The organism is Salinicoccus halitifaciens, from assembly GCF_021026095.1.
Taxonomy (GTDB): Bacteria; Bacillota; Bacilli; order Staphylococcales; family Salinicoccaceae; genus Lacicoccus; species Lacicoccus halitifaciens.
This window is the reverse complement of record NZ_JAJNCU010000001.1, coordinates 57,672-115,342: the sequence shown is the minus strand read 5'-3', so window position 1 is coordinate 115,342 and position 57,671 is coordinate 57,672. Positions and strand designations below refer to the sequence as shown.

Genomic DNA, 57,671 nt, shown 5'->3' with positions numbered 1-57,671 from the left:
GACTTTCTTTATTCTTTTCTTACGTCCTTCAAGGCTCTCTTCCCCGCCGCCCCGTTCACGCCTGAGGAGGTGTGCGAGCACCTCGGAATCCGATGTCGTCTGGAAGATCGCGCCCTCGTCTTCGAGTGCACGCCTCAGGTTCAGCGCATTCACGAGATTCCCGTTATGTGCAAGCGCGAGGTCGCCCTTATGGCTTTTGAACAGGAACGGCTGCACATTGGACAGCTCGCTGCCGCCGCTCGATGCGTATCTCGTATGCCCGATCGCATGCGGGAAAGGCTTCAGTGAATCAAGCTGTTCCTTCGAGAGTGCCTCCGTCAGCAGGCCCATGCCGCGGGCGCCGAAGAGGTAGTCCCCGCTCGAGGAGACGATCCCGGCACCCTGCTGGCCCCTGTGCTGCAGGCTGTGCATCGCAATATACGTCAGTTCGCTCGCTTCCGGGTGGCCCCAGATGCCGAACAGGCCGCATTCTTCTTTTAGTCCGTCGAATTCATCCATTCCGGTATTGCCCCTTTCAAAGTCGCATTGATTTCTTCAATATCATAATCTGCATTAAAGTTCTGTGCCTGCACTTTGAATGATTGGCCCGTAAGCTTCCCGATTTCGACCGCACCGTCGATGTCCATGCCTGAAGGTGCTGCAACGAGGTAGTTCGATGCACTTTCTGAGAATAAAAGATCTCCGCGCACGTCGATGTCGACTTCAACGCCTGTGTTGTAGTAGCCTGCGAGCTGTGCGAGTTTAGCAATCAGGCCGCCGCGTCCGAGCGGTGCGATCCTGTGGATGTCTCCATCAACATACAGTTTACGGAGCATTTCGCCGCGCTCTGCTTCAAGGCCGAGGTCGATGTCACGGCTGACCTGTCTGATGCCGCCGTCGATCAGCTTCTCAAGCTGCGACCCCTGGAACTGCGGCTTCAATTCACCCACAAGATACAGTGCGTCGCCTTCCTTGACTTTGTCTTCTTTCAGGAACCCGATGTCCTCGATCAGTCCGACCATGCCGATGACCGGCGTCGGCAGGATGCTTGCTTCCTTCGTCTCATTGTAGAGGCTCACGTTGCCCGATACGACCGGTGTGCCGAGTGCTTCGCAGGCTTCTGACATGCCTTTCGTCGACTCGCCGAGCTGGTTGTAGATCAACGGCTTCTCAGGTGAGCCGTAGTTCAGGCAGTTCGTCATCGCAAGCGGCTCGGCACCTGTTGCGATGATGTCGCGGTATGCCTGTGCGACGACTTCCTTGCCGCCGTTGTAAGGGTCTGCATAGACGTAGCGGCTCTTGCCGTCGAGTGTCATGGAGACCGCCTTGTCCGTCCCTTCGATCTTCACGATGCCTGCGCCGAATCCGGATTTCTGGAGCGTCGTCTCCGCATCACCCGAGTCGAATGCATCGTATATAAGGGCTTTATTTGCAATGGTCGGATGGCTGATCAATGATTTGAATGCCGCATCCAGATCTTCATCGGAGTAATCTTCGCGCGGCGTGTCTTCTTCCGGCTTTTCGCCTTCCAGCACATAGACCGGTGCTTCTTCCGACAGCGGCTGAACCGGGATGTCGGCGTACAGTTCATCTTCAAAATAGAGAAGGAGCCTGTCGTTGTCCGTCACTTCACCGATGACCGCGGTCGCGAGATTCATCTCTTTGAACAGCTCGAGGAATTTATCCTCTGAACCGTTCTCCACGACGAGCAGCATACGTTCCTGCGTTTCCGAAAGCATCATCTCATAAGGGCTGATGCCGTCTTCCGATACGGGCACTTGATCCAAGTGCAGCGTGATGCCGTGGTTGCCTTTTGCCGCCATTTCGGAGCTTGAGGAAGTGAGGCCTGCAGCACCCATATCCTGTATGCCGACGAGCTCAGGGAATTCGATTGCCTGAAGTGTCGCCTCCATTAAGTTTTTGCCGACTTCCGGGTGGCCGACCTGTGCGGTCGGCGGTGCGACATCCGCATCCTCCGACAGTTCCTCTGAAGCGAATGACGCGCCGAGTATGCCGTCGCGGCCGGTTTCGAGCCCTGCGTAGATCACTTTATTGCCGACGCCTTTGGCCGTGCCCTTCTGGATCTTGTCATGGTCGATCAGACCCGTGACCATCGCATTAACAAGCGGGTTGCCGTCATAATGGCCGTCGAATTCGACTTCCCCGCCGACTGCAGGGATGCCGATCGTGTTGGCGTAATCGCTCATGCCGCCCTTCACGCCTTCGAGAAGCCTGCGGTTGTTTGCATTCGTCAGCTCGCCGAAGCGGAGGGAGTTGAGCAGCCCGATCGGCCTTGCGCCGATGGAGACGATGTCCCTGACGATCCCGCCGACACCCGTCGCTGCACCGTGGTACGGCTCGACTGCGGACGGGTGGTTGTGGGATTCGACTTTGAAGACGACCGCCTGGTTATCGCCGATATCGACGACGCCGGCACCTTCGCCGGGTCCCATCAGCACCTTCTCGCCTTCAGTCGGGAACTGCTTCAGGAATGGTTTTGAATGTTTATATGAACAGTGTTCGCTCCACATTGCAGCGAAAATGCCGGTTTCCGTATAGTTCGGCGCCCTGCCGAGGATGCCGTTCACTTTCTCGTATTCAGAATCTGTCAGTCCCATACTGGAATAAAGTTTTTCGTCCCTGATGTCTTGTGCGGTCGGTTCGGTGAATTTGGCCATTATTTGATTTCCTCCATTTTTTCATAAAATTTCTGATAGGCATCCACGATGGAGCCGGTACTTTCACGGTAAACGTCCTTATCAAAATTCTCGCCCGTCGCGGCATCCCATATACGGCATGTGTCCGGGGAGATTTCATCGGCAAGCAGTATATTGCCCTTCCTGTCACGGCCGAATTCGATCTTGAAGTCGGCGAGCTTAAGCCCCATCGGCTCCATGATGTCGAGCAGTGCGACATTGATCTGGTTCGCGCGTTTTTTCAGTTCATCGATTTCATCGTGCGTCGCAAGCTTCATATGGATCGCATGCGCCCGGTTGATCAGCGGATCGTGCAGCGCATCATCTTTTAGGAAAAATTCGATCAGGGGCGGTGCAAACTCCTCGCCCTTTTTGAATCCGAGCCTTTTCGTGATGTCGCCCGCCGCAAGGTTCCTCACGACGATTTCCATCGGTATCATGTCGACGCGGCGGACGAGCTGTGTCGTCTCGCTGGTTGTCTCGATGAAGTGCGACGGGATGCCCGCCGCCTCAAGCCGCTCGAAGATGTTTGATGTGATGAGGTTGTTCAGGCGCCCCTTGCCGGGTGCAAAATCATGCCTCGAGCCGTTCTTTGCGGTCACTTCGTCTTTGTATTCGACTTTCAGGACGAAAGGGTCGCCGGTTTCATACATGCGCTTCGACTTTCCTTCATATAAGAGTGTGGTCATGCCTGCCCCTCCTTTTCAAAATCCGTCTTGAGTTTTTCCAGGGTGTCTTCCACATCATCAGTGAGTATCGTCATATGCCCCATCTTCCGTTCAGGTTTCCGTGCGGACTTGCCGTACAGATGGACATGCCATTCCGGATGGTCGTAAAGTGCATCCCCGAGCCTGTCCAGATCCTGGCCGAGCAGGTTCATCATGACTGCCCGCTTATGCTGGCGGATTTCAGGCATCGGCTGGTTGGTGAGCGCAAGTATATGCGCATCAAACTGCGATATGTTGCATGACTCGATCGTATGGTGCGCCGAGTTGTGCGGGCGCGGCGCAATCTCGTTCACGTACAGTTCGCCTGACTTGTCTATGAAGAATTCGACCGTGAACACGCCGGCGAAATGAAGTTTATTCATGATCTTTTCGACTTCCGCTTCGGCGTCCTTCTGGCGGTCGATCCTTGATGGCGCGATCGTGCGGTAGAGGATCTGGTTCCTGTGCAGGTTCTCCTGCAGCGGGAAGACGATCGTCTTTCCGTCCGCGCTCCTTGCGACGGTGAGGGAGACTTCGCGCTCGAGGTCGAGATATTTCTCCGCGATGAACTGCGTGTCTCCGTAGGGGATCGGCTCTTTTTCGAGGTCGTCTTCGGATTCGACGAGGTACTGCCCCTTCCCGTCATAGCCGCCCGTCGCCGTCTTCACGATGACCGGCCAGCCTTCCTGCTCCGCGAATGCCTTCACGTCTCCGTCGCCTGACACTTTTTCAAACGGTACGACTTTCGCACCGGAATTTCTGACCGCATCCTTTTCGGTCTCGCGGTTCTGCAGTGTGAGCAGCGTCTCCGCACCCTGCGGCACGTAGTATTCGTCCACCATGCGCTTGAGCAGCGGGCCGTCGATGTTTTCAAATTCGTAAGTGATGATGTCTGAGGCGTCGCCGAGTTGTTTTAACGCTGCTTCATCATCGAACGCCGCATTGATGAATAAATCACTCGTCGCCTTTGCCGGCGCATCTTCAGACGGATCGAGCACCGCCACTTTGTAGCCCATCCTGAGCGCACTCTGCGCGAGCATCTTACCCAATTGTCCGCCGCCGATGATGCCGATTACTGCTCCCGGATAAATCCTTCTACTTAAGGTCATTCTGCATAGCCTCCACTTTGTCTTCCAATGATTTCGTATATTCCGATAATTTTGAACTGAGATCTCCATCTGAAATCGCAAGCATCCTGGCTGCGAGTATACCGGCATTCTTCGCTCCGGCCTCACCGATCGCCGTCGTCGCCACCGGTATGCCGCCCGGCATCTGGACGATCGAGAGCAGTGAATCCAGCCCCTTCAGCGATTTCGATTCGATCGGCACGCCGATCACCGGCAGGTTGGTGAGACTCGCCACCATACCCGGCAGGTGTGCAGCCCCCCCGGCGCCTGCGATGATCACTTTCAGGCCCCGCTCCTGTGCATTTTCCGCATACGCCACCATATCTTTCGGCGTGCGGTGGGCGCTGACCACTTTCGCTTCATATTCTATGCCGAATTCATCAAGCATCTCTGCTGCAAGTTTCATCGTGGGCCAGTCCGAAGAGCTGCCCATAATAATGCCTACGCTCATTGTTTCATCCTCCTGATTGTCCTAAAGTCGAATGTTCAACTTCATTCTATCAAGTAAGATGCTTTGATTCAACTTATTTACGAACATTATTTTATTTTAAAGTTTCATCGTTTGTATATACGAACAATGAGTAGTTTTCTTGCCCCCTATCGTTCGTGAAATTTCTTTCATTGAAATTTTCTGCACATTCGTACATAATGTAAATGGATATACAGATAATATTAGGAGGAAATTTTTATGACTGCTGAAGTTTTAAACGGCCGCGAAATCGCAAAAGATTACCGCGCAGGCCTTGCAGAAGAAGTTGAAAAATTAAAATCACAGGGCATCACGCCGAACCTGACTGTTGTGATCGCAGGTAACGATGGTGCGTCACTGAGCTATGTCAGATCCAAAAACAAAGCTGCCGAAAAAGTCGGCATGACTTCTGATATCGTCCATCTCCCTGAGGAAGCTTCCGAGGAAGATGTACTGAACGAAGTGAAACGCCTGAACAATGATGATTCAGTGCATGGCATTTTGGTGCAGGTTCCACTTCCGGATCAGGTCGATGAGAACAAAGTCCTCGAGGCAATCTCACCTGAGAAAGACGTCGACGGCTTCAGCCCGATCAACATCGGCCGCCTGTACACCGGCCAGCGCACATTCGTGCCATGTACGCCGCTCGGCATCATGGAGCTGCTTAAGCACACAGGTCCTTTGGAAGGCAAAGACGTTGCAGTCATCGGACGTTCACACATCGTCGGCCAGCCGGTTGCGAAACTGCTCACTAACGAGAACGCAACAGTGACGCTGATGCACTCACGCACTAAAAACATGGTCGAGAAGCTGAAAGACTTCGACGTTGTCGTTTCAGCCGTCGGCAAACCTGGCCTTGTCAAAGGCGAGCACCTTAAAGAAGGCGCAATCGTCATCGACGTGGGTAACACAATGGTCGACGACAAACTCGTCGGCGACGTCGAATACGACTCCGCTGCCGAAGTTGCAAGCTACATCACACCTGTACCAGGCGGTGTCGGCCCACTCACCATCACAATGGTGCTGAACAACACACTGCTTGCTGCAAAATGGAATAAAGGCATCGAATAATTTTAGAATTGGAAACCCCCGGTCAGGCGACCGGGGGTTTTGTCTGGTTGGGGGAGGATTTTGGTTCCTGCAGGAACTCGTACCCGTGACGACTACCTGTTAAACTTTTCGTAGGAACTCGCGGCTGTCACGACTACCTATTAATCTTCTCGTAGGAACTCGTGACCTTGACGAATACCTGTTAAACTTCTCGTAGGAACTCGTGACCTTGACGAATACCTATTAGCTCCCTTTAATCATATCTGAATCTTTTATTTTTAAATGTATATTGATATTCTGCACATGGATTTTCATGTTTCGCATACTTACCGCCAACCAACAACTTAAAATTTTTCCTTAATATTTCAGTCAGCCTTCTTCTGCTCACGATTCCTCCTAAAAATCTTTCAACTTCATTAATTTTCAAATCCCGTTCATGACGCAGCACCCCGTACTCGCAGATCGTCCGCAGCACAGCTTTCTCCTTCGGTTCGACATGGCCGCAGCCGCATTCGATATGATACCGCTTCGCCAGAACGCCGAATCCGCCGCACGCACAGCACCTTACACCCCACCGCAGCCGGCCGAATTCCACATCATCGAGCTCCCGCGGCTTATACGGACATTCGATCATAAAATCCTCCACCAACCGCGCGGTCTCACCGATATCCAAAACATCATTCCACTGCTCATCATCGATAAGCTTATGTATCATCCGGCGGATGTCATGCCGCATGACGACCTCCACATCGACTGCATCCTTCACATGCACCCGGCCATGCTCGCCAACGAACACGATGCGCCCGGTGAGCCGGCCGCGCCCGCCGAGCCGGTGGTGCATCACACCCATCTTCTCCATCGACCGCTTCAGCTGGATGAAAATATCCTTGTTCAGCCGCCTGCCGCCGCTCCACCATTTCCCGTCCACATATTCAAGCTCACCCGAATAATTCTTCACATCAAACACATGGATCCCCTCCCCCGTCACAATCAGGGTATCGATCTGCGTGGTGCCGCCCGCGTCGATCCAGATGTCCTTGAAAATTTTCCAGTGCGGGCGGCCGAACTCCCCAAGCCAGCGGTCGAGTTCGCACTCCCCCTCAAAACCTGCGGCGAGCCGCTTTAAATCCTGCACATCCTTCCCGCCACCGCCGCCCCGTCCGCACAACATCTCCAGCCACTGATGCTCGAGCGTCTTCATCCTCATAATAAAAAACCTCCCGTCTTCCGGCATAATGCGAGCGGCGAAAAACACCCCTCATCTATATATGCCGAAAAACAGGAGATTTGATTTTTATTGAATGCAAGTAAATTAATTATTTCAAGAAAATAAAACCATCAGCCTCTCATGATGATATATACGAGATACACGATATATATCGCAACAAGCATACCGCCCTCCACCCGGTTCAGGTGGTAGCTCGACTTCGACATCACGAACACGAGGATCGTCACCGCAATCATGACGAAGATGTCGATGATGATCACGCTGCTGACCGCAAGCGGCGCAACAACCGCCGAAACCCCGAGCACGAGCAGGATGTTGAAGATCCCGCTGCCGACGAGGTTGCCCATCGCCATATCCGTCTCGCCCTTCACGGCAGCCATGATGGACGTCACCATCTCAGGCAGCGACGTACCGATCGCAACGATCGTGAGACCAACCAGCGCCTGTGACATACCGAGCGCAATCGCAATTTCTGTGGCGCTCGAAACCACAAGCTCACCGCCGAGGATGATGCCGGCAAGCCCCACAATCAGGACGATAATGAGGGATGCCCAGCCGCGCGAGGCCGTCCCCGGCTCCGCCGCCTCCGTGAGGCGCAGCTCTTCATCGAGCGTCGCAACACGCGTGCGCTTCGCTTTCATAAATACATAAAACATATAAAACGCCATGCCCGCCAGGAAGATGAGACCGTCCAGGCGCGAAAGCATACTCTCACCGGAGCCGCCGAACCACCGTTCACTCACCAGCAGCAACAGCAAAAAGACCGAACCGATCGCAAAAATCATATCCCGGTTCGCGATGCTCCGTTCCACCACGATCGGCGAGACGAGCGCGGTGAGTCCGAGTATGAGCGTGATGTTTGCGATATTGCTCCCGACGACGTTACCGACGACCATATCGCCGTTGCCTTCGAGTGCCGCGATGATGTTGACCACCACTTCAGGCGCGCTCGTCCCGAAAGCGACGATCGTGAGCCCGATGATGATCGGCGAGATGCTGAGCTTCTTCGCGATCGTCGACGCACTGTCCACAAACCAGTCCGCCCCCTTGATCAGCAGCGCAAATCCCACCACAAGCCATATGTATGTCATAGATGCCCCTCCTAATAAGTATAGACTTCATATACCCAATATTTTAACAAATAAAAGACCCCGGGCAGATTATTTTCCGCCCGGGGCGCAAGCTCAGTCCATGGAGCCTGTTAAACCGTCTCGCCGACGAGGCTCATCTTCGGACCGAACGGTTCGAAGTGGATGTTGTCTTCGCTGAAGCCGACTTCATGCAGCACTTTGATCATCGCATTCATGAAGTGCATGGAACCGCAGATGTAGACGCTGCGATCCTGAAGACCTTCGAAGTCTTCGTGGTTTAAGAAACCTTCATCATCGCTGTATTTCACTTTCACATCGATTCTTTCACCAAATTCCTGCATCTCATCCTTGAACGGGTGCATCCCTTTATTCTGCACGCTGTAGATGAACTTCGGATCCTTGCCCGCTTCAATCGCCTCTTCGATCATCGCCATGACCGGTGTCGCACCGACGCCGCCTGCGATGAAGAGGAGTTTTTCATCTGCAGGATCGAGGAGGAAGTCACCTGCAGGTGCGCTCAGTTCGAGCGTGTCTCCGACCTGGACGTCGTCGTGCATATGGTGGGAGACGACGCCTGCCGTGTCATCCGTCCCTTCCTTCTTCACAGCAAACTGGAGCCCTTCCTCTGTATGGATCGAACAGATGGAGTAATGGCGCAGCGCCTCGTACGGGTAATCCGACGGATCCACTTTGACCGTGATGTACTGGCCGGCGCGGACATCGAAGTCCACTTCGTCGCTCTTCACCGTATAGCGGACGATGTCATCAGACAGCTGGTCCTTCCCGGTCACCTTGAACGGTACGAAGCCGTCCCATTCCGCTTCCTTATACATGCCAGCTTCCACATCGATGAAGATCTGGGCGATCTCGCCGTAGTACTCTTCCCATGCATCCATGATTTCAGGTGTCGCTGCATCACCCAGCACTTCCTTGATGCCTTCGAGCAGGTTTTCGCCCACGATTGGATAATGTTCCGGTTTGACGTTGAGCGCGCGGTGCTTATGGGCGATGCCGATGACCGCAGGTACGATCGCCTCCAGGTCATCGATGTGCCTTGCCGCCTGGAGCACTGTGAATGCGAGGGCCTTCGGCTGGTCGCCGACCTTCTGGTTTGTCTGGTTGAACATGTTCAACAGGTCCGGATGCTTTTTGAACATGTTCTGGTAAAACACTGTAGTGATGGTCGTGCCGTGTTCTTCCAATGCAGGTACAGTTGCCTTGATGATTTCTTTTTTATGAAGTTCCATGAAAACGCTCCCTTTTAAAAGATATATATTTTATACACCTTTAATGTTATACCCCGGGAGGCAGATTTACAACCCTTTGTTAATATATTCACAAATTTGTCAATGTTAAATTTAAGGATTAATTGAGGCTTTTGATGTAAAGTATAGTCAAGAGGTGAGAAATATGAAACTGACTTTATATACGGACTATTCCCTCAGAGTGCTGATGTACCTCGGTACGCGGCAGACGGATGAAAAAGTGCAGATCGATGAAATATCGGACTACTACAACATCTCGAAAAATCATCTGACGAAGGTCGTCCATAATCTCGCGAAGCTCGGCTATATACACACTGTGCGTGGCCGCGGCGGCGGTATTATGCTAAAATATAAACCGGAAGATATGAAGATAGGCGACGTCGTGAGGAACACGGAAGATAATTTCCATATGGCGGAATGCTTCAGACATGACAACGAATGCGTCCTCACCCCCGTATGCGGCCTGAAGTTCGTGCTTAACGACGCGCTGGAGAATTACCTTAAAACCCTGGATGAGTATACACTTCAGGATATACTACCGAAAGCAATGATGAGGTGAGCAGATAAATGAATATCAATACTATGGTGAAAGTGATGGCGGGCCTCCTGCCGGTTGCGCCGATCACGGCAGAAATGGTGGAAGATGCAGGGGGCGCGGAAGCGAATCCGGTCTATGAAGACTACAGCGGACCGACGATGGAGGAAGAGATTGCGGCCTATAACAATCCTGCACCGACGATCAGAAACCTGGATACCGTCAATGTACAGGTCGGGGATGATTTCGATCCGATGGCGGGCGTCTATGCGCTCGACAACCAGGACGGGAACATCACGGACAACATCCAGATCACAAACGACAACGTGGACACATCCACGCCGGGGACATACACGGTCTCATACCGGGTCGAGAACAGCAGGAACGGCTGGTTCGAATACACCCGCTCCATCACCGTAAGCGACGCCCCGACCGACCCGGTCCCGCTCGTTCCGCCGACCGAGGCAGAGCTTCAAGGGACATCCGAAAGCACATCATCAACTGTGCTCTTCAATAATATGGAAGATGTCACGATCAGCGTCGGCGAGGACTTCAACCCACGTGAAGGCATCGAAATCATCGATACGGACGGGCGTGATATCGCGCATACCGCATACATTTCAGGCGAAGTCGACACTGATACGCCGGGCGAGTACACGATCGCCTACGCGGTCTTCGACCAGTTTGAAAATCCTCATGCATATGCAAGGACCATCACAGTGGTGGAATAAACTCCGGGGCATCCGGGGTTTTTTTGTGCATAAAAAAACCCGCTCACATTGAGCGGGGTTCACTTATTATTCATTCAGCGCTTCCTGGATGGCTTTGTTGAAATCGTCAAGGTCATCCGGTGTGCGGCTCGTGATCAGATTGTCTGACACGACCACCGATTCATCATGATAGATGGCACCGGCATTTTCAAGGTCCTTCTTCACGTTCGCAACGCTCGTCAGGTCATAGCCGCGCAGCTTATCCGTGTCGACCAGGAACTGCGGGCCGTGGCAGATCGAGAACGTCGGTTTTTTATTTTCAAGGAAATGTCCGGCGAATTTGGCGTTATCCGGATTGCCGCGCAATACGTCCGGTGAAAAACCGCCCGGCACGAGGATTGCTGCATAATCTTCCGGATTGGCGTCCGAGACGCTCTTATCCGCCTGGAAAGTGTCGCCGTTCTTGCCGTTCACTTCTTTTCCGTCTGGTGAAATGACTTCCACTTCATAGCCTTTTGCTTCTATCGCTTCTTTAGGACTTGTATATTCGATTTCTTCAACATAATCCGCCATCAGTACTGCGACTTTCTTGCTCACAAGACATCTCTCCTTATTATATGATTCATAAAACTGTATACCCCGAGTATTTCCACAGTAAACATAGGGCTTTCAGCGGCCCCCAAAAATTAATTAACGCGTTACATGTTTAAAGGGATTACAGGCGGGTAGAGTATGACTGTACAAGAAATACAGATCAAAAAGGAGAGATTTTAACTATGGCTGACAAAAACTTCATGGACAAAGCGAAAGACACTGCTTCAAATGCGAACGAGAAGTGGGACAGCGCCAAGAAGAAAGGCGACAGCGTCATGGATAAAGTCAATCAGGGCGGCAAAGACGATAAAGACAACAAAGAGCAGGATAAAAAATAGTATTCCACCCACTGCAGCCGGGAAAACCCTTCTGCAGTACCCTTAAATAAAAGGCACCGGGACATTCGTCCCGGTGCCTATTTGTCTTCGACCGCACTTTTAAGGTCTTCTATCGTGCCGTCCGCCTGGTTCAGGTATTTATCGCTGTTCTCCACATGGATGGCAAGCAGCTCGTCATGCAGATCATAATCCGTTCCCTCGTAGATCGACTTGAATTCGATCAGTGCGAGTGTGCGGTTTTCGATCGCCATGGACAATTCCTCGATCGCCGACTCGACGTTCTCCATATCGGCATCGGCGACCACCTTCGGCACTTCCAGGTTATTCAGATCCTGCTCCAAGTCGGAATACTGTGAGTGGATCAATTCAATCTGGCGTGCGACCTCTTCAAGCTGTTTTGCAGTCAATTGCTTTTCTTCATCCTTGATGATGTCCGCCTGCGTGTTCACGAGTGTCCGGTACAGATGACTGAAACTGTCCTCCCAGATCATGCCGACACTGTACTGTACGCCTGAAAGCTCCCTGATGAAGCGCTCCTGGCCGCTGATGTCCGGTTTCTCATCGCCGGCATACACCGCCTGATCGAGTCCGACCGCCGGCGCTGCTTTATTATCGTTGATTTTCGGGCCGGAACCATTCTCCAGGACGAAATCGGTGATTTTATGTACTTCGTGGGTGTGGACTGCGTTCATCTCGTTCCCGGTGATCGCCGCCTCTTCCCCTTCCCGGCCGCATCCCGCAAGACCCAGACAGGCCAGCAGTGATAAACATATTATCTTCCGGTCATTCATTATGATAGCTCCCTCATGATCAGAGTTCGTGCATATGTTTTCAGAACGTAATCATTGTAACACACCTGTAATATAAATAAAACACTTTTATTGTAAGCGTTTACATAAGTATTGTCAATAGAAATAATGATGCCGCACCTCCTGCGCATGCTCGCGGCCCGCGCGAACATGTGATGGAAGCTTTAATAGGTACTCGTCACGTCCACGAGTTCCTGCAGAAATCCCATTAGGTATTCGTCACGCCCACGAGTGCCTGTTAACCACTCTCTCCCCTAAATTTTCCAACAAAAAGAGCGCCCGCAGGCGCTCAATTCATCAACCTATTCTTTTTTACCGTTATCCTGCTTCAATATCTGGAAGTCCAGCTCTTCCTTGGTCATCGCATTAATCTTCTTAAACTGTGTCATGAAGAATATTGCGCCGAGCAATATCCATGCACCGAGTGCGATGTAGGACGGCACGGACAGTGATGCCGGCGATCCCGGATAGAGCAGCAGCACAAGGAACACGACTGAAATAATCGCACCGAGCACGCCGAAGACCGTATAGACCATGTTCTTCTCCGCACCGTTCCTGAAGAATTTCACCGCCACCAGGCTGGTCGCAAGGAATGCGATCGATACGCCGACCGAGGACATGTCCACAATCCAGCTCAGCGCCGTACGCCCGAGCCAAGGGGCCGCAAGCGTCACAATCAGGACGAACCATACCGCAATATACGGGGTTTTATTCTTCGGGTGGATCTTCGCAAAGATTTCAGGTACGAAATTTGCACGTCCGAGGGCGAAAATCAGGCGCGATGAGGATAAATAAAACCCGTTCAGCCCCGTGAACACCCCGAATGAAATTGCGAACGCAAGCAGCGTCATGCCGATGCCGCCCATCGATGAATTGATGACGGAACCGGTCACCCACATCGCGCCGTCGATTGCGTTCTGATCCGCATAAATCCATGAAGTGATCAGGATCATCGCCACATATGTCAGGATTGATGCGATGATGCCGAAAACGATCAGTTTGAACGTCTTCTCGGCCGGGAACTTGAATTCCTCCGCCGCCTGCGGGATGTTGTCGAAGCCGACGTACATCCACGGGGCGATTGCGACGATCAGGATGATTGATGTCCAAACGCCGTTTTCGGCGTTGAACAACGGCTGTGCATTATCAAACGAAAAGTCCCCTGCAAAGAATGATGCCGCAAACAATCCTGCAACGACGAGCCCCATGAACAGGCAGAAGATGAACTGCAGATTACCGGATAATCCCGACCCTTTCGATGAAATGTAGGCGAACACCACAAGTATCAATGTCGATAGGATCACTTCCATAATGTAGACATCCCAGCCGGCGATCGTATACAGATAGCCGACTTCGAGGACATCCGGCAGTACGAATTTGAATAAAAGACTGAATGCACTCGCGTTCAGGGCGACGATACATATGTAACCGAGTACGAGAAACCATGAAGCGATGAAACTGAAATATTTTCCAAAACCTGCGTAGGTGAAGGCGAACTCCCCGCCCGACACCGGGAATTTTGCGGTCAGTGCACCGTACGCCACGGCGATGATCAGCATCAGGAGTCCCCCGATGGTGATTCCGAGCGTTGCACCGAGTGTGCCCGATGAATTCAGCCAGTCGCCCGGCAGTATGAAGGCACCCCAGCCGATGGACGAGCCGTAGGCCACAGCCCATATGAAGCGCTTCGACATCGTGTTGTCAAGCTCCTGCCTCTCTATTCCACTTATACTTTTCTGCATGATTCCAACTCCCAATAAATTTGATTAACATCTTATACCCCGTTTACATCATACTATAACCGGAGACATGAAAAAACAGCGGGAAAGTTTATACTTTCCGCGCCGTCATAAGGAGATATATGAAGTACGGTCCGCCGATCAGTGCGACGACAATCCCCGCCGGAATGATCAATGGTGCAAGCAGTAGCTTGCCGATCAGGTCGGAGACGCTGAGCAGCAGCGCCCCGATGCCGAGTGTGCCGATGAAGACGAACTTCATTTCCACTTTGAATAAAAGTCTTGCGATATGCGGCGCGATCAGGCCGATGAAGCTGATGGCACCGGCGACACTGACCGCGACACTCGAGAGCATCGCCGCACAGATAATCAGGAGCACCTTTTCGACGTTCACGTTCATGCCGAGCCCGCGGAGCGTATCATCCTCCAGGTTCAGCATGGCCATTTCATTGATTTTCATCCAGGCGAAGACGGAAACCACTAAGATGTACGGGAGTATGACCACGACGAATGCCCATGTGTCCCCCCAGATGTTCCCGGCGAGATACTGGTTCAGCATCGTCATCTGTCTGTCATCGAACGTTGAGGTGAAGACGTACAAAAAGCCCGTCACCCCCATCGCAACCGCAATCCCGATCAGTATGAACATGTTGCTGTTGAAGCTGCCGCGCACGAATGACAATACGAACACCAAAAGTACCGTGATGAGCCCCGCGATGAAGCTCATCACCGGCAGTGCATACAGGTTGTTGCTGCCCCCGCCGCTCACGAACATGAGGAACAGCACAACCCCGAACCCGCTTCCCGCATTGACCCCGATGATGCCGGGGTCGGCGAGCGGATTCCTTGAGATCACCTGAAGAATCAATCCGCTTAAGGCGAGCGCCGCGCCGCACAGAATGGTGATAATGACGCGGGGCATGCGGAACTCGTAGAATACGAGATTCACATCCGCCCCGGCCCGGCCCATAATTAAATCCAAAAGATCGCCGGGGCTCAAGCTGAACGTGCCGGTGACGAGGGTCAAAACGACGGTCACCAGGAGCAGTGCGGCAATGATGACCAATTTCAAAGGATTACGCATATTTCCGCCCCCGCGTCCTGATGATGTAGATGAAGAACGGCAGCCCGATCATCGCGATGATGGCGTTGACCGGTGTCTCGTTCAGCATCCGCGCCGCCATATCCGACAGCATGAACAGCGCCCCGCCGAAAAGCCCCGTATAAAGAATCGTCCAGCGGTGCATGTACCCTGCAATCATCTTCACGATATGCGGGACGAGCAGGCCGAGGAACACGACGTTCCCGACGATCGCGACACTCATCGATGCAAGCAGCACGGCACATACAAGCGTAATCACCTGATACATACGCTGGTTCTGCCCGAGCGAGGCCAACATCTCCTCGCCGAATAAAAACACATCGAGCTCTTTTGACAGTACATATAATATCACGATCACCACGGCGGCAACCGGGGCGATCACCCCAAGCTGTCCAAGTGATACCCCGGCCGCACCGCCGCTCGTGAAGAACGCAAGGTACTGGCCGAGGTTGTTCGTGATCACGAGGAAATCCGTCACGGCATATAAAAACAGTGAAATCCCCGCACCCGCAAGTATAAGGTGGATCGGGGACCTGAATCGCGTCACGAATAAAATGATCACGCCGACCACGAGCCCGCCGAGAAACCCCGCTGTAAGCATCGCCGCAAAAGACAATACCGGGAGCACGAGCGTCGCTGCGACAATCGCGAAATTCGCACCCGCGTTCACGCCGAGTATGCTCGGCTCGCTCAGATTATTATGCGTGACCGTCTGCATGATGAGGCCTGAAATGCTGATCATCAGCCCCGCCAGAAAGGCGGCAACGACCCTCGGCAGGCGGATCTCATAAAGGATGCCGCCGGCCCGATCAAGCTCACCGCCCCAGAACAGAGTGTCCACCACTTTACCTACCGAGTAATTCTCGACCCCGAACATCATGGCGGCAAAGAAGGATACGCCTGCAAAAATGCATAGAAGGAGAACCAGCCAGCCATCTTTCATTTAAAGTGCCCGCCCGTTCACCGTCCGGCAGAACAGCTCATAGTCCGAGAGCACCGGTTTCCCTGTGACCGGGTCCGTTGTGATCCTGCCGTTGATGTTGAAGACTTCATTCAGTATGTCATTCGTCAGGACATCCGCCGGTGTTCCGCATCTCACGATCTCGCCGCGGTTCATCACGACGATTTCATCCGAATACTTCAGTGCCTGGTTGATGTCATGCAGCACCATCACAACCGTCTGACGGGTCTTTTTATTCAAATCCCGGATGATGTTCAATGTCTCCAGCTGATGGTGGATATCGAGGTAGGTCGTCGGTTCGTCGAGCAGGAGCACGTCCGACCCCTGCGCAAGCAGCAGGCTGATCCATACACGCTGCGCCTGGCCGCCGGACAGCTCGCTCATCATCCGGCCGCTGAATTCATCTGCGCCCGTCTCGGAGAGCGCCCAGTCGATGATTTTGTGATCGTCAGCAGTGAGCCCCTGGAACCTGCGCAGGTACGGATATCTGCTGAAGCTCACCAGGTCGCGCACCTTCAAGTCATACTGCAGCCTGTTCTTCTGCGAAAGTATGGCCACCTTCTTCGCAAGTGCCTTCGATTTCATGCGGCGGATGTCGAGGTCATTGATGTAGACCGACCCCTCACCCGCCTGGATGATGTTCGACACCGTCTTCAAAAGCGTCGATTTGCCGCAGCCGTTCGGTCCGATGATCGTCGTGATCTTACCGCTCATGAGCTCCAGGTTGATGTTCTTCAATATATCCTTCTTATCGATCGTCAAATCCATATTTTCAATCGTCACACTGGTCATACAACCACCTGCCTGTATTTATTCGGTCAGCGCATCCACGATGAATTCCCGCTGATGCTCAAGTGAATACGGATCATTATAGTAGAAAGTCGGTGAATCAAACTCGATCACGCGGTTATTCTGCACCGCATCGAGCTCTTTCCATACATTGGTGTCGCGGTATGCATTGTCCGCCCCGGAATCCCCCGTGCCGACGAACATGAAGTCACCCGCATACTTGTCGATTTCTTCAGCCGAGATGTTCTTCCAGCCCGTCTCGACAACATCCGCTTCGACCGCTTCCGGCACATCCAGGCCGAGTTCCTGATAGATAATTTCCGTGCCGCGGCCCCAGTTCGTGCCGTAAACGTAGATGTCCTTCGCATACTGCTCGATCACGCTCGCACTGACATCGGTGCCGACCGCATCTTCAACGGCTTCCCTGTCTTCAGCAAGCTTGCTTTCCCATTCAGCCACCCACTCAGAAGCCGCCTCTTCGTTGCCTGTGATGCTGCCGAACTCCTCATGGATGTCCAGGTAATTCCATTTTTCATACTGCACCGGAATCGTCGGTGCCACCGTTTCATACTTCTCAAGATTCTCATCCGTTTCAAAAGCGATGATCAGGTCCGGATCGAGGTTCATAATCTGTTCGATGTTCCCCTCCTCGATCATCTCAACATCTTCGGTCATCGGCTCAAGCACTTCACTCTGCGTGACGACCGTATGCGCCCCGACCATGTTCGCATCAAGATGCTTGAAATTGCCGAAGTAGCTTGATGCCATGACGACGATGCGCTCCGGCTCTGCAGGGATTTCAATCGTCTCCCCGGCATCCGTCGTATACTCCCGCATTTCGGCAGTGCCGCCGTCATCGTCACCCGTCGCTTCCCCGCCGCATGCCGCGAGCAGCGAGGCAAAAATGATACTTGCAAATAAAAGACCAAATCTATTCATATGTACACACTTCCCTGATTTTTTATTTAAGCACTGATTATCAATTGATAATCATTCTCAATGTAGTTATAATAAAACATATTAAGCGAAAATACAATCCAAAAGGGGAAATATAAATGAAAGTTTATGACACGCTGATCGTCGGCGGCGGTCCGGCCGGCCTTTACGCTGCATTTTACGCAGGCCTCCGCGGCATGTCGGTGAAACTGATTGAGCATCACGCGGAACTCGGCGGCAAGCTCAACATATACAGGGAGAAGTTTATATGGGATATCGGCGGCATGCCGGCGAATACGGGGGACGCAATCGTCCGCCAGCTGATCGAACAGGCGTATACTTTCGGCCCCGACGTCTCCACAAGCACGACGTGCCACGATATTACAAAGGAAGGGGATATCTTCAAGACCGAGACTTCAATCGGCGGTTTCACATCAAAATCCGTCATCATCGCAACCGGCCTCGGCATCTACTCACCCGTGAAACTCGATATCGACGGTGCCGAGAAGTTTGAAATGTCGAACCTGTATTATACGGTGAAGGATTTGAAGTCTTTTAAGAATAAAGAAATTCTCATCTCCGGCGGTGGCAACACCGCAGTCGACTGGGCGCATGACTTGAGCGGCATCGCAGGCTCCGTCACGCTCGTCTGCCGGAAAAGTGAATTGAAGGGACATGAGGCGATGGTCGGAAAGCTCGATGAGAAAGGCGTCCGTGTGGTCAAGGGTGCTGCGATCGATAAGCTCACGCCGAACAGCAGCCAGGATGAAATTCAAAGTGTGAGACTCTCCGACGGCACTGAAATCAAAACCGATGCCGTCGTCATCAATCACGGTTTCGATGCCGACTGTGAATTCGTCAAAAGGCTTGGGCAAAATCTTCCTATGAACGAACATCAGATGATCGAGACCGAGGACACCGTCGGCACCGGCATCCCGGGCCTTTATGCTTGCGGCGACCAGATCACCTACGACAACCGGGTGCACCTGATTGCGAGCTGCTTCCCGGAAGCGGCGATGGCCGCGAATTTTGCCAAACAATATATCAGCGGCGGCGAAGCGGCGGATGAAGCCATCGTCTCCAGCCATAACGAGAAATTCTCAGAGCTGAATGAACAGATGATCAGCCGGATATAAAATGAAAAGGGGCTGGCACTTAAGTCCTTAAAAAATTATAAATTGAATGAAGGAGACGAAAAATCCGTACGTTTGACTCCCGGGGGAACAGCATCTGCGCAAGACTACAGGCTTGCGCGATGCCTCAGGAAAGCAAACGTACGGATTCATTTTTTCATATAAAGTTATGCCTCAGCTCCACCTTATTCAGCGCTGTGCTTCACCACGGTCGGGCTCTGTTCGTCCAACTTCAGATCTTCGGCCGCAACACCGGTGCGCTTCACATTGTTGATGATGAAGCCGCTTTTCGGGAAGGCCGGGATCTTCGTCATATCGTATTCCAAATCCTGTTCCGGCACGTCGTAAGTCATTGACTTGGTGATGTATTCAAATGTCGAGCGCATGACCATGACCGTGAGCCATTCACCTGCACAGCGGTGGCCGGCATAGAAGTCGCCGCCGCCCTGCGGCACGAATGAGAACGGGCTCTCGTCCCAGTCCCTGAACCGTTCCGGCTTGAATTCATCAGGGTCCTCCCATGCATCAGGATGCCGGTTCGTGCCGAACAGGTCGAGTATGACCATGCGGTTCTTCTTGAATTTATGACCCTTCCATTCGAATTTGCGTTTCACTTTTGCAACCATCGCAGGAGCAAACGGATAATAGCGGCGCACTTCCTGTGTGAACATCTTGCTGTAGGATTTGTCCGTCTTCAACTTCTCCCCGACGCCCGGATGCTCATGGATCGCGAGCAGGCCGAACGCGACAAAATAAGCGGCTGCAATCAGCGGCCGGTAGGCATTATTCAGATCCACCGCTGCCGCATGCAGATCGAGCGGCTTGCCGTCATTTTCGGTGTGGTGTGCCACAATGTAGAGCGGTGTGCTCGGATGGGCATCGAGTTTGCCGGCACGCACCTTCTTGATTAGCTGTTTCAGCCATTTCTCATGGCTTTTCCTCGATGCCATGCCCGACGTGAAACTTGCAGCCGTCCTCGCAACATCCGAACCGCCGAAGTCGACCATGTCCACAAGCTCGTCGACTCTTTGCTCGATGTCCTCCCCTTCAAGCGGTAGCCCCGCCCAGCGCATGCCGGTGACGCCGAACACTTTCTGTATCTCATCAAGTATCACGACTTCGGACTGATTTTCCCATTCCGCCGCTCTTTTATCCAGTTCCTCCACGGCAATCCGCTTCATGTCCTCCAGCCGTTCCGGCGTCATCATGGACAGAATCATCCGCTTGCGCTGCCTGTGGTCTTCACCGTCCAGACCGTGGACGCCGCCTTCACCGAGCAGCGAGCTCTTCAAAGGTTTCGGCATGGCACCTTTACGCTTGAACTTCGATTCATCGTAGAATATTTCAGCCGCTTCCTCCCCGGCGATGCAGATTGCCTTCCTGCCGAGCAGGCGCGTCTTAAATATGTCGGACTCCAGTTCCTTCCTGCGGTCGGGTATGAAATTGAACCCTTCCTGCATTAGATCGAGTGTGTTGTCGACGCCTTTGTCACGTGGGATAGGGTTTTTGACTTTCACAAATATCAGCTCCATATTGAAATTTACTGAACATTTAAACAGTCCATTTCTACACTTTTACCCATGCGGAAACCATATAAACTACAAAGCCTTCAATTCACAAGGACCGCATCGGTGATTCGCAAGTATTCAAGGGTCTTCGGCCAATCCATTTCAGCCTTTTTGAACGACATCCCGGCATCTTTTGAAATATAGAGTCCAGTGTTGTTCAACGCGTAGAATACACCCTTCTGCGTATCATCCGTCAAAAGTGCAAAAACTGATGAACCGTCCGGCTCCGGCAGGCCGTCATCGATGAATGTCCATCCGCCTTCACCCGTCCTGCGGACCATGCGGGTATGCGCCCGTTCCGGCAGATATGCCTGGTAAGGCCCCTTGGCGACCGAGGCGAGCAATGTATCCGGATTCCCCGGGTCTGCCGCAACATCCACCATGTAAGTGAATCCTCCGAGCCCTTCATTGAACTTCTCCCAAGTATCGCCGCCGTCTTTGCTTTCTGCGAACCCTTCGCCCGCCGCTTCGTAAATCCGGCCTGCCACATAAGGGTGCGCCTTGAGGGAGTGGCTGTCATGGTGCGACCCGGGCTTCCGGTCCTCCCATGATCCGCCGTGATCATTACTCCTCATCACGCCGCCGAGTTCTATGCCTGCAAATACCCGTCCCGTTTCATGGAGGTCCGGCTGGATCGTCCGGACATGATGCGTCTCCGGCCTCGGCGGGAAACTCCATTCCGGCTCGGAAGGGAGTTCCAGCAGTGCCTTCGAATCCATCCACGTCATGCCGCCGTCCTCCGACCGGTACAGCATGCTCGGCTCCGTCCCCGCCCAGAGCACACTGAATTCTCCGAGCTGTTCGGTCCTGCTCACGGCAAGGCTCATCACCCTTGAATGTAACACTTCTTCTCCGAGCTGCTGCCACGAAGCGCCGCCGTCGTCACTTGCGTGGAGTCCTTTATTGAAAGTGCCGGCATACAGCCGTCCGGAGACTTCATCATAAGCGACGCTCCGGATGTCCTCCGGCCCCTCGATCTCCTGAAGCGTCCATCCATCATCTTCAACCGCCTTGTAAATCGTGTTCTTCGCTGCAAAATATATTGAAACCATTTGAACCGCCCCTTTGAAAGTTGATGTACTACCCCTATACCCCGTCTGAATGCAAAAAAGCACAGCCGGCGGAGGCTGTGCTTTCTCATTTATATATTAGGCTTTTACTATTCGCTTGGTCTTCCACTCTACCCGAATTTACAGATAATATGCATGAAATCATTAGGAACCGGAAATTTTCCTGCTGTTCTTTATATTGTCGTAAAATTTTTCGAAGCAGTAGAAATGCCTTGGATTGACATTCCTGAGCACATGCGTGCGACGTGCCCCTTTGTCGTTTTGGACTTTGAAATACAGTATGCCCGCTTCATAGTTCTGATCTGTCATCCCCTCGATCACGAGGAGTTCAAGGTCATCCACTTCGGAGAACGGAAAATGGAAGACTTCCCATTTGAAGTCGGACTTGTTCAGCGTCGAGGTATTGACCGTCACGATCTCATCCTCCAGAAGGAAATAGATGCCGACGCGTGTGAAGTCGGTGAGGCATGTCCCCATGCAGTGGGCATCCTTCCCTCTGTATGTCTCATAGTTCTCATGAACTTTAAGGTACTGGTTCGCACTATTCATGAAGTCATATTCCTTCCCCTCCAGCTCATACTTATGTGACAGCACCTCTTCGATCGTCTTCGGCAGATTGATGTTGTCGAGATACTCGTTCAACACTTTATACTGGATCATGGCAACCCCTTCTTTCGTGACCTTTATTATGTAACTGGAAACTTTCTATACTGTACCCTGTAAAGAAATGGAATATGCATCCTGTCATGTTTTTTAAATCTGCGTGAAGGGTAGATTAAGAACAAGCGGAATTTACGACTCAACATATATTCAGGAGGAGATTTTTGTGAAAGAGTATCAAATTTACTACGACGGCAAGTGGCAGGATTCCGACTCAGGCGAATACAGCGAAGTGGAGAATCCCGCGACGGAGGAAATCATCGCAAAAGTTCCGAAAGGCAGCCATAATGATGTGGATAAAGCGGTGGCCGCAGCCAAAAAGGCATTCCCTGCATGGAATAAAACATCTCCAAAAGAACGTGCAGAGTACGTCAGAAAGATAAAGGACGGCATCGAAGCGAGGAAGCAGGAACTCGCTGATACGATGGTCGCAGAACTCGGCAACTCGCAGACGTTTTCGGAGGAAGGCCAGGTGCCTTTGTCACTGAAAGAGATGGAAGCCACTTTGGATGATTTCGATAAGCTGAAGTTCGAAGAGGAAATGGAAGACGGCACGATCCTCCAGAAGGAAGGTTTCGGTGTCGTTGCGTGCATTACGCCGTGGAACTACCCGCTGAACCAGATTCAGAGGAAAATCACACCGGCGCTCCTTGCAGGCAACACCGTCGTCGTGAAGCCGGCGAGCCTGACACCGCTCACCGCCATGATCCTCACTGAAATCATAGATGAGATCGGACTGCCGGACGGCGTATTCAACATGGTGACCGGAAGCGGCGGCGACCTCGGCGACTATTTGACGAAGCATGAAGATGTATCCGTCGTTTCATTTACAGGATCGACCCCGGTCGGTATGAAAATGTATGAAAACGCCGGTACGAACATCAAGAAGCTCGTGCTTGAACTCGGCGGAAAATCACCGCTCGTCTATCTGAAAGGCGGCGACCTGGACCAGGCGATCGACCAGGCGGCGAAGACCGTCATCAACAACCAGGGACAGAGCTGTTCTGCACTTACACGCCTGCTCGTACCGAAAGACCAGCTCGATGAAGTGAATGAAAGAATCAAGGAATACTATAAAGATGTGAAAATCGGCGACCCGACCGACTATGACACCGACATCGGTCCGCTCGTCGACAAGAACCAGATGGAAACTGTGCTGGATTATATAGAAAAAGGCAAGGAAGAAGGCGCGGAAGTCCTCGTCGGCGGCGGCAAAGTCGACAGGAAAGGCTACTATGTCGAGCCGACCGTCTTCACGAATGCGAAGAACGATATGACCATCGCACAGGAGGAGATCTTCGGACCCGTCCTCACTGTCATCCCGTATGAAGATGAGGAAGAAGCGATCGAGATTGCGAACGATACCGTATACGGCTTATCCGGAGCAGTCACCGGACCAGACTTCGATACGGCACTCAAAGTCGCAAAACAACTCCGCACCGGCAACGTCTTCGTCAACGGCGGCGACCGTTCACCAAAAGCCCCATTCGGCGGCTACAAACAGTCCGGCCTCGGACGTGAAAACGGCTTATACGGTGTTGAAGACTACCTTGAAGTCAAAGCACTGTTCACTTAAAACTGCATGAAATAGATCGACCCTGGAATGGCGCGGCCATTCCAGGGTCTTTTTTGTGGTTAACAGGTATTCGTGCAGTTCACGAGTTCCTGCAGGAAGTTTAATAGGCACTCGTCCGCCCCACGAGTTCCTGCAGGAAGTTTAATAGGCACTCGTCCACTCCACGAGTTCCTGCAGGGAGTTTAACAGGCATTCGTACTCTCCACGAGTTCCTGCAGACTAAACTTGAGCATCACCGTCATCCGGAATATCTATGAAATGATACAGCCCCAGCCGGTATCCCCATAGCTTCACATACTCCCTGAACCAGATGTTGGCCGAATAACTCAGTTCATACCAAGGGTCTCCATCCATACTAAGTGCAGCGACATATGTAAAATCGAACTTATTATCATAATCATTACTGTTCACGCGGTCATAAATCAACTTCGACCGCTTCAAATGATAATCACTCGTCACCACCAGCGCACTTTGAAAATCTCGTGCCTCCATAATATCCATCGTCTCTGTCGCATTGGTGTATGTACTCGTCGCAACCAATTCTTCGATGATTGCACTTTCCGGTATGCCAAGATCCAGGGCAAACTGCACGGACTGCGTATAATATTCATCCAATGCCGGTGAAATGACGACATAATCGGAGTACCCTTCATGATACAATTCTGCCGCTTTCATCATCCTGCCTCCGTCACCGCCGCCGAGCATCAGGATCACATCCGCCTCTTCCGGTGCATCACTTCTGTCATGGTTGAAACTCTCGGCAATGGATACGACTGCAAGTACCAGAATAATTCCTACTATAATAATGATTCTTTTCTTCATGTTCCTACACCGATCTTTCAAGTTGTTTTCTCAAATATCATCATAGCACGGAAAGATTGGAATATACCAACAACTGCCAATTCCAATAAAAAACGCCTTCCCTCACCGGAAAAGCGTCTTTAAATCCTAAATCTGATAATCCTCTTGTACTTCATCATCTTCCTTATCCATCTTGATCATTGTAAAACCAGTCAGTCCGTACAACAGAGTGAAGATTGGAGTGAAGAATGCGAGGAACAGGAATGGCAGAAAAGTCAGCGGTGCCACCCCGAGTGCTGCCGCTGCAAATATCGCATTGCCGTTCCAGGGAATTGCGACCGCGCCCTGGGTGGAGGTGTCCTCCATCAGCCTGGATAAGTTTTGCGGTTTCAGCCGTTGTTCCCTGTATAACGGCTTCAGCATCGTCCCGACCAGTGCAATCGATGCACTGGCTGTACCTAAAATCGCGGTACCGATGTAACTTGCCACCATGGAAGTCGGCACCAGAGTCTTCACCGAATTGACACGGCTGAAGAATGTATCCAGGAATTTCTGCAGTATGCCGGATTCCTGAAGCAGACCGCCGAGCCCCAAAGCGAACAGGAACAATGCCAGAAGGTTGAACATGCTGGTGATGCCGCCCTGCGTCAATAATGAGTCGACCGCTTCAATGCCGGAGTCCACTGCGTATCCGTCATATATCGTGCCGAGCGTTTCTGTAATACCAGCCCCCTGATAAAAGATCGCGACCAGTCCACCGAGCGCTGCACCAATGAAGATGGAAGTGACCGGTGGCTTCTTCAAAATGAGCAGCAGCAGGACGACAGCCAAAGGAATCAAAGTTACAAGTCCCAAATTAAAATGTGAGGAAAGGAAATCGGTCATCACTTCTATATTTGAAAGGCTCCCGCCTTCTTGTCCCCCATAATTCAGGCCGAGTACGACGAAGACGATGAGCGTCAGTATATAGGCGGGCATCGTCGTCCACAGCATATGTTTGACGTGGTCCATCAAGTCCGCTTCCATTATTGCTGCAGCAAGGTTCGTACTGTCGGACAGCGGCGATATTTTATCCCCGAAGTATGCGCCGCTGATGATTGCACCTGCGGACATGCCGGGAGGCAGACCGAGACCGTGGCTGATTCCCATCAAAGCCACACCCGCCGTCCCCATCGTCCCCCAGGAAGTCCCCGTAGAAACTGAGACGATTGTACAGAAGATCAAAGCCGTAGCAAAAAAGTAGCCCGGTGAAATCGACTGGATGCCGTAATAAATCAATGTCGGCACAGTGCCCGATATCAGCCATGCACCGATCATAGCTCCAACAACGAGAATAATCATAGACGGCAGCAGCGCTTTTGCCATCATCGACAGCATCGCCTGCTCCAGTTCTTTAAAGGTAAAACCCAAATATAATACAAACGGCATTGTGGTCATCAAAGTGATCAGCAGCATCAGTTCGATGGATGCATCGAACACAATCACACCGCCCATAATCAGAACGATAACCATAATCATCACAAAAACGGAGTACCAGATTGATGGCGTCCTTCTCTCTTTCTTCAAATCCATCATCCCCTTGAAGGTATTCGAATACACACAATTTTCCCTGACTGTTTATATTCCTATACCCTGTGCGGGATGATTTAATTTACTGAATATTAAGTATATTAATTAATAAAATAAACCTCGCATCTCGAGCCTCGGCACAGTGATAACGACCAGCCCTATCAGCTGAATTTAATAAAAAACGCCCTCCCTCACTGGAAAAGCGTCTCCTGATTGATCCTCTTCAATGCCAACACCACCTCGTTCTGCGAACGAAACTCCGTTAAGCCGCTATTACCACCTCGTTCTGCAATCGAGACTCCGTTAAGCCGCCAATACCACCTCGTCCTGCGATCGAGACTCCGATAGAGCAGGCATCAAGCATCTCCACCCTACACCTTATCCTCCAGCTCATCTTCTATATAAAATTCCCTCGTCGCAATCACACCTGCCGCACAGAACAACGCGACGATGATGAGATAAGAGGACAGCGCCGGCGTCCATGTTCCGGTGGCATCATATAAATACCCCATCAGGAACGGCCCGATGGCTGCAAGCAGGTAGCCGATCGACTGGCCGAAGCCGGAAAGTGAGATACTCCCGGAATCCGTCCGTGCCTTCAATGAAAATAAAAGCATGCATGTACTGAATGCGGCCCCTGTACCGAAGCCGATGAAAATCATACTGATGACGAGAATGCCAAACGACTGTGCAAACAGCAAAAGGTAACCGGTCAGGAATAGTCCTGTGATTGCAAACACAATCGTCCGCTGGTTGTCCACCCGGCTTGCAAGTATTGGGAATAAAAACGTCATCGGCAGCTGGGCGAACTGGCAAAACATGAAGAGATATCCGGCAGTTTCAGCCGACATCCCCTTCTCCATCAAAATGGACGGCAGCCATGCAGCGTTAGTGTAAAATGTCGTCGATTGGAGGGCGAACATAACCGCAATCGCCCAGGCCATCTTCGACTGGTGAATCTTCCTTCCCGGCGCACGCTCCACCTTCCGTGCCGCCGAACGCATCTCCCCAGCACCCCTCAACTGGGGGATCCAGACGATGAGCGCCACAACGCCGAACGCGATCCATATCGTGAGCGACAGCCCATAGCCCCCGCCGATTTCTGCAAGGGGTACACTGAATCCGCTGCCGAGTCCTGCAGTGAGGTTCATCGTGGAACTGTAGATAGCTGTGATAAAGCCCATCTGAAGCGGAAACTTCCATTTCGCATAGCTCGGCAGCGTCACATTGCCGACGCTGATGGCGACACCAAGCAGGACAGTGCCGATCAGGAACCATTCAAGCGTGCCCAAAGTCCGTATATATAATGAAGCAATCAGCAAAATGATCGCATAGAATATCGTGACTGGCATCGTGAACTTCTCAACGGCTTTTGAGACGAACGGGGATACCGCCGCAAAAGTGAGCAGCGGAATCGTGGTGAGCAGACCCGCCACAGTATTTGAAATCAGCAAATCTTCCCGGATGTCGCCGATCACCGGCCCGACCGCCGTCAGCGGTGCACGGAGCATTGCAGCCACCGCTATGATGCCGATGACGAGGAGAATGTTATCCCGGAGTTTCTGAGGTTGTTTGACAGCCTGCATATGCACACCACTTTCATTTTATGTAATACTTTAAAACTATATCTTTTCAGGGCCGTTTGCAATTCTTTCCGGCATAAAAAAGAGATGCCTCTTCCTCAGGAAGAATCATCTCTTCAATCATCCCGCAAAATCAAGCACTTCCGGCACATCGATTTCATCGTTTGCGTTCATCAGCTTGATCTCTTTCGGGATGAATTTCAGCACCACCATCACCTGACTTTCCAATTCCTCGATATCATGATGCTCCTGCTGATCCCACAGCCAGTCTACCGTCGGCTGGTCCATCACGACTTCCGTCCTCGCAAGCATTTCGACATAACTTGAATCCGCCTCCTCGTCATAGCCGAGGATGATGTAGCTCAAGTTGTTGTCCCTGATTTCATCGGTGTCGACGGATTCCGCTGTAACCTCGGTATAGAGGTTCCTCCCGTCATTATAAAATGTTACATAACGGCTGTGGGGTTTATTGCCATAGGCGGTGGACATGATGCCTACCCTCGGCGCATCAAGAATCCTTTCGACCTCTTTTTTCACCATTTCTCTTTCCATGCCTATCACCTCACCATTCAAATTCCTTTGAAACGCCGTGGATAAACATGTAAAATCATTTATATTCAAGCTCCCCTGATCCTTTTATTTTCCATGATATTCGTGTAAAAATCCCTGAAGCAGTGGATGTGCTCCGGATTGATGTTATGCAGCACATGCGTGCGATTGACGCCTTTATCATTGATGACCGTTACATATAATATACCCGCCTCATATTTATGATCATTGAGGTTTTCAACCATTTCAAGATCGAGTTCTTCAATTACCCTGAAGGGAAAATGCATGACCCGCCAGTCGGGTTCCTCACCGTTCATATTCTTCAAGTTCGAAGTGCTGATAGTCAGCACTTCATCTTCCAGCAGAAAATAAAGCCCCACCCGCGTGAAATTGAACAGGCATGTGCCAAGGCAGTAGACCATCTTCACTTTATAACTTTCAATACCTGCATATTCCTTCAAAAACTGATTAGCCCCATTGATGAATTCCAGCTCCAAATCCGTGAAATCAAACTTCGATTCAAGGATATGTGAGACGGTCTTCGGCAATACGATCTTATTTAGATGAATGTTCATTGCCTGATAGGAAATCATCTCCCTCACCCACTTCTTTTATAAATACAACGCACAAATCAATCATCGGGGAGATCCAGCACTTTATACAATCCCAGCCTGTAACCCCACATCCTGTAAAATTCAGTGGCCCACAGCAGTCTCGCATATGACCTTTCGTGCCATTTCTCACCGTCTTCACTTAAGGCAGCGACATAAGTCAAATCAAAACGGTCGTCATTTACGCGGTCAAAAGCCAGCCTCGATCGTTTTAAATGAAAGTCGCTCGTCACGACGAGCGCATTTTCGAATCCAAGTTTCTCCATCATCTCAAGACTCAGGACAGCATTCGTATAAGTACTGGTGGCTTCGGTCTCTGCGATGATCGCATGATCCGGGATGCCGAGCGTATTGGCAAATTCCCGGCTCTGGGAATAATATTCATCGCTGAGCGGTGAGATCATCACATAATCTGCATAACCTGCATGATATAATTCAGCAGCCTTCTGCAGCCGGCCCCGGTCGTCCCCGCCGAGCATGATGATCACATCGGCAGGCACCGGCTCATCCGTCTCACCGTGTTCGAAGCTTTCGATGACGACAACCACACTCAGAAGCAGGATTAAGCAGATTCCGATCACCAGGAACCTGAACTTCATGCTGCCGTTCAGCTTTTTCACCGGTATGCCGGGAAGTATTCTCTATTTTTGTCCAATCCCCTTTTGTCACATAAGGCATTGTATACTTCCTGGTTCCATATTTTCTTCCCGATGTGGAATTTGAATTCCGTATGCTTGCTGAAACGCCTCTTGAAATGCAGTACCGGATCATCTTCGGCATTGGAAACACCCCCGCCGTAATGGATCAGCGAGTAGCCGTTTTCAACGCCCCATTTCATCGAAGCATACTTCAGAAGATAGGCGGGTGAATGCTCCAGATAATCCGGATCCGTCCCGTTCAGATGATCATGAATGACGTCACCCGAGAGCATATAAAGTCCCATCGCAATGACCTTATCTTCGAATTTGACACTGATCGTCAGCAGGTCCTCCCCGAACCTGTCCTTCAATGCGTGGAAATACTCCCTGCTGAAATAATAGAACTGTGTCGCATTATGGCGTTCCATCGTCAAATTATAGATGTCGATGAAAGATTCGACATTTTTAAACCCTCTGTCGATATGGAAAGAAAACCGGTCGTCCCTGAGCCGTTTCCTGATTTTGGTCCTGGCCGTCCTTGAAAATTCATTCTGGAAAGTGTCCTCAAATCTTTTGAAGTCTGTACCGACCGTCTGCCTTAAGTACATGGTATCGTAGATACCGCTGAAATCCTCCTGGTTCTGGAATATCGGATGGAACCTGATGAACTCCGAAACGATATTATTGTTGGCACAGTAAATGCTGAAGCAATCCTCAAATTCAGAAATCAGTTTTTCCTTATTCGTGGATTCATGGATTACCGGACCACCGTATCCATAGGGTGAAATCAGATCGTAATATTTCACGCCATCCAATGTGGTATGGATTTCCCTTTTGATTGCACTGTGGGTCACATGACCGTATTTGCTTTTGATCTCGAAGAACTTGCCTTCCCCGTTTTCAATGAGCTCATTGACTTTGACATAGTCCTTCGTAAAGTAGATGTCCATATTCTTTTTGGCCGCAGGACGGATATCCCGATCCGCAGCCTGCCTGTCGATCACCGGGCTGACCGTTCCCTTGACCGCTGCCTGCGCTGCAGCGGTTTCCGACACCTTCTGTACTGCTTCCCTTTTGAACCTCGTCACTCTGATTCTGTTGCTGCCGCTCTCCTTACCGGTGTAAGTCGTTTCAAGTGATTCAGGGTCAAGAGTCCTTTCCCCGAACGTCCCCTTATAAGCTCCCATACTGTTCTGAGTCATTATATGACACCTCTCCCTTAATACCATCCTGATTTTTATGCTATGATTCTGTGAATCGGCAGCAGATCCCTGACCAGAGTGATGACTCTGTTGATCTCCTCTTCCGTCATCTTCGTATCGGAAGGGAGGCATAAACCATGTTCAAAAAGATATTTGGCGTTGTCCTGTTCCCCCCTGAAATAAGGGCACGTTTCAAATAATGGCTGCATATGCAGCGGTTTCCATACAGGGCGTGCTTCAATGTTTTCCTGCGCCAGATATTTTATGATGCGGCTCGGGGTGACCGATGACTTGGCCGGGTCTATCAGCATGGTCGACAGCCATCTCGTATGGAAGGAACCTTCGATTTCAGGCATGAAATCCACCGCACTGACATCACCGAAACCATCCACATACTGTTCGAAAATCGCCCGCTTCTTGGCGATCCGATCGTCGAGCACTTCCATCTGACCCCGGCCGATGCCCGCGCTGATATTGCTCAGACGGTAGTTGTAGCCGACTTCATTGTGCTGGTAATGCTCTGCGGCTTCTTTCGACTGTGTCGCTTTTTTCAGCGCTTTCTTGATGATCAGCTCATCGTCAGAAATCATCATCCCGCCTCCGGAAGTCGTGATGATTTTATTGCCGTTGAAGGAAAATACGCCGATTTTCCCAAACGTCCCGCTTGGCTGTCCCTGATATTCCGCGCCGAGCGACTCCGCTGCGTCCTCGATCACCGGCACGCCGTACCGGTCGCATATCTCCATGATGCGGTCCATCCTTGCCGACTGGCCGTAAAGATTCACCACGATGACCGCCTTTGGCAGTTTCCCCTTCATCCTGTAATATCTCATGGCCTTCTCCAGCAGATTCGGCGACATATTCCAGCTGTCCATCTCGGAATCGATAAATACCGGTGTTGCACCCATGTAGAGGATTGGATTCGCGCTCGCCACAAAAGTGAGCGATGAACAGAACACAACGTCCCCTCTCCCGACATTCAGCACATCCAGTGCAAGATGTATCGCACCGGTGCCGCTGGATACTGCACAGGCAGCGTTCGCCCCTGTATACTGCCTGATCTGATTTTCGAATTCATCGACGTTTTCCCCAAGCGGCGCAATCCAGTTCTTCTCGAATGCATCACTGACATATTTCTCTTCATTGCCTCCCATATGCGGAGACGATAGAAACACCCTGTTTGAAACCATATGATAAGCCCCTTTCCCCTTAAAGCATTTTAATCTTTCGTTTACTCCTTTTTGCTCCGTACTCCCTTACCCTTGTTCCTTCCCATCACGGTGGCGCTTTCAGAAATCACAGTTCCATAAAGACTGATATCCGGATTTAAGCTCCCCTGCTTCCCTTGATACGCCGATATTGTGATTTCCGATGCCACTCAACCGTGATTCATATAACCCTTTCCTACCATCCCCCCTGCCCGGCATGAACACCAGTTCATTCATAGTGGAATAGTGATGCCACTCCGGGTGCTTTCAAACATTTTGCGGATGCAGCGACTGTGATGTCCAATACGCTGTAAATATTAAGCTTAGCGACTATGGGGTAGACACCAGCGATGATTGGCATGACTTCTTCCGTCTGTCCGCTGGTGCCCTTCGAAGATTTCCAAAAGCCCCTCCCCCCGATTCTCCTGTTATACATACTTCACCTTCTCCATCGATAATCCCAGATGACGCCGAGGATGACGACGATGATGTAAAAGAATTTGAAGCGGTGCCTGAGCCCGGTCCCTGCATTGGAAATCGCAAGTCCGAATACGAACCAGCCGACCATGACGCTGATCAGAAGTATTCCAAGGATCGGCCTTTTCTTTATGATGTGGAAATTTTTGATGAACACCACAAGGGCGATGACATAGAAGACACCGTCGAACAGGAACGCAATCAGCTCATTCAAGCTCCCGATATTCCACGGCATCGGTGATGCGATGAAATAGATGAACTTGATCGGTGAATACATCAGCAGCTGGGACAGGTTGTTCACTTCGAGTCCTGTGAGGTAGGCCGAGCCGCCGCTTGCGGAAGCCACCGTTTTGTACAGGCCGACATCCTTATTGAACACCTGGTCCACCTTGTTGAATATCGGCAGCTCCTCGATCAGGTTCGGAAAGGACAGCATATAAGTCAGAGTGAGTGCAAAAAGACCGAACGGCACGAGTGATTCCAATGAAAACTTGAAACTTTTTGTATTGTGCCGGTAGAAGATGAAGCCGAACAGATAGCCGAGCAGTATCCCCATGACTGCCGTATGGAAGGATGCCCCGAGCAGTACGAAGATCACACTGAGCAGCGCACTCGACCGTTCCCTGTTTTTATACCAGCGGGTGAAGAAATATAATGACAGCACGATGGTGATTGAAATCAATGACTCCCGCATCAATATGCTCGAGAAAATCAGCGAGTGCGGAAAGAATGCCATCAATAACACCAGATACCACTGGACTTTTTCAGAAATATCGAGCATCTTGAAGATCTTGATCATGATCAGGAGTGCCGTGACAGCGATGATGATGTTCAGGAATTGTGCAAACAGCCGGTCGTCCCCGTATACATGGAAGAGCAGCCCCAGAAATTTCGAATAAAATCCGCCATAGATGTCGGTTTCCACCAGTGAAGGATTGAGACTGATCTTGAGTGCAGCCTCATGGTAATCCTCCGTATCCACACCACTGTGAGGGATGATTTTCTCACCCGGCCTGAAGTCTATCATCATCATCATCAGCCTGATGATGAAACTCGTATAGATGATGGCCGCAAATTTCGTGTGATTGATCAAAAGTGTGAAGAACAAGACGATTACTGTGAAAATGATGAATGAAAACGTCATATATTGAGTATCCGGGATGTAATGCTGAAACAAAAAGCTGACGATGATATATAATGATGCGGCGAGCCATATGATGACCATACCTCACCCCCTCCTAAATACTGACTTTATATTTCCAGTGATGCAGCAGGATCACCATCTGACCCAGCATCAACAGCCCATATGTGCTTATTGTGACAATGAACGCCCCCGGCAGGCCGTACGGTATGATCACTGCTGCAGACAGCACGATTGTTGCGATGAAAGTGATCGTCTGCATGACAACCTGGGGTGTGTAGAGATTCAGCACGTTGAGTGCCATTTCAAAAAGTTTAGTGTAGACGACGAAGAATAACAGGACGCCGAGCAGCAGCATCTCAAGCTGATAGCCCATGAATTCTTCACCGTACACGAGAACCAGTATGTCATTGCCGAAGAGGATGAGTACGACTTCCCCGACTGCAATCAGCCCCAGAAATACTCCGCATATTTTAAAGAATGATTTATAGAATAATCTGATGTTCTGCCTTGCCTGCTGTGCAAGCCCTGCGATGAATCCTTCATTCAGTGCAAAGACGATGTTATTCGTGATCAGTGCGAAGTACATGATCGTTGCAAAAATACCTAGAATTTCAACACTATGGAAGTATTCGAGCATGTATCTTGGCACATTCGACACCAGTGAGGCGAGCACTTCCACAAGTGAAAGCCCGATTCCGAGAGCGAAGATTTTTTTGAAATCGCCGGAATTCAGCCTGACCACCGGTTTCCCCGGTGAGTAAGTGAACTTCAATCCGTAGAAGTAGTAGATGAGCACCTGTGATATGAAGAGGCTCACCATCGCCATCAGCAGTGAATCGAATATGACGATCGCAATTGTAAAGAGTATCATCGTAAGAATACTTTTGTAGATCTTTGATGATGCAAGAAATGAAATCCTGGACTCTGAAATATTCTCCGTGTAGATGAATTCTTCCTTGTTCTCGTAATACTTGAAAAGTATGAAGACGAACAAACACATACTTTCATAGAAGTTCAGGTCGATGAAGATCATCGCCGCCACTGCCGTCACTATGAACCCGTAATTCGTGATGTCACGGAACTGCCTGAATATGGCATAGTCGTAGCTCAGTTTAGTCTGTGTCGGGACGAGCCTTGACAGCGAAAATCGGGCGAATAATACGAGCGGGGCGGTCAAGGCCAGGAAGTAGGAATACAGCCCCACTTCATAGAGTCCAAGCAGGCGCGTGATCAGTATGACCTGCAGCCACTGGTTGAGCGCTATGAAAATCGTCCCGACGATATTCATCATTCTAGACTGCACGTTTCTGCTCCATCTCTTTTCCAGTGTCTTCCCGGCCGACAAAGTTGATGAGCATTTCCTTCACTTCATTTTCATTCATGGCCAAAAAGACTTTTATTTTCTCTTCAATGACCTTCAATGAAGACTCAGATACCCTACCCCGGTATATTTTTTCATATACTTGTTCAGGATGAATCTCCTCCGGGTTGAGAAGTTCCTCATACAGTTTCTCACCGGGCCTCACACCGACGAATTCGATTCCGATGTCTTCTTCATTGAAGCCGCTGAGACGTATCATATTTTTGGCGAGATCGACGATCTTCACAGGTTCGCCCATATCGAGGACGAATACCTCGCCCCCTTCGGCGAGTGTGCTCGCCTGGATGACAAGCCGTGATGCCTCGGGAATCGTCATGAAGTACCGTGTCATCCTCGGATCGGTGACGGTGATCGGCCCGCCTTCTTCTATCTGGCGTTTGAACTTCGGCACGACCGAGCCGTTGCTTCCGAGTACATTGCCGAATCTGACTGCGACGAGAGTCGTATCTTCACAGTCCTTGTCGAGTGCCTGGACGATCATCTCCGCAACCCGTTTCGTCGCCCCCATGACGTTCGGTGGATTGACCGCTTTGTCCGTTGATATCATCACAAACTTTTTAGCCTTGTAGTGGCAGGCCGCTTCGGCCGTGTTCTTCGTTCCGATGATGTTATTTTTGATGGCCTCGACCGGGTTGTACTCCATCATCGGCACATGTTTATGCGCCGCCGCATGGTACACCATATCCGGCTGGTATTTCTCGAATACTTCAAAGATGCGCTTACGGTTCTGTACATCGGCGATGACCGGTATATAGCTGATGTCTTCATCCTTCCGGTCCAGCACTTCTTCGAGGATCATGTAGATGCTGTTCTCCCCGTGTCCGAGCAGAAGTATACGACTTGGTTTGAACCGGGAAATCTGCCTGACGATCTCCGACCCGATGCTCCCCCCGGCACCTGTCACCAGAATCGTCTTGCCCGTCACCTGCTCCTCAATGCCTTCCATGTCCAGCTCCACAGGTTCACGCCCGAGCAGGTCCTCGACTTCCACATGCTTCAGCATGTTCACTTCAAGCTTTCCGACCATTACATCTTCTATGCTCGGCATCGTCATCAATTCCACATCTTCGATGTTCACGAGGTCGTGGATATCTTTCAGCTCCTTCTTGCTGAGTGACGGGATCGCAATGACGATTTTCTGTATATCGTACTTATCGACCAGATGTCTGATATCGTTCCTGTCACCTTCCACCTTGATGCCGCTTAATTCCATATTCCTTTTCGTCTTATCATCATCCACGATCACCACAGGACTCAAGCCCATCCTCGGATTATCAAGCATCTGCCTGATCAGCAGGGTTCCCCCTTTTCCGGCACCCACGACCAGTGTCCTGACCATCTTTGCGCCATTGGACCTTCTGCCATTCAGATGATGATTCATGACCCGCCATGTCATCCTTGAGCCGCCGATCAGGATCAGATGCATCATCCATGTGATGAGCATCAGCCTGAAGAATGTCATATCGAACAGCAGATATATCATCACGGCCGTCGTGGCCATCGTCGCCGTCACAGAGAGTGTGATCGACGTGAGCTCCCTGACACTCGCAAACTCCCATGCCCTGTGGTAAAGGTTGAAGATGTAGGCGAAGATGTGATGGCTGAGCAGTATGATTGCCGCCGTCGCTCCGAGTACAAACAGTGAGTACTCCGAGAAGAAAGGAACAAGGATGTAATAACTGATGAATATCGAAAACGTCACGATTAAAGAATCAACAGAAACGAAGAGAAAATATCTTTTTTTAGCCCCCATATTACCCTCTACTTTCATTACCTATTTTAGAAACGGATGAATATCAATGCTTCTTCGGCATTGCCCCTTTATTCAAACGCCTGATGATTATCCTCTGTATTTCAAGTGACTGTGGATTCCTGATAATGGTAGTAAGGACCATCCCTCTTATATTGTTTAGGCCTTCCGTTCAAAACGATGCCGATGATATTGGCTCCCGCTTTATTGAGCAGGTCCTTCGCTTCGTTCAGCCGGTTCCTGTTGTTGCTCCCCACATCGGTGACCAGCACGACGCCATTCGCATGCTTGCTCAGAAGCTGGGCATCAGTGACCGATAATATGGGCGGAGAATCCATGATGACCATATCGTAATGTGTCATCAGCCTGATCATGATCGCCTCGAGCTTCGATGCAGAAAGAAGTTCAGCCGGATTCGGCGGTATCGGTCCGGAAGTGATCAGATCAAGATTTTCAAATTCAGTGCTTTTTATAACTTCCTGGAACGGTATATCATTGACGATCAATGTCGAAAGGCCCTCCCTGTTCGCCACCCTGAAAGTCTCATGTGAAGTGGGCCGTCTTAAATCCGCATCAAGCAGTAAAGTTTTTTTGCCGGCCTGCGCATACGCGACAGCCATATTTGATGCAATCGTGGATTTTCCTGCGGCCGCCATATCCGAAGTGAAAAGGACGGATCTGATCTCCGTGTTCACACTCGAATACATGATATTTGTACGGATTGTCCGGAACTGTTCACTCACTGTCGCGTGCGGCTGTTTATCCACCACCAGGTATCGCGGCCCATTATATTCATCCTTATGACGTCTGCTCATATATATCCCCTGCCCCTACCTGTTTTTCAAATCTATCAATCGATCCGATGACCGGTATCGACAGATGTCTTTCCACATCTTCTTCATTCCTTACAGACTTATCAAAAAATGCTCTTGTGAATGCAAGACCCAGACCCAGCATCAAACCGATCACCAATCCCACCGTGATATTTATGACAGTGTTTGGAGAGACCTGATCTGTATCCGCATCCATGAATGCCGATGCCAATATGGAAACGTTATTGACGTTCATGATCTCACTCACTTCCTGCTGGAAGACACTCGCAATTTCATCCGCTATGATTGCAGCTTCTTCTATGCTGTCTGCAACTACACTCACAGTGATGACCTGTGACTGGTCTTCATTGCTGACCGTGATCATTTTTGATAATTCACGTGTCGTCAATTCGATACCCTGACTGTCGACAAGATTGTCGGAGACCTCCCCGAGTACGAGCGGATTCAAAATGATGTCCCTGTAAGTGTTGATCAACTGCAGGCTCGTTTCAACATTCTGGTTGTCTATGATTCCCCCGCTCTCCGGCTGACTGACCAGAATCTGCGTCTCCGCTTCGTACTTCGGTGTCAAAAGAAAGAAAGTGACCAGAGCCATCAGCAGCCCCGTGATGACTGCAAATAAAAAAATAGACACCGCATTCTGTCTGATGATCTTAAGTACAATCTCCAGATTGACAGAATCCCCCATAAACCATTCCCCCTATGCATCTGTTTATCAAGAACCACTAACGTATAAAACCAACTGAATTAGTTTAATTTTACAATTAAATGGTACTTAGATACTATTATAGCAAGGCAAAATGAATAATCAATACTTTTCTGAATATTAAATCATCAAATAAACCAGTAATGCATACATTGTAAATAAATTACTATTAGCTGAAATATTACATAAATTAATTACAATATTCAGACTTTTTATTATTTAAATTACTATTATAGAGTAAATAGTGCCTATTTTATGTAGATATCGAGTTATATAGAGATTTTGCATGTCAAATTTACAGTCAAATTGAATCTATTAATATAAATGACTCTAAATCGAGACAGTGATAACTATGAATAATATGTATAAGTTTTCGTATATGAAAATCAGAGCTTATTATTAGTCAATTAAAGAAATAAAAATAAAAAATGAGGCAGCGTCCTCACCGGACACTGCCTCCACTAAAATTCAAATGTTCAAGTATGTTTCACTTCAGGTTCCACATCAGGCGGTGTACCCAGGCTGTCATAAAATTTCAGTAATTCTCCCTGTATGTACACCTTATCAAAATTTTCCGTTATAAATTTCCGGGATGCTCCCGCCATCTTTTCCAGCACTTCCGGATGCTCAATCAGGTGTCTGATCGCCTCTGCCAGCCCTGCCGCACTCTTATTCTTTATGATGATGCCCGTCTGCCCGCGGGCGAGGGTGTCTCTTGCCCCTGTCACATCAAACGTCACGACAGGCACACCCATGGCCTGTGCCTCAATGCTGACGTTCCCGAACCCCTCGCGGTATGTTGGGAAGACGAACAAATTCATCAAACGGTAATATTTGTGAATATCCAACGTGTAGCCACATAAGAGGATATTTTTATTCTCATGAATTTTATCAATATTCTCCTGCTTGATGGCATCACTCTCTTCAAAATCCCCGACGATCACCAGCTTTAAATTGGGATGATCAGCAGATAAGGCCTCAAACGCCTCGACGAGTTCATTGCTGCCTTTATCTTTAGTGATCCTGCCGATATAACCCATGACGAAGTCATCGGGCTTGATCCCCAGTTCTTTCTTCAATGTCTCCACCTGTGTGGAGGGAATGTTTTCTGGGTTGAATTTTTCCAGATCTATGCCATCATTGCTGCCTTTGCCGATCCGCACCACCTTGTCCCGCTTTACGATTCTGTTATTCACGACTTCTTCCTCAAGGCTGTCTGAGATGACGACGACGTGTGTACTGAGTGCACAGGCGATTCTTTCTGCAGTATGGAGCACCCTGTACTTGATGCCCGATGTCGTCTCAAGCCTGAGTCCCCATATCGAATATATACGTGTAGGCACCCGGCTTAAAAACCCCGCTATCATTCCAAGCAGTCCCGCCTTCGCTGTACTGAAGTGAATGATATCCGGTGATTCACGCCTCAAGTATTTAAATAGTTTATAAAGTGCCGAAACATCTTTGGTGATGTTGATTTCTCTTTCGAATGGGATATGGTCCAGCTCCATATCTTTATAAGTCTTATCGAAATCATTATTGCACACGATTTTCACTTCATAGCCGTTCTGCTCGAGGAGTTTCACCTGGTCCCTCAGAAACATCACGCTCATTGAAGATGTGACCCCCTGAATATACTTTCTTTTCATTTTAGACATCCCCTTATGATAATCTTTTAAATAAAAGACCCACCTACTTCACTTTCCTGAAAATCCTTCCATACATATATCCCCATAATGTCGGATGTGACCAGATTGCACTTTCATCCGTCAGGGGCTCCACAAACTTCATATTCCCCTCCAGGATTGAACGTACGATATCGTTATAATTTTTAAGCGCTGCAGCCACCTGCAGATGGGTGTAGGTCAAGAAGTTGTCCTTCCCGGTCACTTTGATCGTGCGCTGATCCAGCACCGTCCCTGTATCGATCCCGGCATCGACGAGATGCGTCGTCACTCCGGCGAGATTTTCCTCACCGTTATATAAAGCCCAGTATCCGCCGTGGACGCCCCTGTACTTCGGGTTGATGCCCACATGGATATTCAGGAAATGCACATCGATGGCATCTAGTATATGAGATTTTATGATCGGTGTGCCGTTGATGATGACGAGATCTGCATTGCTTTCCTCCAGGACCTGTTCCATCCGGTCACTGTTCACGGAATCGATGTATTCCACCTTCTCCTGTGGAATCTCTGTCGTGTCCAGGCCATATTCACGGCGTATTTCCTCAACCCTTTTCTTCGAGCGCTTCCTGAGATACAGCTTCGTATAGAGGACGAACAGGATCTGCCCGATGACTTTGAAGAGTCCAAGCTTTTTGATTCGCCGCTTCAGAAATGTCTTTCTGCTGACGTCACCCACGATGTAGACTTTTGAAACATCAAATTCCTTTGTCACATGATTGTATATATAGTTCGTCTCATCTCCTGCGCCGCAGATCATTATGATGTTACTCATTCGCTTTCACCTTCTCCACAAAGGATTCCATGCTTTCGGACCTGAAATCATAAGTCTTGTTCAAATACTTGAAATGATCGATGATTTCACGTAAGTAGCTGATGTTTTCCTCAGGCAGCCCGGAAAAGTTGTGCGGATGCCACCATAGATGGTAATAATGATTATTTTTTGCTGCATGGGTCATCTCCTTTTTGATCCGCCTCAGCTGCAGATTTTTGAACATCCTATTCCGCTCCGTCACAGGACGCAGGAAGCGGCTGGCCTTGATGTTGTATAAGCCGTCACCGGCTTTTGGGGCGGTGTGTGTAATATGCCCTGCGATATTCCAGTAAGTGTCCAGCAGATGCGCCGCACGGATCGCAAGGTTATCCACCGGACGCGTCTTATAGATATATTGATCCGGGTTGCCCCTGTAGCTTGCAATCCCGTGAGCCTTAAGCAGTGCGAGCGTACCCGCATTGTACTGGTTCTTCGGGAAGACGATGCTCTCGATATTGATGCCGTTATCTTCCGCGACTGCGAGCGCTATGGACAAGTCTTTTTGGAACTCATCGTTCTTCTGCCCCTTTTCCAGACAATAATAATGTGAGAATGTATGCGTGCCGATATCCTGATATTTTGAAGCTTTCAGCTTCTCCACCAGTTCCCGGGCAAAGAAGACGCCATCACTGTATTGCGGATTGGACATAAGCCCCATGAATGTATTGTAGTTATTGCGTTTGGGATCTGTATAATTCGGCACCTCAAAGTCCCGGACCACCCTTTTCAGGTCATCAGAGTCTTCAAGCATCAGCATCCCCACCGTCGACCATGTGACCTTCATCTCGTTTTCCTCAAACACGTCGATTAATTTTGAGGCCACGTCCGGTGTCCTCCGCAGCCGGCTCCAATGCTTATCCCGATCCCTGAAGTCGATGAACCCCCAGAAAATTTCAAAGTCCAAAGAAATGATAAATGAACCGTTTTTCAATAATTCCACCATCCTCCATGTTTTTAAAATTTATTCATCACCATAATAAAAAATCTGTTGGATGAGAAATTATTTCATAATCTGCTTCCTGACCGAACGGAGCAGCATGAATGCTTCCGCATGATTCACGTTGATGGTCGACCCCCTGTAAACGGACAATGCCCGCATCGCTTCAAGCGACCGCGGGTGGGGGAATGCTTTCAATTCTCCCTTGTAAAATTCCATAGCTTTGAGTTTATCTTCTATAGTATCGGTGATATCAATGAATACATTCGGCATGAATACATTATCAACTGTCGGTGTATTCCATTCCGTCTCCGACAATGTTTCATAAGCAAGTACCTCTTTTAAGTTCGGCACATTGAATGGACGCAGTGCGACCATTGCGCTGTATGTCACCTCGGCATGGTCGAAGTTCATGTCCCCCTTATGCGGTAAAAAAACAACTTCCGGCTGCACCTGCTGAACCACATCATGCACTTTCCCGTTAAATTCTGCTGTATCGTAATGTCTCAGACCAATCATAGGCAAATTCAGAAAGATCGTTTCTTCAACGCCCAAAAATTCATGGGCCGCTTTCGCCTGAGTCTGTTCTTCCTTCGTCCACTCCGGATCCGGCGTACTCGTCACTTCACAGACATACACGGAGTGCCCCGCCTTCACATACTTGGCGATCGTCCCCCCGACGCCCAGCACTTCATCATCATTATGCGGTGCAAACACTAATACCTTCATTTCCCTCAGCTCCCCCTCAGCTTCAAATAAATTTATTCCCCTCGATGAACCTGATTTCGGATTCTGTTTCGTAATCCGTGATCCTTAAGATGCCGTCCTTGCAGAATATATCAATGCTGCCTTCATCCGAATGGATGATCTGGCCCGGTATCCCATAGTATTTATTATTTTCATGCACTTCGCCCCGCCAGAATATGACTCTCTTATCCTTGTAATGGGAAAAAGCGCCCGGATAAGGCTTTGAAGTCGCCCGGATCAATTTATGGATGTTCCGGACGGAATCATTCCAATCGATTCTGCCGTCCTCCGGCACCCGCTTCAGAAGATACGTTGCGGCATCTTCATCCTGCGGCCGTGAAGTCAGCGCATCATCCTTTATTTTTTGAACGATGCGCGGCACCATCCTTTTCAATGCAGCATTCAATGCCGCCTCCACGTCTTCTGCGTAATCGTCTTCACCGATCAGATAAGTTTCTTGATCGATGATTTCCCCTGTATCCGTCCCTTCATCTATGTAGAACAATGAAGATTTGGATTCTCTCACATCAAGCAGTATCTGCCACGGGATTGCCGCGCGCCCCCTGAACTTCGGCAGTGCCGTCGGATGGAAACCGATGACTCCTTTCCGCGGTGCATTGATGATGCGCGGACTGACAAGCTGAGATAACCCGACGATGAAGATGTAGTCGGGCGCCATCTCCTCCATTACCTTGACATGTTCCTCATCATTGATGTTCTTGAAATCCACATAGTCGACACCATGTTCCCTGGCAATTTTGGATAAGTCGCTGTAGCCTGAAACATTTGCCGAGTATTCATCCTTGAGCGAAAAAACCTTATCCGGAGGCAGACCATTTTCGATCAGACTCCTTAAAATGATTTCACTGGATATCACCGATCCCACAAATATGATTCCATTGGACATAGACATCCCCCTGTATTCATGTTTTTTTGAACCGTTCCTCCCCAAGCAGGACGATCAGAAAAGTCTTCATCAGAATCCACATATCCAGAAACAGCGAAAACCTGCTGATGTAGCGGATGTCGTATTCTATCCTTTCATCCCAGCTGAGTGAAGCATTGCCGTTCACCTGGGCAAGACCCGTCATCCCCGGCTTCATATCGAGCCGCCGTCTCTGATGATCGTCGTATTCACGCACCTGCTGCTCGATTGTCGGCCGCGGGCCCACGAGGCTCATATCCCCCTTCAGCACATTCAACAGCTGCGGCAGCTCATCGATTTTAAGCCGCCTGATCAGCCGGCCGAACAACGTCAGCCGCTCCGCATCTTTATCGAATGCAAAGTTCGTTTCCGCGTCCTTATCGACCTTCATGCTCCTGAACTTGAAGATGGAATAAGGCTTCCCCTTATAGCCAATCCTGTCCTGCATGAAAAAGACCGGACCCGGCATCGTCACCACTATAAGCATAGCCGTGGCAACCAGAAGCGGCGACAACATCATCAATAATATGAAACTCACCGCGACATCAATGCACCGCTTGATCTTCAGACTCAATTCCTTCATCGCTCATCCCCCAAAACCCCTTGATAAAAAAACCATTAAGATGTAAATTTAATCAAATTTTGCATTAATATCCTTAAGACTATATTAATCACAATTAAAATATATGTCCACTAAATTTTTAACAATTCCCAAAAATCAGATTTCTATTGTTTTATCACCAAGCCGTAAACATAAAAAATGGCCCCGGGTATCCCCGGAGCCGAATCATATATTATATTATTTTTCTTTTAAATCTTCATCTGTGCAGCATATCCCCTTTGAATAAAGTAAGCGCTCCCATACGCTTGATTACTGAATTCTTGTAGGATAAAGCCGTATCCAAAAGATACACGAATTCCCATCCTCCGTCAACACATATTATAGAATTTTTAAAATATTCTTTTAAATAACTTGTTCTCCTTCTCCTGAAGCTTTGATTCTATGGATAAAATCAACGGCAGATGTTATGATAAAATTACACATTAAGGATATGCCTTATCACGAGGCGATATTTTTATTCAAAGGGAGGAGAAGCGGATGGAAAGAAGACAGAGAGTATGGTTTGAAGAGAATGACGGCAAGCTGGATCCGGCACTGGTGGCGGAACTCAGGAACATCCGGAAATTCAACTACCGTGCAGCGGAAGCCATCCCGACGGAGATACCGATCATCATCAAATGCCGGAAAAGCGCGGATGAAAGGGAAAAGGAAGATCTGATACAGGTATGCAATGCTGATGAATACAGCCATCTCGATACAGAAATCCGCATCATCAACAGCGTCAAAGGTACACTCACCCCCGATAAGATCAAGGAAGTCCGGCACCATAAAGCTGTTGAGAAGATCTACTACGACCGCCCGGTCCGGGCCTTCCTCGACATCACCGATGATCAGATCGGTTCGAGGCGGATCAGGGAACAACATCAGCTGAGCGGGAAAGGTGTGACCATTGCGGTGCTCGACACAGGCATCCACCCGCATGAGGACCTCACGACGCCTGAGAACCGCATCATCGCTTTCCATGACCTCATCAACGGTGAGGAGGAGCCGTACGATGACAACGGGCATGGCACGCACTGCGCAGGAGATGCCGCAGGGAACGGGGCCATGTCCGGCGGCAAATATACAGGCCCCGCTCCTGAAGCTTCACTTATCGGTGTGAAAGTGCTGGATGCCTCAGGCGGCGGCAGCTTATCCACCATCATCGAGGGCATTGAGTGGTGCATCGATAATAAAGACAATCATGATATCGACATCATCAATCTGTCGCTCGGGGCGGATGCATACGAATCATTCAGGGAGGACCCGTTGTCCATGGCCGCCCAGCAAGCATGGCACAGCGGGTTGATCGTCTGTGCCGCTGCAGGCAACAGCGGTCCCGGCCCGTCCACCATCGGCACGCCGGCCATCAATCCATTCATCATCACGGTCGGCGCGGTGGACGATCAGGACACGGTCGATCGCTCGGATGATGCGATTGCAGACTACTCCAGCCGCGGCCCGACGATTGATGCATTCGTGAAACCGGATATATATGCACCCGGCACGGACATCATCTCACTCCGTTCGCCTGGGTCACATTCCGAGATGGAGCTTGTTGAACAGATCATCGACGAGCATTATATCCAGATGTCCGGCACCTCCATGGCGACACCGATTGTTGCAGGTGTCATCGCACTGATGCTTGAAGCAAGCCCGAACTTGAGCCCGAATGATATCAAGAGCATACTTCAGATGACAGGCGAGCCCGCCTTCGGCAAGCAGTGGGGTTACATTGAAGCACAGACCGCGGTGGATACCGCTATAAGCTATGCGCAGAACATGCAGCAGTCCGCATCCGGCAACTGCTGGAAGGCAATGTGAATCTTTACAAACCAAAAAAATCCCGGACAATCAACTTGTCCGGGATTTCATTTTATATCTGAATGAAACTTATTGTTTTATCTGTCCGGTTCGGCAGGTCTTGAAATCTCTTCCAGTGCCACTTCAGAATCTTCCGGATCGTCCTGCTTCACTGCGATGTCGCCGAGTGAAACCATACCCACTACTCTGTCATCTTCCAGTATCGGCAGACGGCGTATCTGCGCACTGCGCATAATTTCCGCCGCTTCCTCAACATCCATATCCTTGGAGCCGGTCGCAGTGCTCGTGGAAATGATCCTTCCTACCGGAGTATCGAGTGGGAATTGTGAGGCGATACCTCTGATGACCAGATCACGGTCAGTGACGATTCCTCTCAATCCGTCGTTGCCGACGACAGGGATTGCCCCTACATCCAAATCCTTCATCATTGATGCCACTTGTTCTATCGTTGCTTCCGGGGAAACTGTCTCAACGTCAGTCGTCATAATTTCTGTGACTTTCATTAATAATGCCTCCTTGGAAACTTGTATTCATCTTACATATAACGTTTACCACATGACCTGCTCAGTTAAACATTCAGCTCTTTCATGTTTGAATCAGAGCAAACAGGAAAATATTAAGTAAATCTACACAATAAAAATAAAGTACTCCATAAATGATGCCAAGGGGGGATTGGATGGCACAAGCAATGCTCATCGTCTTCATCATATTTTTCCTGTATCAGCTTGGCGCCTTCGCAAAGAAGAAAGGTGACATGCAGAAAACACATAAGTTCTCCATGCAGTGGCCACTGTACCTGTACATCTTCACAGTGATGACAGGTCTGCTGCTCACCTTTGCGGTGATCTACTATTTAGTATCACTGGAGGGACCGATATTGATCGACAACATCCAGGGCGAGCCGATGGAAGAACATGACTTTGCAGAAATGCTCTACTACAGCGGTGTGACACTTTTGTCAATCGGTTACGGTGATCTGACACCGATCGGGCCGATCCGATACATTTCGCTGTTCGAGGCATTCCTCGGCATCGTCGTCCCCACCGTCATCTTCGTCAAAGAAATCACTAAAGATGAATGAGAAAAAGCAGCCCCAGGGGCTGCTTCGAATATCTACTATTTTACATTGGTGAAGCCGCCGTCGATGCGGATGACTTCGCCGTTGATATATTCCGCTTTTGAAGTGAGCAGGAACGTCACAAGCTCCGCCACCTCTTCCGGTGTACCGAGACGCTTCTGAGGGATGCCGCTTTCAGCATTCTCCTTCATTTCTGGATTGTCCTTATAGAAGTTCCGGACCATTTCCGTCTCGGTCGGCCCCGGTGCAATCGCGTTAACTCTGAGACCGTCTTTTGCGTATTCAGCCACCATGCTTTTTGTAAGGCCGATGATGCCGTGCTTCGTTGCTGAATACGTCACCACGGAATCCTGACCGATGACGCCGGCGCTTGAAGCGGTGTTGACGATGGCGCCGCTGCCCTGCTTCTTCATGACTTCCGCGACATGGCGGACGCCGTACAGTGCACCAAGCAGGTTGATGCCGACGATCTTTTCAATTTCATCGATGTCGGAATCAAGGAAGTATTTGCCGCTTCCGGAGATGCCGGCATTGTTGAAGAAATAGTCGATCGTGCCGAAATGCGACACCGTCTTGTCCACATAATTTTTGACGTCTTCATTTTTCGATACATCCGCTTTGATGAAGATGGCATCGGCACCTTTGTCCTTCACCATGTCCACCGTGCGGTTGCCGCCTTCTTCGCTGATGTCCACGACGGAGATGTTGACGCCCTCCTCTGCGAGGCGCACCGCCGTCGCCTGACCGAGGCCGCTGCCTCCGCCTGTGATGATGGCAACTTTACTCATATATATCACCCTTTCGAATTGAATGGTTCATTCATTTACATCCACAATCATTCCCGGACACGGGGAAAGTGAAACATCAGACGAATATACAAAGAAAGGCAGATGAACATGGAAAATACATTAAGATGGATTCATGAGTTCCTCGATGTGATACTGTCGAATTTCAATATGGCGTGGCTGCTGCTCATCGTCATCATCGTATACCATAAACAGATACTGGATCTTTTGGGAAGAGTGACGAGGATCGGGTTCCACGATGCCTACGTCAGCTTTCGAACCAGGCAGTTGAGTGAGGATTTGGGAAATGCAGTAAAAGGGCATGATGCAGAAGACAGGGAGATTCCTCCTGTCGGGGGTGGGGGCGGCGGCTTGAGCGAAGCACCCGCTTCCATTTCCTCAGACCATGAAATGATGCGATTGCTCACAAATACTAACCTTCTCATCGGGTACTATTATGAAAATGGCAGCAATGCAACAGTCAGGAGAATGTATAAGTTTTTGGAGAAGGAACTGGAAAAGCGATACTCGGTCGACTTCAAAAATTCCAGACATGCCGAGCGGACGATCAAGGGACGCGACGGCGAAGTCTATAGGATATTCAATAAGCTGAAAGAAGTCTATGCAGCGACGCTCGAGCATGACACTGAAGAACTTTGGAAGCTTGAGGATGTGATCAATTATTCCTTTCTGATCAAAATCGCGTTGAACAAAATGGAAATGGAATGATCTCCTCGGCAGCCCTCACATGCTTCAAGAAATGAATATCACAAAATGTTTCTTAATGAGCAGTCTCTCAGTCTGCTTTCTTTATAAAAACAGAGTATAAAATTGTACCTATAATCAAACTCAGCAGGGGTGCTGATAAAATGTAGATGTTGATATTTACTGCTGAAATGACAAATGAAGTCAGCATGATGATTATGCTGGCTTTTGATTTCAGGTTTTTTAAACTTTTGAAGCAGTTCAATAAAATGCCCAATAAAGTGAGTATGACGATGATGGATATCAATTGCGCCGGAATTGCACTCATCAGGGTGATCATCAAAGGGGCAAGCATTCCAAAAAGCACGATTAGAATACCAGCCACCAGTGCGCTTTTATATCTTTCACTTTTCGCCCCGGACTCCTCATTACTGCAGATTGTCGTCGACATGCCGCCTATCCCGGCTGCATGCCCGCCGAATAAACTGACGATGGATGTGCCGATGCCTGAAGATAATACGACCTGCTGAAAGGGCACTTCGTAACCATTCTTCTTTAAAGCACTTAAAGAGATGGAAACTTCATTGCTCAGTATCATTACAGCCACAGGCAGCGAAATTACAGTAATGGTCACCAGATCAATCTGCGGCTCTATGAACTCTACCGTAAAGACCGCTTGATCAACCTCAAAGTTTTCAAATCCAACAAACAAGCCGGTTATAAAAACCACTGCCAGACCGCCGAAAAAACCAGGGATATTTTTTATATATAACTGCACCAGAAAATAAGCGATTACTGATACGACCAGAACCAGTATATAGATCGACAAATCCAGGACCGAATTCAGTATGTAATTCACCACTATGCCTGCGAGCATTCCTTCTATAATATAATTCGGTATGGAAAGGATGAAGTCCCTTAAGAATTTCAATTGGCTGATCACCAGGAGTAACAGGCCGGCAATTAAATATCCCCCCACCATCTCGTTGATGCTGAAACCCTGCATAACCGGTATTAAGTAGATTGCGGTAGCCAAAGAATGGGCACCGATCAGAGGCATCCTGTATTTAAGCGTCAACACCAGACTGACTAAGCCACCGACCACGTATATGGAAGACATCCAAGAAAAAAGCTGTGATTCAATCATCCCCAACTCCCGGGCAGATTCAATGATCACCATGCCTGAAAAAGATGTTAACAAGGCAGCTATTATGCCAGTAAAAATATGTTCCGGTTTAAAAGTCTTCATAATTCAAGGCCCTTCCAATATATATAAATAATACCGTCCTGCTCTTCCTGTAAAAGAGTAGAACAACATTTTATAAACCACTGTAAAAACATGACTATCATTAATATGTATTTTATATGTTTTTCCAATAAAATAACACCGGAGTATTATACTCCGGTGTTAAAATCTTAAAGATCTTCAAAACTCACGATTTCCAGCTCAAGTGTCTCCGGATCATAATCGACGGTGTACCGTGTATTGAAATCAATTGGGTCATCCAGGCTGTCATAATCCCTTGTGCTCTCCGCATCTATCGTCATCGTATTACCGTCACGTGAAAAATTGGAGAAGCTGATGTTGGTGATGAACATCCCTTCAAATGTGCCGTTATCCAGGTTGCTCTGGAGAGTGGCATAGGCATTGGAATCTTCATCCAGATACGGGTCGACTTCATTGATGTCTTCAAAGAGATACATCATTTCAAGGGCAAACAGGTAATCGCGGACAAAATTCTCCACGTTCTCCTCCATATCCTCCTCAAAGGATTCCCTCTCAGCATCTGCCATTTCTGCAGTACGTTCGGCTTCACCGGCTTCAGATATCGCATCTTCATCAAATTCCAGATTTACTGAATATACCGGCTCCATACCGCCCGCAGAATAAATATCTTCAGCTTCATCGGCATCGATCTGGACCGTTTCTGCATCACTCTCAAAAGTTTCACCGGCGTAATCCAGTGTAGCATCCACAGCCAGTTCCTCTCCGAAAGCGTACGGCCCCACCCTGTTATCATAATCGCTCAAATCCACGTTGACCGCTTCATCATTCACATTGACCGTGATATCCTCTTCATCGATGCCCTCCCAAAACAGGGTAGTGGCATTTTCATCAAACGTCAGATAGAAGAAGCCGGGGTTCAAAAATGCAGTCTCACCATATTCAAAGTCCACCTGCATCGTCGAGTCATAAGATTCTTCGTCAATGACTGCAGCACCTTCAAACTCATAAATCCCCGGAACTAGTTCGGCAAACTTCTCGTTGTCCGGGTTCCACTGTTGTTCCGTTTCATCCATTGTATAAGTGAATGCATCAATATCATAATCATCTGAAGCATAAACATTGAAGCGCGGTATTGTGAAATTATAGTCGTCGAAGAAAAGATACTGTGTGCCGGCACTGCTCACAGACAGCAGTGGATACAGCCCGTCATGCACTTCGTTACCCGGAACCTGTTGATGCAGATAATACTTCAGATCATCAATCCAGGTCTGATACTGTGAAAACCCGGAATTGCGGTCGATATACGCGATATGTGCCTTGGCCTCCTCTAAGGTAATATCGTTATCAACAGCATTTCTCAGCCCTTCCGCATCTTCATTCGTGACCGCTTCAGCGATCTTATCAAGCTGATTGTCAGGCGACAATGCATTCGCAATCAGACTGTAAGCCACGGCAAGTACAATTGCCGCGAGAGCAATCGCCCCGATGATGATTCCAATCCTTCTCTTCTTTTTCGGATCCATCGGTGCAGATGCCGGACGGGTCTGCTGCGCCTCTTTCACCTGCTCGTCGACCTTCTGACCGCAATTGGTACATACTTTAACATCCGGGCGGATTTCCTGCCCGCAATTCTTACAATATTTCATTATTCTGCTCCTCTTCCATTACTTAAAACATCATCATACGCTCAAGGTCATATAAAAAATTAGCGAAGAAAGTGATCATGAAAATCCTGATGATGAGGTAGAATACGATGGCGACCAGTACAAAATAGATGATGATCGCATAAAAACTGTCGAACTTCACATTATTGTTCTCTGCATATCTCAGCATCAAGTATATCGGTGTAGTGATGAACAATAAAAACCCGATCAGCCCGGCGATGATCCCCAGTTCATAAAGGGTCACCAGATTCAGTAAAGCCGCCAGGATAAAAAATGAGATGGTGATGACCATGGTGACTGCGTAATCATTGAAGACACGGTGCCAATGCTGGTTCTGCCTGATGACGATTGCGAGCAGCAGATATGTAACACCGAAGAACACTGCAACCATGATTGCCAGCACGATCAGCATTTCAAATAATGTGGAGAACGTGATAAATAACTCCCCCACCGCCACCCGCATCTGTATGAAACTGAGCAGGGATGCAAGCAGTATAAGCAGACCGACAGTACCGGAAGTCACGCCTATGTTGAAACTGGAACCAATCGTCCGGCCGGGTGATAACAATGCTGCCTTAAAGAATGAAAGCACTTCGGAGAAATAAGATGGCCCTCCCCCGGCTTGATGATCCGTGGCATGAGGCGCATCGGCGTATGCCGTTTCCTCTTTGTTATATGCAGCATTCGTACCAGTATTTTCTGAAGCTGTATGTATGGTGGCTTTACTCTTCCCTGCAAGCGCATAACCGCACTCACCACAGAACTTGTCCCCCTCGAAAATTTCGGCACTGCAATTCGGGCATTTCATGAAATTCCTCCTTATTTAAATTAACCCAAAGTATACCAGTAAAATATTTACAGGGCAATGTAGTATGAAGCTATCTAGCATCCAGATACTCTGAGTATCTTGTATATGCTTAGGGTATATACTTATTACACAAAGGGCTTTATTATACTTAATACTGATTCAAAATGAATCTTCCAACAAAACAAGGGGTGCAGTAAATTTTGAAGCATTTAAAAATACAGGGAAAGGCTTATGAGATTGGCTACCAGCACGGCACAGAAGCAAAGCGGGAAGTCCATTACAGCTTGGATTCATATGAAAGGTTGTTCCATCATGAGAAGAATATCGCATGGAATGAGGCGCGTGAGATCGCAAAAGATCATATCAACTATCTTGACCGGAACGGGGATGGTTTCCTGGAAGAGATTGAAGGGATCGCCAAAGGGGCATCCGTTGATTTTGAGGACATACTTGCACTCAACACCAGGAGTGAAATTGCCTTGACGGGAAATACGGATGGCTGCACAAGCTTCGGGGTCATCAGCCCGGGGAGTGAAAATCTGTATCTCGCCCAGACATGGGACTGGCGTCCATCTCAGAAAAGAAGTCTCCTGACCCTCGATATAGAAACAGACGGGACCGAGGTCGTCATGGTGACTGAAGCGGGCATCCTCGGGAAGATTGGCATGAATAACCATGGGCTGGGTGTATGCCTGAATGCCCTCCGGGTGAATGACCGTCAGCCCACCCTGCCGATTCATATTACATTAAGGAAGATATTAAACTCAGGAGATATCGATGAAGCACTGGGAATTATTCAAAATAAGGAAGTTGCCTCTGCCGCCAATCTTTTAGTCGGCCAGGATGATGCAGGCAGCACGAGGAAAATCGTCAACAACGAAGTGACGGTGACTCATATCGGCTCAAGGGAAATCACCGAAACCGGACATGTATATCATACCAACCATATATGCTCATCGGAAATACTGGACAACTTGGAAACGGAGCATTCCTCCCATGAAAACTCCTATCAAAGACTGGAGAAAATCGATGAACTGATCAGCACAGCGATTGAAGAGAATGAAACAATCGATCATCAACAGATTAGGGAGTGGCTGTCCAACCATGACAACGCACCTTATACGATATGCAGGCACGGCGGCAACCCGGCAAGATCCCATTATACGGATACGGTCACTGCATTCGGAATCAGCATGAACCTGACAAAAAAGAACCTTCATATCATGGAAGGCACACCATGCTCACCGACAGAGACATATTATCACGAGTTCAGCAATTGAATTATATAGATAAAAGCCTGAAGGGGATTTAATGGTTCACTAAATCCTCTTCAGGCTCTGTAATTTCTTCCAGAAAAACTTCTAGATTGGTTTCTATAAGTTGCAGTAAACGCTCAGCTGAACCATTCGGTTTATTGGTACCAGCCTCCCAGGCCTCCACTGGTTTTTAGATACACCTAACAATACAACCAATAAGCCCTGGGATAACTACAGCTTCTTTCTCATAGATTTAATTTCTTCAGCTGAATAGTGAGTTCTTTCTTTGAACTTGATTCTCCTGATCCGTACATCCCTTTTGCCTTCAGCATGAAGTATTGCCTCATCCAGACCTTTATCCAATGATTCGAATAAATTAAAGTCTTTCATATTCATGTCCTCTTTTTATTTACTATAAAAATACCGCCTATTTAATAAGGTGTCGAGAATTAAAGCATAGAACTCTTCTTATTTAAAGAAAAACCCTTCAAAATCATCACTTTGTCTTCAATCCCCTATACCTGTTCACCGCAGCAATAAACTCCTGTTTTCTCGGGAGTGCCATATTGCCCGGATGTCCCCCGAATGGAGAAATGCCGTCCAAGCCCTCCTTTTCAATATGAGCATATATTTTGTCGGCCGCTTCAGATATCGTGACCCTATCATCCAGCACTTCATCCTTGAAGTATGCGATCATTGCCGTAATCGCATTCGTCTGGCTTGTATCGGTTAATTGCTCGAGCCCGGAAATATCGATTGTTTCCCTGCCGTAGAGGATGGTATGGAGACCCTTAGACTTCAACCTGCCATCCTTGCCCCTTTTGGCAAAACTCTTCTTGAATGGTGTGCGGTCAGGCAGTGCTCCGAACTCTTTATGTAAAGTATCCGGTCTTCTGTAGCCGTCGGTATTGGCGATAGCCTTAGCCTCCTTGGTCACATCCTTCAACCGGTACTCATCCATCATGAGCACATGGTCGGCCGCTTCAAAGTAATCACCTGATCCGCCAACAATGAGTATGGTGGATACACCCTTCTCCTCATACAGCGCCCGGATCTTATCGGCGAACGGCGTGATCGGTTCCTTGTCCGGGGCGATCAGCTTCTGCATACGGGCATCCCGGATCATGAAGTTGGTGGCGGAAGTATCTTCATCAATCAGCATCAGTGAAGACCCTGCTTCCAACGCTTCCATCACGTTTGCCGCCTGTGAAGTGCTGCCGCTGGCATTTGCGGTTGAAAACTTGCGGGTATCCTTGCCGCCCGGCAGGTTGTTGATGAACGGTGCAATATCGACACCCGATACGCTGCGTCCGTCCTCTGCACGGATCTTCACCGCATCCGGACGCGTGAGCACCATTTCCCTGCCGTCGCCTGCAATATGGTGATAGACACCGCGCTCCAATGCCTCGAGCAATGTTGACTTACCGTGGTATCCTCCACCGACAATAAGTGTAATCTCTTCAGGAATCCCCATGCCCGTGATTTTTCTGCCACTCGGCAGTTCAATCTCCGTCTCCAGGCTTTCCGGACTCTTGAAAGGTACGGCATCCTGCATCGGCTTATCCGATACCCCGCTCTCCCTCGGCAAAACTGCACCGTCCGCAACGAATGCAATCAAATTCTGCTCCTTCATCACTTCCAGTATATGATCCTGGTCAAGCATCAGGGTGATCTGATCTTTCAAACCCTGTTGATCAAGGTTTTTGTATAATAAAGTCTCCACCGCTTTAGGCAGCATCTCACTGAAGATGGAAGCGGCTGCTTTGCCGAGTATCTTCCGGCCCGCAGCAGGGAGGCCGACTTCAATCCGGACTTCGATCTCTTTATCACCGATCACGACCGCAGTCCGCTCGAGCATCTCCTGGCCGCAGCGGTCGATGAATACTTTACCGTTCTTCCCCTGCCCTTTAGACTTTTTATTGAGCTGCTGGATGCTTTTATCGAAAGTCCGTATTAGAAAATCGGAAGCGGCAATCCGTTTGCTTTTTGAATCGAGCAGATCATCCGGGAGGTCTGCGGTTTTACGGTCGATGATGACTCGTATTTTGGACGGTGGCGCAAAGGGATCGACCTGCACATGATCGACGGCAAGATGGAACTTGCCGAAGTCATATCTCCCTTTAATCTGTTTGTACCTTCCATATGTCTGCCAGTCCAAAGACGTCAGCAGATGAATCAAATCCTGACTTGTCTTCATCTAATCTCCCTTTCACTATCATTGCTTAATGACTCTTTAAATCATCTATTTCCCTATTAACCTAACACATCAAAACCTATTCAAAAACCTCTCAATTATATTGATATCCCTCCATAAAAAATTATATGGCAAATACAAGTAAGTTCCAATTGACATTTACCCGGAGATGAAGTAGCATGACTTTTAAGAAGAATTTTCAGACTATTTAGTTTATTGAAAGCGCTTACCAGTACCTTCAATCTTTTGAGACTATTTTCCTTTTATGCAGGTGTTGCGGGCATAATGGCCGGTACCGGTTCATCAATGATCATCTCCTTCTTGTTCATAACCAGCTCCACTCCGGACAACTTCCCGCCAGGTGGGCTTCTCAGCGGTTTTATCATCAACTTGCGTGTTGTTATGTTGCTTGAACTGCTTAGCGATTATTTAAAATCAAAACAATGGACGGAGGTTTTTATTCATGCACACCAGCAGAGTACTCAAATCAGATGATTTTGGATTCGCCGTTAATAATCAAAAAGGGGATATTGAAGATATATTCCCGGGGTTCAGCCCTGCCGACCGGTTGGGCATCGTTGTGAACAGCGACACCGGTGCAATAGGTGCCAGTATATTGCTGACGGCAACGATAACTAAATTCTACGATTTTTACCGTCATCTTTTAGGGAATGAAGATGATAAACTGCGCATTTATCCGGAATTTTATATTTTTCATGTCGGCAAACAAAATATGGAACACGGCGCACTTGATGTCTGGCCGCCAAGCAATGAGGTGGTCCTGCAGGATGAGCCCGAGCAGATACTTTCAGCGATTAATGAACGCGGTATAACGAGGTTGATCGTCGAAGACCAGGAATTGATGCCGCCGATCCTTATGAGGGAATCCTTCAACAGCGCAAAGGTGCGCATTAAAACAGCTTTAGCCTTCTCACCCGAAGGCCGGGTGGATGATCATGACATTGAAGTCACCAACAACGCTTCAATAGAAGAATATGTTTTAATGACGATCAAGGAAGCGAAACAATATTCAGGAAAAGAATACGAGAAGGTGTTGAGCGCCTGGCAAGCATTGAGGGATGGCAGTAACTTTAAACAGACCTTCAGGTCTATCGATGTGATGGATGCCATCTGCATGCTGACGAGGAACACCGCCCTCACCATCACCACCAGTAAAAACATTGATACAGTCGTCGGTTCCGGCCCTGAAGACTTCGTGTTCTCACCGCATATACACGTGGATAAAGCTTTGGAAAGACGAAAGCAGCCGGTGACGGAGGGATAGTGATTAACAGTTCATAAACTAATAAACCTTTATTCTATTGATATAATATAACCAATAAAGATTGGAAGTGCAGAAATGGGAAAATTCATCGAAGGATCCAGAATTGATGAAGAAGAGTATGTTGAATTCAGCGTTTATTCACCTGAAGAGTTTATAAATATGCTAAACAATAATGATGATTTTATGAAAGTTCCAACAGAGAACAATACAGAAGACGCTGATTTAAGAGCTTACGAAGAATTCAGATGAAATTTCAGATGATTCAATGCCAGATTGAAATTGGGAAATCATATAATAATATAAGAAATTTAATTCTATTCCCCTAAAGTAATTTCAAATCAGACTTTAGGGGATTTTCTTTCATTTATATGATTTTCAACACTTTCCTCTTCAATGGCACTTCTTCTCGAAAGCAATAATTTCCATTCCATAGTACTTCTTCGCAAACTCTGCAAATATCAAACTTACTTCCAGTTCTTCAATTACTGCTGCTGTGTTCCGCTTGGAGTAACTACCTCTGTTTTTGATTACTTTTTAACCGTTTTAAAAAAAAC

Annotated in this window: 57 protein-coding genes (1 of these 57 only partly in view); 12 read left to right on the top strand and 45 right to left on the bottom strand. The window is 49.2% G+C overall.

Annotated features, from left to right (window positions below; translation table 11 throughout):
• The 5 genes in view from purF to purE are tightly spaced (each overlapping or abutting the next) and all read right to left on the bottom strand, a layout consistent with a single transcriptional unit that may run on beyond the window.
• Positions 1–498, bottom strand: the beginning of a protein-coding gene (purF, locus tag LPW40_RS00540) for an amidophosphoribosyltransferase (protein WP_230820306.1). The gene continues 942 nt to the left of window position 1, outside the view; the window shows 498 of its 1,440 coding nt (coding positions 1–498); it begins with the start codon at positions 496–498; its stop codon lies off the left edge, out of view.
• Positions 477–2,657, bottom strand: a complete 2,181-nt coding sequence (gene purL / locus LPW40_RS00535) for a phosphoribosylformylglycinamidine synthase subunit PurL (RefSeq protein WP_230820305.1) — start codon at positions 2,655–2,657, stop codon at positions 477–479. The genes purF and purL overlap by 22 nt, the downstream gene beginning before the upstream one ends.
• Entirely contained in the window at positions 2,657–3,364 is a 708-nt protein-coding gene (purC, locus tag LPW40_RS00530) for a phosphoribosylaminoimidazolesuccinocarboxamide synthase (RefSeq protein ID WP_230820304.1), read from the bottom strand. The genes purL and purC overlap by 1 nt, the downstream gene beginning before the upstream one ends.
• Positions 3,361–4,491 carry a 5-(carboxyamino)imidazole ribonucleotide synthase gene (gene purK / locus LPW40_RS00525; protein ID WP_230820303.1) on the bottom strand — a complete coding sequence of 377 codons (1,131 nt, stop codon included), beginning with the start codon at positions 4,489–4,491 and terminating at the stop codon, positions 3,361–3,363. The genes purC and purK overlap by 4 nt, the downstream gene beginning before the upstream one ends.
• Positions 4,478–4,960 (bottom strand): 5-(carboxyamino)imidazole ribonucleotide mutase, encoded by a 483-nt coding sequence (purE, locus tag LPW40_RS00520; protein WP_230820302.1) that lies wholly within the window; start codon positions 4,958–4,960, stop codon positions 4,478–4,480. The genes purK and purE overlap by 14 nt, the downstream gene beginning before the upstream one ends.
• A gap of 237 nt (positions 4,961–5,197) precedes the next feature.
• Between purE and folD the strand changes: the two genes are divergently transcribed.
• Positions 5,198–6,049 (top strand): bifunctional methylenetetrahydrofolate dehydrogenase/methenyltetrahydrofolate cyclohydrolase FolD, encoded by an 852-nt coding sequence (folD, locus tag LPW40_RS00515; RefSeq protein ID WP_230820301.1) that lies wholly within the window; start codon positions 5,198–5,200, stop codon positions 6,047–6,049.
• Positions 6,050–6,281: 232 nt separating this feature from the next.
• Here the strand turns inward: folD and LPW40_RS00510 are convergent, their stop codons facing one another.
• The 3 genes from LPW40_RS00510 to LPW40_RS00500 all read right to left on the bottom strand — a co-directional run bounded on the left by LPW40_RS00510 (position 6,282) and on the right by LPW40_RS00500 (position 9,594).
• The gene (locus LPW40_RS00510) at positions 6,282–7,235 is read right to left on the bottom strand and encodes a nuclease-related domain-containing protein (protein WP_230820300.1); all 954 of its coding nucleotides are present in this window, start codon (positions 7,233–7,235) and stop codon (positions 6,282–6,284) included.
• Positions 7,236–7,366: 131 nt separating this feature from the next.
• The gene (locus LPW40_RS00505) at positions 7,367–8,347 is read right to left on the bottom strand and encodes a calcium/sodium antiporter (protein WP_230820299.1); all 981 of its coding nucleotides are present in this window, start codon (positions 8,345–8,347) and stop codon (positions 7,367–7,369) included.
• A 110-nt stretch (positions 8,348–8,457) separates the two neighbouring features.
• The gene (locus LPW40_RS00500) at positions 8,458–9,594 is read right to left on the bottom strand and encodes a globin domain-containing protein (RefSeq protein ID WP_230820298.1); all 1,137 of its coding nucleotides are present in this window, start codon (positions 9,592–9,594) and stop codon (positions 8,458–8,460) included.
• Positions 9,595–9,757: 163 nt separating this feature from the next.
• Between LPW40_RS00500 and LPW40_RS00495 the strand changes: the two genes are divergently transcribed.
• Positions 9,758–10,171, top strand: coding sequence for an RrF2 family transcriptional regulator (locus tag LPW40_RS00495; protein ID WP_230820297.1), 414 nt, complete (start codon positions 9,758–9,760; stop codon positions 10,169–10,171).
• A gap of 8 nt (positions 10,172–10,179) precedes the next feature.
• The gene (locus LPW40_RS00490; protein ID WP_230820296.1) at positions 10,180–10,878 is read left to right on the top strand and encodes an immunoglobulin-like domain-containing protein; all 699 of its coding nucleotides are present in this window, start codon (positions 10,180–10,182) and stop codon (positions 10,876–10,878) included.
• 66 nt (positions 10,879–10,944) lie between these two features.
• Here LPW40_RS00490 and LPW40_RS00485 read toward each other — a convergent pair whose 3' ends face one another.
• A complete protein-coding gene (locus tag LPW40_RS00485; RefSeq protein ID WP_097038049.1) occupies positions 10,945–11,454 on the bottom strand; it encodes a type 1 glutamine amidotransferase domain-containing protein in 510 nt (169 codons plus the stop codon).
• A 179-nt stretch (positions 11,455–11,633) separates the two neighbouring features.
• Between LPW40_RS00485 and LPW40_RS00480 the strand changes: the two genes are divergently transcribed.
• Positions 11,634–11,789 carry a hypothetical protein gene (locus LPW40_RS00480; RefSeq protein WP_230820295.1) on the top strand — a complete coding sequence of 52 codons (156 nt, stop codon included), beginning with the start codon at positions 11,634–11,636 and terminating at the stop codon, positions 11,787–11,789.
• Positions 11,790–11,866: 77 nt separating this feature from the next.
• Here the strand turns inward: LPW40_RS00480 and LPW40_RS00475 are convergent, their stop codons facing one another.
• The 6 genes from LPW40_RS00475 to LPW40_RS00450 form a co-directional block, all read right to left on the bottom strand.
• Positions 11,867–12,580 carry a hypothetical protein gene (locus LPW40_RS00475; RefSeq protein WP_230820294.1) on the bottom strand — a complete coding sequence of 238 codons (714 nt, stop codon included), beginning with the start codon at positions 12,578–12,580 and terminating at the stop codon, positions 11,867–11,869.
• A 320-nt stretch (positions 12,581–12,900) separates the two neighbouring features.
• The gene (locus tag LPW40_RS00470; RefSeq protein ID WP_230820293.1) at positions 12,901–14,340 is read right to left on the bottom strand and encodes an APC family permease; all 1,440 of its coding nucleotides are present in this window, start codon (positions 14,338–14,340) and stop codon (positions 12,901–12,903) included.
• Between the two features lie 88 nt (positions 14,341–14,428).
• Complete coding sequence (locus LPW40_RS00465) at positions 14,429–15,421, bottom strand: FecCD family ABC transporter permease (protein WP_230820292.1); 993 nt, start codon at positions 15,419–15,421, stop codon at positions 14,429–14,431.
• Positions 15,414–16,382, bottom strand: coding sequence for a FecCD family ABC transporter permease (locus LPW40_RS00460; RefSeq protein ID WP_230820291.1), 969 nt, complete (start codon positions 16,380–16,382; stop codon positions 15,414–15,416). The genes LPW40_RS00465 and LPW40_RS00460 overlap by 8 nt, the downstream gene beginning before the upstream one ends.
• Entirely contained in the window at positions 16,383–17,192 is an 810-nt protein-coding gene (locus LPW40_RS00455; protein ID WP_230820290.1) for an ABC transporter ATP-binding protein, read from the bottom strand. It abuts the gene before it with no gap.
• A gap of 18 nt (positions 17,193–17,210) precedes the next feature.
• Positions 17,211–18,128, bottom strand: a complete 918-nt coding sequence (locus LPW40_RS00450; protein WP_230820289.1) for an ABC transporter substrate-binding protein — start codon at positions 18,126–18,128, stop codon at positions 17,211–17,213.
• 116 nt (positions 18,129–18,244) lie between these two features.
• Here LPW40_RS00450 and LPW40_RS00445 point away from each other — a divergent pair, with 116 nt between their 5' ends.
• Positions 18,245–19,261 carry an NAD(P)/FAD-dependent oxidoreductase gene (locus LPW40_RS00445; protein ID WP_230820288.1) on the top strand — a complete coding sequence of 339 codons (1,017 nt, stop codon included), beginning with the start codon at positions 18,245–18,247 and terminating at the stop codon, positions 19,259–19,261.
• Between the two features lie 182 nt (positions 19,262–19,443).
• On the opposite strand, the gene LPW40_RS00440 is transcribed toward LPW40_RS00445, so the two are convergent.
• The 3 genes from LPW40_RS00440 to LPW40_RS00430 form a co-directional block, all read right to left on the bottom strand.
• The gene (locus LPW40_RS00440) at positions 19,444–20,790 is read right to left on the bottom strand and encodes a cytochrome P450 (protein WP_230820287.1); all 1,347 of its coding nucleotides are present in this window, start codon (positions 20,788–20,790) and stop codon (positions 19,444–19,446) included.
• A gap of 77 nt (positions 20,791–20,867) precedes the next feature.
• Positions 20,868–21,878 (bottom strand): beta propeller repeat protein, encoded by a 1,011-nt coding sequence (locus LPW40_RS00435; RefSeq protein ID WP_230820286.1) that lies wholly within the window; start codon positions 21,876–21,878, stop codon positions 20,868–20,870.
• A gap of 162 nt (positions 21,879–22,040) precedes the next feature.
• Positions 22,041–22,556 (bottom strand): hypothetical protein, encoded by a 516-nt coding sequence (locus LPW40_RS00430; RefSeq protein ID WP_230820285.1) that lies wholly within the window; start codon positions 22,554–22,556, stop codon positions 22,041–22,043.
• A 166-nt stretch (positions 22,557–22,722) separates the two neighbouring features.
• Here LPW40_RS00430 and LPW40_RS00425 point away from each other — a divergent pair, with 166 nt between their 5' ends.
• Positions 22,723–24,132, top strand: a complete 1,410-nt coding sequence (locus tag LPW40_RS00425; RefSeq protein ID WP_230820284.1) for an aldehyde dehydrogenase family protein — start codon at positions 22,723–22,725, stop codon at positions 24,130–24,132.
• A 219-nt stretch (positions 24,133–24,351) separates the two neighbouring features.
• Here LPW40_RS00425 and LPW40_RS00420 read toward each other — a convergent pair whose 3' ends face one another.
• The 20 genes from LPW40_RS00420 to LPW40_RS00325 all read right to left on the bottom strand — a co-directional run bounded on the left by LPW40_RS00420 (position 24,352) and on the right by LPW40_RS00325 (position 44,272).
• A complete protein-coding gene (locus LPW40_RS00420; protein WP_230820283.1) occupies positions 24,352–24,954 on the bottom strand; it encodes a YdcF family protein in 603 nt (200 codons plus the stop codon).
• A gap of 126 nt (positions 24,955–25,080) precedes the next feature.
• Positions 25,081–26,499, bottom strand: a complete 1,419-nt coding sequence (nhaC, locus tag LPW40_RS00415; RefSeq protein ID WP_230820282.1) for a Na+/H+ antiporter NhaC — start codon at positions 26,497–26,499, stop codon at positions 25,081–25,083.
• A 374-nt stretch (positions 26,500–26,873) separates the two neighbouring features.
• The gene (locus LPW40_RS00410; protein WP_230820281.1) at positions 26,874–28,088 is read right to left on the bottom strand and encodes a CynX/NimT family MFS transporter; all 1,215 of its coding nucleotides are present in this window, start codon (positions 28,086–28,088) and stop codon (positions 26,874–26,876) included.
• A 117-nt stretch (positions 28,089–28,205) separates the two neighbouring features.
• A complete protein-coding gene (locus tag LPW40_RS00405) occupies positions 28,206–28,637 on the bottom strand; it encodes a pyridoxamine 5'-phosphate oxidase family protein (RefSeq protein WP_230820280.1) in 432 nt (143 codons plus the stop codon).
• 65 nt (positions 28,638–28,702) lie between these two features.
• On the bottom strand, positions 28,703–29,209 hold the full coding sequence (locus LPW40_RS00400; protein ID WP_230820279.1) for a hypothetical protein: 507 nt from the start codon (positions 29,207–29,209) through the stop codon (positions 28,703–28,705).
• 56 nt (positions 29,210–29,265) lie between these two features.
• Positions 29,266–29,865 carry a YdcF family protein gene (locus LPW40_RS00395; RefSeq protein WP_230820278.1) on the bottom strand — a complete coding sequence of 200 codons (600 nt, stop codon included), beginning with the start codon at positions 29,863–29,865 and terminating at the stop codon, positions 29,266–29,268.
• The gene (locus tag LPW40_RS00390; RefSeq protein WP_230820276.1) at positions 29,862–31,085 is read right to left on the bottom strand and encodes a GNAT family N-acetyltransferase; all 1,224 of its coding nucleotides are present in this window, start codon (positions 31,083–31,085) and stop codon (positions 29,862–29,864) included. Before LPW40_RS00390 ends, LPW40_RS00395 begins: the two co-directional genes overlap by 4 nt.
• Before the next feature lie 35 nt (positions 31,086–31,120).
• Positions 31,121–32,275 carry a DegT/DnrJ/EryC1/StrS family aminotransferase gene (locus tag LPW40_RS00385; protein ID WP_230820274.1) on the bottom strand — a complete coding sequence of 385 codons (1,155 nt, stop codon included), beginning with the start codon at positions 32,273–32,275 and terminating at the stop codon, positions 31,121–31,123.
• Between the two features lie 247 nt (positions 32,276–32,522).
• Positions 32,523–32,729, bottom strand: coding sequence for a hypothetical protein (locus tag LPW40_RS00380; RefSeq protein ID WP_230820272.1), 207 nt, complete (start codon positions 32,727–32,729; stop codon positions 32,523–32,525).
• A 3-nt stretch (positions 32,730–32,732) separates the two neighbouring features.
• On the bottom strand, positions 32,733–33,995 hold the full coding sequence (locus LPW40_RS00375) for a hypothetical protein (protein WP_230820271.1): 1,263 nt from the start codon (positions 33,993–33,995) through the stop codon (positions 32,733–32,735).
• Between the two features lie 13 nt (positions 33,996–34,008).
• Entirely contained in the window at positions 34,009–35,217 is a 1,209-nt protein-coding gene (locus LPW40_RS00370) for a lipopolysaccharide biosynthesis protein (protein ID WP_230820270.1), read from the bottom strand.
• A complete protein-coding gene (locus LPW40_RS00365; RefSeq protein ID WP_230821035.1) occupies positions 35,207–37,048 on the bottom strand; it encodes a polysaccharide biosynthesis protein in 1,842 nt (613 codons plus the stop codon). The genes LPW40_RS00370 and LPW40_RS00365 overlap by 11 nt, the downstream gene beginning before the upstream one ends.
• A 101-nt stretch (positions 37,049–37,149) precedes the next feature.
• Complete coding sequence (locus LPW40_RS00360) at positions 37,150–37,860, bottom strand: CpsD/CapB family tyrosine-protein kinase (protein WP_230820269.1); 711 nt, start codon at positions 37,858–37,860, stop codon at positions 37,150–37,152.
• Positions 37,844–38,566, bottom strand: coding sequence for a YveK family protein (locus LPW40_RS00355; RefSeq protein WP_230820268.1), 723 nt, complete (start codon positions 38,564–38,566; stop codon positions 37,844–37,846). Before LPW40_RS00355 ends, LPW40_RS00360 begins: the two co-directional genes overlap by 17 nt.
• Positions 38,567–39,060: 494 nt before the next feature.
• On the bottom strand, positions 39,061–40,194 hold the full coding sequence (locus LPW40_RS00350) for a glycosyltransferase family 4 protein (RefSeq protein WP_230820267.1): 1,134 nt from the start codon (positions 40,192–40,194) through the stop codon (positions 39,061–39,063).
• 79 nt (positions 40,195–40,273) lie between these two features.
• The gene (locus LPW40_RS00345; protein ID WP_230820266.1) at positions 40,274–41,041 is read right to left on the bottom strand and encodes a formyl transferase; all 768 of its coding nucleotides are present in this window, start codon (positions 41,039–41,041) and stop codon (positions 40,274–40,276) included.
• The gene (locus LPW40_RS00340; RefSeq protein ID WP_230820264.1) at positions 41,034–41,984 is read right to left on the bottom strand and encodes a polysaccharide deacetylase family protein; all 951 of its coding nucleotides are present in this window, start codon (positions 41,982–41,984) and stop codon (positions 41,034–41,036) included. Before LPW40_RS00340 ends, LPW40_RS00345 begins: the two co-directional genes overlap by 8 nt.
• Positions 41,985–42,080: 96 nt before the next feature.
• Positions 42,081–42,746, bottom strand: a complete 666-nt coding sequence (locus LPW40_RS00335; protein ID WP_230820262.1) for a PIG-L deacetylase family protein — start codon at positions 42,744–42,746, stop codon at positions 42,081–42,083.
• Positions 42,747–42,768: 22 nt separating this feature from the next.
• Positions 42,769–43,671, bottom strand: coding sequence for a methionyl-tRNA formyltransferase (locus LPW40_RS00330; protein ID WP_230820261.1), 903 nt, complete (start codon positions 43,669–43,671; stop codon positions 42,769–42,771).
• 16 nt (positions 43,672–43,687) lie between these two features.
• Positions 43,688–44,272 carry a sugar transferase gene (locus LPW40_RS00325; protein WP_230820259.1) on the bottom strand — a complete coding sequence of 195 codons (585 nt, stop codon included), beginning with the start codon at positions 44,270–44,272 and terminating at the stop codon, positions 43,688–43,690.
• Between the two features lie 516 nt (positions 44,273–44,788).
• Between LPW40_RS00325 and LPW40_RS00320 the strand changes: the two genes are divergently transcribed.
• Complete coding sequence (locus LPW40_RS00320; protein WP_230820258.1) at positions 44,789–46,114, top strand: S8 family peptidase; 1,326 nt, start codon at positions 44,789–44,791, stop codon at positions 46,112–46,114.
• A gap of 77 nt (positions 46,115–46,191) precedes the next feature.
• Here the strand turns inward: LPW40_RS00320 and LPW40_RS00315 are convergent, their stop codons facing one another.
• Positions 46,192–46,617, bottom strand: coding sequence for a CBS domain-containing protein (locus tag LPW40_RS00315; RefSeq protein ID WP_230820257.1), 426 nt, complete (start codon positions 46,615–46,617; stop codon positions 46,192–46,194).
• Positions 46,618–46,790: 173 nt separating this feature from the next.
• Between LPW40_RS00315 and LPW40_RS00310 the strand changes: the two genes are divergently transcribed.
• Entirely contained in the window at positions 46,791–47,195 is a 405-nt protein-coding gene (locus LPW40_RS00310) for a potassium channel family protein (protein WP_230820256.1), read from the top strand.
• A 35-nt stretch (positions 47,196–47,230) separates the two neighbouring features.
• Here LPW40_RS00310 and LPW40_RS00305 read toward each other — a convergent pair whose 3' ends face one another.
• On the bottom strand, positions 47,231–47,980 hold the full coding sequence (locus tag LPW40_RS00305; protein WP_230820255.1) for an SDR family NAD(P)-dependent oxidoreductase: 750 nt from the start codon (positions 47,978–47,980) through the stop codon (positions 47,231–47,233).
• Positions 47,981–48,082: 102 nt separating this feature from the next.
• On the opposite strand from LPW40_RS00305, the gene LPW40_RS00300 reads away from it, so the two are divergent.
• On the top strand, positions 48,083–48,706 hold the full coding sequence (locus LPW40_RS00300) for a hypothetical protein (protein ID WP_230820254.1): 624 nt from the start codon (positions 48,083–48,085) through the stop codon (positions 48,704–48,706).
• A gap of 67 nt (positions 48,707–48,773) precedes the next feature.
• Here LPW40_RS00300 and LPW40_RS00295 read toward each other — a convergent pair whose 3' ends face one another.
• The 3 genes from LPW40_RS00295 to LPW40_RS00285 form a co-directional block, all read right to left on the bottom strand.
• Positions 48,774–49,931 (bottom strand): benzoate/H(+) symporter BenE family transporter, encoded by a 1,158-nt coding sequence (locus LPW40_RS00295; protein ID WP_269063139.1) that lies wholly within the window; start codon positions 49,929–49,931, stop codon positions 48,774–48,776.
• A gap of 167 nt (positions 49,932–50,098) precedes the next feature.
• On the bottom strand, positions 50,099–51,556 hold the full coding sequence (locus tag LPW40_RS00290; RefSeq protein WP_230820252.1) for a TcaA NTF2-like domain-containing protein: 1,458 nt from the start codon (positions 51,554–51,556) through the stop codon (positions 50,099–50,101).
• A gap of 22 nt (positions 51,557–51,578) precedes the next feature.
• Complete coding sequence (locus LPW40_RS00285) at positions 51,579–52,382, bottom strand: zinc ribbon domain-containing protein (RefSeq protein WP_230820251.1); 804 nt, start codon at positions 52,380–52,382, stop codon at positions 51,579–51,581.
• A 200-nt stretch (positions 52,383–52,582) separates the two neighbouring features.
• On the opposite strand from LPW40_RS00285, the gene LPW40_RS00280 reads away from it, so the two are divergent.
• On the top strand, positions 52,583–53,662 hold the full coding sequence (locus LPW40_RS00280; protein WP_230820250.1) for a C45 family autoproteolytic acyltransferase/hydolase: 1,080 nt from the start codon (positions 52,583–52,585) through the stop codon (positions 53,660–53,662).
• Positions 53,663–53,869: 207 nt separating this feature from the next.
• Here the strand turns inward: LPW40_RS00280 and LPW40_RS00275 are convergent, their stop codons facing one another.
• Both LPW40_RS00275 and LPW40_RS00270 read right to left on the bottom strand, forming a co-directional pair.
• Positions 53,870–54,028, bottom strand: a complete 159-nt coding sequence (locus LPW40_RS00275; protein ID WP_230820248.1) for a hypothetical protein — start codon at positions 54,026–54,028, stop codon at positions 53,870–53,872.
• Between the two features lie 106 nt (positions 54,029–54,134).
• Positions 54,135–55,835, bottom strand: a complete 1,701-nt coding sequence (locus tag LPW40_RS00270) for an ABC-ATPase domain-containing protein (RefSeq protein WP_230820246.1) — start codon at positions 55,833–55,835, stop codon at positions 54,135–54,137.
• 460 nt (positions 55,836–56,295) lie between these two features.
• On the opposite strand from LPW40_RS00270, the gene LPW40_RS00265 reads away from it, so the two are divergent.
• Both LPW40_RS00265 and LPW40_RS00260 read left to right on the top strand, forming a co-directional pair.
• The gene (locus LPW40_RS00265) at positions 56,296–57,117 is read left to right on the top strand and encodes a hypothetical protein (protein ID WP_230820245.1); all 822 of its coding nucleotides are present in this window, start codon (positions 56,296–56,298) and stop codon (positions 57,115–57,117) included.
• Between the two features lie 75 nt (positions 57,118–57,192).
• Complete coding sequence (locus LPW40_RS00260) at positions 57,193–57,366, top strand: hypothetical protein (protein WP_230820244.1); 174 nt, start codon at positions 57,193–57,195, stop codon at positions 57,364–57,366.
• Positions 57,367–57,671 lie beyond the last annotated feature (305 nt).

Bases quoted from the DNA above. Each gene is read 5' to 3' on its own strand.
- LPW40_RS00270 (WP_230820246.1), bottom strand. From the start codon at position 55,835: ATGAAGACAAGTCAGGATTTGATTCATCTGCTGACGTCTTTGGACTGG.
- purK (WP_230820303.1), bottom strand. From the start codon at position 4,491: ATGACCTTAAGTAGAAGGATTTATCCGGGAGCAGTAATCGGCATCATC.
- LPW40_RS00310 (WP_230820256.1), top strand. From the start codon at position 46,791: ATGGCACAAGCAATGCTCATCGTCTTCATCATATTTTTCCTGTATCAG.
- LPW40_RS00470 (WP_230820293.1), bottom strand. From the start codon at position 14,340: ATGCAGAAAAGTATAAGTGGAATAGAGAGGCAGGAGCTTGACAACACG.
- folD (WP_230820301.1), top strand. From the start codon at position 5,198: ATGACTGCTGAAGTTTTAAACGGCCGCGAAATCGCAAAAGATTACCGC.
- LPW40_RS00365 (WP_230821035.1), bottom strand. From the start codon at position 37,048: ATGGGGGCTAAAAAAAGATATTTTCTCTTCGTTTCTGTTGATTCTTTA.
- LPW40_RS00495 (WP_230820297.1), top strand. From the start codon at position 9,758: ATGAAACTGACTTTATATACGGACTATTCCCTCAGAGTGCTGATGTAC.
- LPW40_RS00390 (WP_230820276.1), bottom strand. From the start codon at position 31,085: ATGACTCAGAACAGTATGGGAGCTTATAAGGGGACGTTCGGGGAAAGG.
- LPW40_RS00260 (WP_230820244.1), top strand. From the start codon at position 57,193: ATGGGAAAATTCATCGAAGGATCCAGAATTGATGAAGAAGAGTATGTT.
- LPW40_RS00460 (WP_230820291.1), bottom strand. From the start codon at position 16,382: ATGAAAGATGGCTGGCTGGTTCTCCTTCTATGCATTTTTGCAGGCGTA.
- LPW40_RS00375 (WP_230820271.1), bottom strand. From the start codon at position 33,995: ATGGTCATCATATGGCTCGCCGCATCATTATATATCATCGTCAGCTTT.
- LPW40_RS00350 (WP_230820267.1), bottom strand. From the start codon at position 40,194: ATGAGCGTGATGTTTCTGAGGGACCAGGTGAAACTCCTCGAGCAGAAC.
- LPW40_RS00330 (WP_230820261.1), bottom strand. From the start codon at position 43,671: ATGTCCAATGGAATCATATTTGTGGGATCGGTGATATCCAGTGAAATC.
- LPW40_RS00500 (WP_230820298.1), bottom strand. From the start codon at position 9,594: ATGGAACTTCATAAAAAAGAAATCATCAAGGCAACTGTACCTGCATTG.
- LPW40_RS00435 (WP_230820286.1), bottom strand. From the start codon at position 21,878: ATGGTTTCAATATATTTTGCAGCGAAGAACACGATTTACAAGGCGGTT.
- LPW40_RS00480 (WP_230820295.1), top strand. From the start codon at position 11,634: ATGGCTGACAAAAACTTCATGGACAAAGCGAAAGACACTGCTTCAAAT.
- LPW40_RS00420 (WP_230820283.1), bottom strand. From the start codon at position 24,954: ATGAAGAAAAGAATCATTATTATAGTAGGAATTATTCTGGTACTTGCA.
- LPW40_RS00320 (WP_230820258.1), top strand. From the start codon at position 44,789: ATGGAAAGAAGACAGAGAGTATGGTTTGAAGAGAATGACGGCAAGCTG.
- LPW40_RS00275 (WP_230820248.1), bottom strand. From the start codon at position 54,028: ATGAAAGACTTTAATTTATTCGAATCATTGGATAAAGGTCTGGATGAG.
- LPW40_RS00440 (WP_230820287.1), bottom strand. From the start codon at position 20,790: ATGGAGCTGATATTTGTGAAAGTCAAAAACCCTATCCCACGTGACAAA.
- LPW40_RS00455 (WP_230820290.1), bottom strand. From the start codon at position 17,192: ATGACCAGTGTGACGATTGAAAATATGGATTTGACGATCGATAAGAAG.
- LPW40_RS00380 (WP_230820272.1), bottom strand. From the start codon at position 32,729: ATGTATAACAGGAGAATCGGGGGGAGGGGCTTTTGGAAATCTTCGAAG.
- LPW40_RS00465 (WP_230820292.1), bottom strand. From the start codon at position 15,421: ATGCGTAATCCTTTGAAATTGGTCATCATTGCCGCACTGCTCCTGGTG.
- LPW40_RS00510 (WP_230820300.1), bottom strand. From the start codon at position 7,235: ATGAGGATGAAGACGCTCGAGCATCAGTGGCTGGAGATGTTGTGCGGA.
- LPW40_RS00335 (WP_230820262.1), bottom strand. From the start codon at position 42,746: ATGAAGGTATTAGTGTTTGCACCGCATAATGATGATGAAGTGCTGGGC.
- purL (WP_230820305.1), bottom strand. From the start codon at position 2,657: ATGGCCAAATTCACCGAACCGACCGCACAAGACATCAGGGACGAAAAA.
- LPW40_RS00385 (WP_230820274.1), bottom strand. From the start codon at position 32,275: ATGGTTTCAAACAGGGTGTTTCTATCGTCTCCGCATATGGGAGGCAAT.
- LPW40_RS00410 (WP_230820281.1), bottom strand. From the start codon at position 28,088: ATGCAGGCTGTCAAACAACCTCAGAAACTCCGGGATAACATTCTCCTC.
- LPW40_RS00300 (WP_230820254.1), top strand. From the start codon at position 48,083: ATGAACATGGAAAATACATTAAGATGGATTCATGAGTTCCTCGATGTG.
- LPW40_RS00445 (WP_230820288.1), top strand. From the start codon at position 18,245: ATGAAAGTTTATGACACGCTGATCGTCGGCGGCGGTCCGGCCGGCCTT.
- LPW40_RS00490 (WP_230820296.1), top strand. From the start codon at position 10,180: ATGAATATCAATACTATGGTGAAAGTGATGGCGGGCCTCCTGCCGGTT.
- LPW40_RS00355 (WP_230820268.1), bottom strand. From the start codon at position 38,566: ATGGGGGATTCTGTCAATCTGGAGATTGTACTTAAGATCATCAGACAG.
- LPW40_RS00475 (WP_230820294.1), bottom strand. From the start codon at position 12,580: ATGAATGACCGGAAGATAATATGTTTATCACTGCTGGCCTGTCTGGGT.
- LPW40_RS00430 (WP_230820285.1), bottom strand. From the start codon at position 22,556: ATGATCCAGTATAAAGTGTTGAACGAGTATCTCGACAACATCAATCTG.
- LPW40_RS00325 (WP_230820259.1), bottom strand. From the start codon at position 44,272: ATGAAGGAATTGAGTCTGAAGATCAAGCGGTGCATTGATGTCGCGGTG.
- LPW40_RS00400 (WP_230820279.1), bottom strand. From the start codon at position 29,209: ATGAACATTCATCTAAATAAGATCGTATTGCCGAAGACCGTCTCACAT.
- LPW40_RS00315 (WP_230820257.1), bottom strand. From the start codon at position 46,617: ATGAAAGTCACAGAAATTATGACGACTGACGTTGAGACAGTTTCCCCG.
- LPW40_RS00360 (WP_230820269.1), bottom strand. From the start codon at position 37,860: ATGAGCAGACGTCATAAGGATGAATATAATGGGCCGCGATACCTGGTG.
- purE (WP_230820302.1), bottom strand. From the start codon at position 4,960: ATGAGCGTAGGCATTATTATGGGCAGCTCTTCGGACTGGCCCACGATG.
- LPW40_RS00305 (WP_230820255.1), bottom strand. From the start codon at position 47,980: ATGAGTAAAGTTGCCATCATCACAGGCGGAGGCAGCGGCCTCGGTCAG.
- LPW40_RS00290 (WP_230820252.1), bottom strand. From the start codon at position 51,556: ATGAAATATTGTAAGAATTGCGGGCAGGAAATCCGCCCGGATGTTAAA.
- LPW40_RS00450 (WP_230820289.1), bottom strand. From the start codon at position 18,128: ATGAATAGATTTGGTCTTTTATTTGCAAGTATCATTTTTGCCTCGCTG.
- purC (WP_230820304.1), bottom strand. From the start codon at position 3,364: ATGACCACACTCTTATATGAAGGAAAGTCGAAGCGCATGTATGAAACC.
- LPW40_RS00405 (WP_230820280.1), bottom strand. From the start codon at position 28,637: ATGGAAAGAGAAATGGTGAAAAAAGAGGTCGAAAGGATTCTTGATGCG.
- LPW40_RS00285 (WP_230820251.1), bottom strand. From the start codon at position 52,382: ATGAAATGCCCGAATTGCAGTGCCGAAATTTTCGAGGGGGACAAGTTC.
- LPW40_RS00265 (WP_230820245.1), top strand. From the start codon at position 56,296: ATGCACACCAGCAGAGTACTCAAATCAGATGATTTTGGATTCGCCGTT.
- LPW40_RS00295 (WP_269063139.1), bottom strand. From the start codon at position 49,931: ATGAAGACTTTTAAACCGGAACATATTTTTACTGGCATAATAGCTGCC.
- LPW40_RS00505 (WP_230820299.1), bottom strand. From the start codon at position 8,347: ATGACATACATATGGCTTGTGGTGGGATTTGCGCTGCTGATCAAGGGG.
- LPW40_RS00345 (WP_230820266.1), bottom strand. From the start codon at position 41,041: ATGAGTAACATCATAATGATCTGCGGCGCAGGAGATGAGACGAACTAT.